The sequence below is a fragment of the Sedimentibacter sp. B4 genome (assembly GCF_000309315.1).
Lineage (GTDB): Bacteria > Bacillota > Clostridia > Tissierellales > Sedimentibacteraceae > Sedimentibacter > Sedimentibacter saalensis.
The window spans coordinates 1-47081 of record NZ_CANG01000043.1 but is presented as its reverse complement, the minus strand read 5'-3'; the positions used below and the strand labels follow the sequence as shown (position 1 = coordinate 47081).

44 protein-coding genes and 1 pseudogene are annotated in these 47081 nt (G+C 34.9%); 32 read left to right on the top strand and 13 right to left on the bottom strand.

Annotated elements, in window-relative coordinates; genetic code table 11:
* Positions 1–97: 97 nt before the first annotated feature.
* The 4 genes from BN358_RS08900 to helD all read left to right on the top strand — a co-directional run bounded on the left by BN358_RS08900 (position 98) and on the right by helD (position 5272).
* Complete coding sequence (locus tag BN358_RS08900; RefSeq protein WP_019228891.1) at positions 98–1309, top strand: DUF819 domain-containing protein; 1212 nt, start codon at positions 98–100, stop codon at positions 1307–1309.
* A gap of 22 nt (positions 1310–1331) precedes the next feature.
* Entirely contained in the window at positions 1332–2306 is a 975-nt protein-coding gene (locus BN358_RS08895; protein ID WP_019228890.1) for a dipeptidase, read from the top strand.
* A gap of 227 nt (positions 2307–2533) precedes the next feature.
* A complete protein-coding gene (locus BN358_RS08890) occupies positions 2534–2860 on the top strand; it encodes a PadR family transcriptional regulator (protein WP_040582264.1) in 327 nt (108 codons plus the stop codon).
* Between the two features lie 123 nt (positions 2861–2983).
* On the top strand, positions 2984–5272 hold the full coding sequence (gene helD, locus BN358_RS08885) for an RNA polymerase recycling motor HelD (RefSeq protein ID WP_019228888.1): 2289 nt from the start codon (positions 2984–2986) through the stop codon (positions 5270–5272).
* Position 5273: 1 nt separating this feature from the next.
* Here the strand turns inward: helD and BN358_RS08880 are convergent, their stop codons facing one another.
* Entirely contained in the window at positions 5274–6137 is an 864-nt protein-coding gene (locus BN358_RS08880) for a LysR family transcriptional regulator (RefSeq protein ID WP_019228887.1), read from the bottom strand.
* Between the two features lie 161 nt (positions 6138–6298).
* On the opposite strand from BN358_RS08880, the gene BN358_RS08875 reads away from it, so the two are divergent.
* The 16 genes and pseudogenes from BN358_RS08875 (at position 6299) to BN358_RS08805 (ending at position 23161) form a co-directional block, all read left to right on the top strand.
* Positions 6299–7102 carry a DUF4392 domain-containing protein gene (locus BN358_RS08875; RefSeq protein WP_040582260.1) on the top strand — a complete coding sequence of 268 codons (804 nt, stop codon included), beginning with the start codon at positions 6299–6301 and terminating at the stop codon, positions 7100–7102.
* Entirely contained in the window at positions 7050–7208 is a 159-nt protein-coding gene (locus tag BN358_RS28310) for a DUF4392 domain-containing protein (RefSeq protein ID WP_198018353.1), read from the top strand. Before BN358_RS08875 ends, BN358_RS28310 begins: the two co-directional genes overlap by 53 nt.
* A 47-nt stretch (positions 7209–7255) precedes the next feature.
* Positions 7256–8029, top strand: a complete 774-nt coding sequence (locus BN358_RS08870; protein WP_019228886.1) for a LamB/YcsF family protein — start codon at positions 7256–7258, stop codon at positions 8027–8029.
* Positions 8030–8043: 14 nt separating this feature from the next.
* Positions 8044–8800: pseudogene (gene pxpB / locus BN358_RS08865) on the top strand (5-oxoprolinase subunit PxpB).
* Entirely contained in the window at positions 8787–9830 is a 1044-nt protein-coding gene (locus BN358_RS08860) for a biotin-dependent carboxyltransferase family protein (RefSeq protein WP_019228884.1), read from the top strand. Before pxpB ends, BN358_RS08860 begins: the two are co-directional and overlap by 14 nt.
* 49 nt (positions 9831–9879) lie before the next feature.
* Positions 9880–10677, top strand: a complete 798-nt coding sequence (locus BN358_RS08855) for a putative hydro-lyase (protein WP_019228883.1) — start codon at positions 9880–9882, stop codon at positions 10675–10677.
* Positions 10678–10808: 131 nt separating this feature from the next.
* Complete coding sequence (locus BN358_RS08850; RefSeq protein WP_019228882.1) at positions 10809–12794, top strand: transporter substrate-binding domain-containing protein; 1986 nt, start codon at positions 10809–10811, stop codon at positions 12792–12794.
* Position 12795: 1 nt separating this feature from the next.
* A complete protein-coding gene (locus BN358_RS08845) occupies positions 12796–14169 on the top strand; it encodes a sigma-54 dependent transcriptional regulator (RefSeq protein ID WP_019228881.1) in 1374 nt (457 codons plus the stop codon).
* Between the two features lie 174 nt (positions 14170–14343).
* A complete protein-coding gene (locus BN358_RS08840; RefSeq protein WP_019228880.1) occupies positions 14344–15708 on the top strand; it encodes a sodium:alanine symporter family protein in 1365 nt (454 codons plus the stop codon).
* A 209-nt stretch (positions 15709–15917) separates the two neighbouring features.
* Positions 15918–16451, top strand: coding sequence for a DHH family phosphoesterase (locus tag BN358_RS08835; RefSeq protein ID WP_040582258.1), 534 nt, complete (start codon positions 15918–15920; stop codon positions 16449–16451).
* The gene (locus BN358_RS08830) at positions 16408–17601 is read left to right on the top strand and encodes a DHH family phosphoesterase (protein ID WP_019228879.1); all 1194 of its coding nucleotides are present in this window, start codon (positions 16408–16410) and stop codon (positions 17599–17601) included. The genes BN358_RS08835 and BN358_RS08830 overlap by 44 nt, the downstream gene beginning before the upstream one ends.
* 127 nt (positions 17602–17728) lie before the next feature.
* Positions 17729–18157: a MarR family winged helix-turn-helix transcriptional regulator gene (locus BN358_RS08825; RefSeq protein WP_019228878.1), complete on the top strand. Its 429-nt coding sequence runs from the start codon at positions 17729–17731 to the stop codon at positions 18155–18157.
* A 160-nt stretch (positions 18158–18317) separates the two neighbouring features.
* Positions 18318–18671, top strand: coding sequence for a carboxymuconolactone decarboxylase family protein (locus tag BN358_RS08820; RefSeq protein ID WP_019228877.1), 354 nt, complete (start codon positions 18318–18320; stop codon positions 18669–18671).
* 47 nt (positions 18672–18718) lie between these two features.
* On the top strand, positions 18719–20425 hold the full coding sequence (lpdA, locus tag BN358_RS08815; protein ID WP_019228876.1) for a dihydrolipoyl dehydrogenase: 1707 nt from the start codon (positions 18719–18721) through the stop codon (positions 20423–20425).
* Positions 20400–21401 (top strand): lipoate--protein ligase, encoded by a 1002-nt coding sequence (locus BN358_RS08810; RefSeq protein WP_019228875.1) that lies wholly within the window; start codon positions 20400–20402, stop codon positions 21399–21401. Before lpdA ends, BN358_RS08810 begins: the two co-directional genes overlap by 26 nt.
* Positions 21402–21700: 299 nt before the next feature.
* Positions 21701–23161 carry a Na+/H+ antiporter NhaC family protein gene (locus BN358_RS08805; RefSeq protein WP_019228874.1) on the top strand — a complete coding sequence of 487 codons (1461 nt, stop codon included), beginning with the start codon at positions 21701–21703 and terminating at the stop codon, positions 23159–23161.
* A 181-nt stretch (positions 23162–23342) separates the two neighbouring features.
* Here the strand turns inward: BN358_RS08805 and BN358_RS08800 are convergent, their stop codons facing one another.
* Together BN358_RS08800 and BN358_RS08795 are read right to left on the bottom strand one after the other, a co-directional pair.
* Positions 23343–24626: an HD domain-containing phosphohydrolase gene (locus BN358_RS08800; protein WP_368730806.1), complete on the bottom strand. Its 1284-nt coding sequence runs from the start codon at positions 24624–24626 to the stop codon at positions 23343–23345.
* Between the two features lie 23 nt (positions 24627–24649).
* Entirely contained in the window at positions 24650–25180 is a 531-nt protein-coding gene (locus tag BN358_RS08795) for a PAS domain S-box protein (RefSeq protein ID WP_040582254.1), read from the bottom strand.
* Positions 25181–25619: 439 nt separating this feature from the next.
* On the opposite strand from BN358_RS08795, the gene BN358_RS22315 reads away from it, so the two are divergent.
* Positions 25620–27911 carry a GGDEF domain-containing protein gene (locus BN358_RS22315; protein ID WP_019228871.1) on the top strand — a complete coding sequence of 764 codons (2292 nt, stop codon included), beginning with the start codon at positions 25620–25622 and terminating at the stop codon, positions 27909–27911.
* A gap of 112 nt (positions 27912–28023) precedes the next feature.
* Here the strand turns inward: BN358_RS22315 and BN358_RS08785 are convergent, their stop codons facing one another.
* Positions 28024–28920, bottom strand: coding sequence for a DUF3298 and DUF4163 domain-containing protein (locus tag BN358_RS08785; RefSeq protein WP_019228870.1), 897 nt, complete (start codon positions 28918–28920; stop codon positions 28024–28026).
* Positions 28921–28932: 12 nt separating this feature from the next.
* Positions 28933–29421 (bottom strand): sigma-70 family RNA polymerase sigma factor, encoded by a 489-nt coding sequence (locus BN358_RS08780; RefSeq protein WP_019228869.1) that lies wholly within the window; start codon positions 29419–29421, stop codon positions 28933–28935.
* Positions 29422–29782: 361 nt separating this feature from the next.
* Here BN358_RS08780 and BN358_RS08775 point away from each other — a divergent pair, with 361 nt between their 5' ends.
* From BN358_RS08775 to BN358_RS08765, 3 genes are read left to right on the top strand one after another with little or no spacing between them, the layout of a single operon-like run.
* Positions 29783–30934, top strand: coding sequence for a hypothetical protein (locus BN358_RS08775; RefSeq protein ID WP_019228868.1), 1152 nt, complete (start codon positions 29783–29785; stop codon positions 30932–30934).
* A 15-nt stretch (positions 30935–30949) separates the two neighbouring features.
* Complete coding sequence (locus tag BN358_RS08770; protein ID WP_019228867.1) at positions 30950–31942, top strand: hypothetical protein; 993 nt, start codon at positions 30950–30952, stop codon at positions 31940–31942.
* The gene (locus BN358_RS08765; protein WP_157593279.1) at positions 31908–32234 is read left to right on the top strand and encodes a hypothetical protein; all 327 of its coding nucleotides are present in this window, start codon (positions 31908–31910) and stop codon (positions 32232–32234) included. The genes BN358_RS08770 and BN358_RS08765 overlap by 35 nt, the downstream gene beginning before the upstream one ends.
* 213 nt (positions 32235–32447) lie before the next feature.
* On the opposite strand, the gene BN358_RS22310 is transcribed toward BN358_RS08765, so the two are convergent.
* Positions 32448–32903 carry a hypothetical protein gene (locus tag BN358_RS22310; protein ID WP_019228865.1) on the bottom strand — a complete coding sequence of 152 codons (456 nt, stop codon included), beginning with the start codon at positions 32901–32903 and terminating at the stop codon, positions 32448–32450.
* 160 nt (positions 32904–33063) lie between these two features.
* Between BN358_RS22310 and BN358_RS08760 the strand changes: the two genes are divergently transcribed.
* Positions 33064–34800: an aminotransferase class V-fold PLP-dependent enzyme gene (locus tag BN358_RS08760; protein ID WP_019228864.1), complete on the top strand. Its 1737-nt coding sequence runs from the start codon at positions 33064–33066 to the stop codon at positions 34798–34800.
* Here BN358_RS08760 and BN358_RS08755 read toward each other — a convergent pair.
* The 3 genes from BN358_RS08755 to BN358_RS08745 all read right to left on the bottom strand — a co-directional run bounded on the left by BN358_RS08755 (position 34793) and on the right by BN358_RS08745 (position 37282).
* Positions 34793–35809 (bottom strand): PLP-dependent cysteine synthase family protein, encoded by a 1017-nt coding sequence (locus BN358_RS08755; RefSeq protein WP_040582261.1) that lies wholly within the window; start codon positions 35807–35809, stop codon positions 34793–34795. The genes BN358_RS08760 and BN358_RS08755 overlap by 8 nt on opposite strands.
* A gap of 185 nt (positions 35810–35994) precedes the next feature.
* Positions 35995–36807 (bottom strand): alpha/beta fold hydrolase, encoded by an 813-nt coding sequence (locus BN358_RS08750; RefSeq protein WP_019228862.1) that lies wholly within the window; start codon positions 36805–36807, stop codon positions 35995–35997.
* A 226-nt stretch (positions 36808–37033) separates the two neighbouring features.
* On the bottom strand, positions 37034–37282 hold the full coding sequence (locus tag BN358_RS08745) for a hypothetical protein (RefSeq protein WP_019228861.1): 249 nt from the start codon (positions 37280–37282) through the stop codon (positions 37034–37036).
* Positions 37283–37557: 275 nt separating this feature from the next.
* Between BN358_RS08745 and BN358_RS08740 the strand changes: the two genes are divergently transcribed.
* From BN358_RS08740 to lipB, 4 genes are read left to right on the top strand one after another with little or no spacing between them, the layout of a single operon-like run.
* Positions 37558–38526 (top strand): lipoate--protein ligase, encoded by a 969-nt coding sequence (locus BN358_RS08740; RefSeq protein WP_019228860.1) that lies wholly within the window; start codon positions 37558–37560, stop codon positions 38524–38526.
* Positions 38527–38536: 10 nt separating this feature from the next.
* Positions 38537–38776 carry a biotin/lipoyl-containing protein gene (locus BN358_RS08735; RefSeq protein WP_019228859.1) on the top strand — a complete coding sequence of 80 codons (240 nt, stop codon included), beginning with the start codon at positions 38537–38539 and terminating at the stop codon, positions 38774–38776.
* Positions 38777–38785: 9 nt separating this feature from the next.
* The gene (gene lipA, locus BN358_RS08730; protein WP_019228858.1) at positions 38786–39640 is read left to right on the top strand and encodes a lipoyl synthase; all 855 of its coding nucleotides are present in this window, start codon (positions 38786–38788) and stop codon (positions 39638–39640) included.
* A complete protein-coding gene (gene lipB / locus BN358_RS08725) occupies positions 39606–40334 on the top strand; it encodes a lipoyl(octanoyl) transferase LipB (protein WP_306461328.1) in 729 nt (242 codons plus the stop codon). Before lipA ends, lipB begins: the two co-directional genes overlap by 35 nt.
* A gap of 119 nt (positions 40335–40453) precedes the next feature.
* Here lipB and BN358_RS08720 read toward each other — a convergent pair whose 3' ends face one another.
* The 4 genes from BN358_RS08720 to BN358_RS08705 form a co-directional block, all read right to left on the bottom strand.
* Complete coding sequence (locus BN358_RS08720; RefSeq protein WP_019228856.1) at positions 40454–41554, bottom strand: ABC transporter ATP-binding protein; 1101 nt, start codon at positions 41552–41554, stop codon at positions 40454–40456.
* Between the two features lie 29 nt (positions 41555–41583).
* Positions 41584–42417 carry a carbohydrate ABC transporter permease gene (locus BN358_RS08715; RefSeq protein WP_019228855.1) on the bottom strand — a complete coding sequence of 278 codons (834 nt, stop codon included), beginning with the start codon at positions 42415–42417 and terminating at the stop codon, positions 41584–41586.
* 17 nt (positions 42418–42434) lie between these two features.
* Positions 42435–43358 carry a carbohydrate ABC transporter permease gene (locus BN358_RS08710; protein WP_019228854.1) on the bottom strand — a complete coding sequence of 308 codons (924 nt, stop codon included), beginning with the start codon at positions 43356–43358 and terminating at the stop codon, positions 42435–42437.
* Between the two features lie 87 nt (positions 43359–43445).
* Positions 43446–44588, bottom strand: a complete 1143-nt coding sequence (locus tag BN358_RS08705; RefSeq protein ID WP_198018352.1) for a sugar ABC transporter substrate-binding protein — start codon at positions 44586–44588, stop codon at positions 43446–43448.
* Between BN358_RS08705 and BN358_RS27490 the strand changes: the two genes are divergently transcribed.
* From BN358_RS27490 to BN358_RS08695, 3 genes are all read left to right on the top strand, one after another.
* A complete protein-coding gene (locus tag BN358_RS27490; RefSeq protein WP_232233063.1) occupies positions 44587–44787 on the top strand; it encodes a hypothetical protein in 201 nt (66 codons plus the stop codon). The genes BN358_RS08705 and BN358_RS27490 overlap by 2 nt on opposite strands.
* Before the next feature lie 373 nt (positions 44788–45160).
* Entirely contained in the window at positions 45161–45820 is a 660-nt protein-coding gene (locus BN358_RS08700) for a DUF624 domain-containing protein (protein ID WP_019228852.1), read from the top strand.
* A gap of 135 nt (positions 45821–45955) precedes the next feature.
* The gene (locus BN358_RS08695) at positions 45956–47035 is read left to right on the top strand and encodes a GntR family transcriptional regulator (protein WP_019228851.1); all 1080 of its coding nucleotides are present in this window, start codon (positions 45956–45958) and stop codon (positions 47033–47035) included.
* The last annotated feature ends 46 nt before the right edge of the window (positions 47036–47081 follow it).

Here is a 47081-nt window from a genome sequence, read left to right as displayed (position 1 = left end):
AATGTCTGCTATAAGTAATAAACTCAAATCATCTAAATATAATATAGTAAATGTTCAATAAAATGAACAAAATAAGAATTAGCTGAAGGAGGTTATTATGAATACTTTAATAAGTGCTGACAACACTTGGGCGTTGTGGTCTATTCTCATTGGCATTGCTGCAATGAGCATTTACCTTGAACAGACTTATGCCTGGGCTTCAAAGATTACCGGTGCCATAATTGGTTTGGTGGCAGCCATGCTTTTAGCCAATTTCAATGTTATTCCTACAGCAGCTCCCACATACGATGTAGTGTGGGGTTATGTTGTGCCCCTTGCTATTCCTCTTTTATTATTTGATGCCAACATCAAAAAAATCTGGAGGGAAAGCGGAAGGGTTTTAATCATGTTTTTGCTAAGTTCCATAGGAACAATTGCGGGTGTTTTATTATCATTTATGCTGCTGAAAAATTATATTCCGGACTTATACAAAATGGCAGCCATGATGACCGGTTCGTACATTGGCGGAGGTGTAAACTTTGCTGCCATGGCTGAATCATTTGGAACAGGAGAAGAGTGGATATCGGCTCTTACAGTTGCAGACAATCTTTTGATGGCATTATATTTCTTTGTGCTTCTGGCAATTCCTTCAATTGGATTTTTTATGAGAAAGTTCAAACATCCCCACATTGATGCCGTAGCTGAAAATGCAAATAAAGAAGAAGGAGAAACACTTGCTGCCCAGTACTGGGGAAGAAAAGACATTTCCTTAAAAGACATATCTTTTGCAGTTGCTATTGCTTTTGTTGTAGTATGGATTTCTACAGCACTTTCGTCATTCCTGTCCGGTGTTATACCAAAAGGCAATTTTGTGTTGAATTTGTTTAATGGCTTTTTAGGCAACAAATATCTTTTGATAACAACATTTACAATGCTGCTGGCTACATATGCTCCTGGATTCATAAATAGCATTCACGGAGCTCAGGAACTTGGAACATTTTTGATTTACATATTCCTTGTGGTAATAGGAGTTCCTGCTTCAATACCTGTTATTATTTCACAGGCACCTCTGCTGTTGGTGTTCACTGGGGTCATAGTGCTTATTAACATGATTGTATCTTTCGTATTCGGAAAATTATTTCACTTTTCACTGGAGGAAATTCTTCTTTGCTCAAATGCAAACATAGGCGGACCCACAACAGCAGCTGCCATGGCCATAGCCAAAGGCTGGAATAAACTCATAGGTCCTATTGTACTGGCTGGAATTTTTGGATATGTAATAGGAAACTATCTTGGAATATTTATGGGTAACCTGTTTCAATTAATGTAAATTAGTTTTCATAGGGGGAAATATGTTTCTGGACATACATGGTGATATTTGGACAGATGTTACAATTAAAAGGGGATTGGGAAGAAAAAACGTCATAAGAAACGATCATCTTGAAAGATTTAAAACAGGAGGAATGGCAGGAGGAATATTTGTCATATGGGCAGATCCTCCTAATGATAAAAGACCAAGGGAAAGAATTGTTGAAAGCATAAAATCAATGAGCTGTGAGCTGTGGGAAAGCAGAGATTTTTTAAAGATTATGCTTAACACAGATGATTTTTATACGGCAATGAAAGAAGATAAACTGGCTGTAATGCTGGGGTTGGAAGGACTAAGCTGTATAGGCGAAGAAGTGGATGACTTGTACACCTTGTATCAGCTGGGCTTCAGACATGCAACCCTCACATGGAATGAACAAAACGATTTAGCAACAGGTGTGAAGGGTAATCATGACAGAGGGCTTACCCGAAAAGGAAAAGAAGCAGTAAAAATAATAAATGATCTTGGAATTATGCTTGATGTATCCCATGCTAACGAAAAAACTTTCTGGGATATATGCAATGAAACAGACGCACCTTTCATGGCCTCTCATTCAAATGCTAGGGTATTATGTGATGTGCCGAGAAATCTTACAGACAATCAAATAAAAGCAATAGGTGAAAAGAAAGGTCTCATAGGCATGAACTCATTCAATGAGTTTATAAGTTTTGAACCTGAAAACATGACAGTTGATTTTTTAATTAATCACCTGGAGCATGTTGTTGAACTCATTGGAATTGACTGTGTGGCTCTTGGTTTTGACTTCTTTGACTATTTAGAAGGAGATACTACAAACAGCTTTACAAGTGATGCTTACAAAGGAACAATAGGTCTTGAGAACATAACCAAAGGCAACAACATGCTTGTAAAACTTGAAGAAAGAGGATTTTCCAAGGAAGATATAGAAAAAATAAGCTATAAAAACTTTCTTGGTCTCATGGACAGAGTTTTGAAATAAACTATTCATACTGGTAACCAGTATGAAAAATTTCATTATATTTAAGCTTTATTTTCCTGCAAGTTTTTTATTAATCAATTGCTGATAATACAATCGGAAATAAATGGATAATATTGCCTGTGTTATGATTGGGATTAACGTTTACAGATTGAAAATACAGGTGTATAATAAATGTGAACTTTATTATTAGGGGAGATAAAGTGAAAATATTATATGGGTGGGGAAGCATGAACAATAAAATTTCCTCTGATTTGCTGAGAGGACATTCTGACACTATGATTCTTAAGCAGCTTATGAATGGTGACAAATATGGTTATGAAATAACCAGATTGATTAATTCAAGTTCTGCGGTTGAATATGAACCTAAGGGAGCCACAATGTATTCAAGCCTTAAAAGATTGGAAAATGAAGGCTGCATAATCTCCTACTGGGGTGATGAATCCCTGGGCGGAAGAAGGAAGTACTACACCATAACGGAAAAAGGTAGACTGACCTATTTCGAAAATAAGAAAAACTGGGAATGTGTAAAAACTATTCTCGAACAATTGTTGTAACGATACAAGGAACTTGTGCTATGCAGGTTCCTTTTTCCTTTTGCCGCCATGTTTCTCCTTGACCATGTGTGTTATTTAAGTTATTATATAAAACGGCCGACAAATGCCGGTGAAGGAGGATATATGACACTTAGAGATCATCCTGATTATGAAATAGAACAAAAAAGACTTGAAGAAACTGTTGATTATATTGAAAACAACATAGGTTCATCGGAAAAGAACAAGGATTTGTACAAGGCTGAAATAAAGGACGCATATTCAAACCTTGATCCCACAGATTCAAGCCACAGCTACATGTCCATAATGCTGCACACAAGACTGTTGGATGAGCTGGAAAGAAACTTCGAAAGATTTGTCAAGGCAAAGGACAAACCGTATTTTGCACGTATTGACTTTCAGGAAGAGGGAAGAAACTTAACAGAAAAATTTTATATAGGCAAGTTATCGCTGCTCAGGCCTGACTGGGAAGTTCCCATGATACTGGACTGGCGTTCACCTCTTGCCAGCGTTTATTACGACGGAAGGCTCGGACATGTTACATACCTGAATGATTTGGGAGAAGAAATGTCTGGTGAGCTTCTTTTAAAAAGACAGTACGAAATAGAAAACAAACAGCTTAAAAACATAATGGATGTGGACATCACTGCCACAGATACTTTTTTACAGGCTTCACTTGGAGAAAACAAAGACAATCGCCTTAAGGACATAGTTTCAACAATTCAGGCAGAACAAAACGCCATAATAAGATCAGACATAAACAAACCCCTGATAGTCCAAGGGGTTGCAGGAAGCGGAAAAACAACCATAGCCCTTCATCGCATAGCTTATCTCATATATACATATGAAAAATCATTTTATCCTGAAGAGTTCATGATTATAGCTCCAAACAGATTGTTCTTGAACTATATTTCAGGAGTTTTGCCGGAGCTTGGAGCTGACAATGTAAAACAGACCACATATGCTGATTATGCCTTTGAACTCATTGGAAACAAGTACAAACTAACAGATTCCGAAGAAAAGCTTGTTTCCATCATCAATACAAATCATGTGGACTCACAAAATTCTGAATCAATTAAAGTTTCAGCTTTCAAGGGTTCTCTTGCATTCAAGAACATCATTGCAAGATATGTGAAGGAAATTGAATTAGGCTACGTCCCAGAGGAAGATTTCAAGCTTGAAGGCTGTACTCTCATGAGCGTAAAGGAAGTGAAAAATGCACTGCTTCGGGATTACAACCACCTTCCTCTTTATAATAGGTTTGAGCAAATTGAAAAGCACCTGAGATTTCGCCTTGATAAGGAAAAATCAAGAATTTATGATGAAGTGAAGCTATCCTATGACAAGAAGATTGAAACCATAAGAAAAAATGAACCTGACAGCGAAGAACGAAGGCTTGTGATAGTTGACTTGTTGAACATAAGGGATGCAGCCCTGGAAAAAATAAAGAAAAACACAAAGACTGCCGTAAAAAATTATATGAGTCAATTTGTGAAAAAAGATTTGTTCCACTACTACATTGAAATCATAACAAGCGAAGAAAAATTAATTGCACTGAGCCACGGCAAGCTTAGCAGTGAATTTGCATCTGTTGTGAGCAATTATTCAAAAAAAATTCTTCAAATGAATATGGTGGAACTTGAAGACCTTGCTCCTTTATTGTACCTTAAACACAGAATAATGGGCTTTGAAAATTCTGTAAATATCAAGTATGTTGTAATAGATGAGGCGCAGGATTTCAGCCTATTTCAGTTTTATGTGCTGAAAAAAATATTCAACACTGACTTTTTCACAATTCTTGGAGATTTGTCACAGGGAATACACTCTTACAGAAGCATAAAGGACTGGAAAATGGTTCTTGAAAAAATATTTGAACCTGACAGCAGCCGTTTTCTGAAACTTGAACAAAGCTACAGAACAACAATTGAAATTATGGACCTTGCCAATGAAGTCATAAAACTCATACCAAATGATGAGCTTATTCTGGCAAAGCCGGTTGTAAGGCACGGAGATGTTCCTGAAGCATCAGTCTTTGAAACAAAAAAAGAAGTGATTGCTGCAACACAAAAAATGGTGTCTGAACTTATGGCTGAGGGCTACAAATCAATTGCACTCATTGGAAAAACTCCTGAAGAATGTAAAAAGATACACAAAGAACTGAAAAAAGAGATTAATATTAAGCTTATTGAAGGCAAAGAAGAAGAGTATGACAACACAATTGTAATCATGCCCTCATATCTTTCCAAAGGACTTGAATTTGATGCAGTTATAATTATAAATATAGATGACGTGTACCAGGAAGAAGAACTGGACCTTAAGCTTCTTTATGTAGCCATGACGAGGGCCCAGCACAGACTTCACATTTATTTTAAAAAAGGGAACAACAGACTTCTGGAAAATCTTGCTGATTTATAATTTACCGGAAGCATTCCAGAAAGTGTCTGGCTGCCAGGGTCAAGTAATGATTTTTAAGCCATACAACCACTAATCCGGTGTCTATGTGTATATCCGGTACTTCATAGCTTTTTAAATTTGAATTTGAAATAAGATTAGTCCAGTCTCTTGGTACAATTGAAACTCCCATTCCCTGTTCTGCAAGAAGCAGAAGGGGCCTTGTATCTTCAATTTTACACAGGATTCTTGGCTTTAATCCTTTTTCACGGAACATGTTCACAATGTCTTTTTCAAATCTCCTGTGCACCATCAGCGGCTTTTGGGATAGTTCTTCCAGGGACAACCTACTGCCGCTTTTTTTTTCGTTAATTTCATTGCATGATACTGCCACCATTTTTTCCATTGGAAGACATATGGATTCATAATCTTCTGAATTAAAAGGTGCTCGTATTACCCCTATTTCTACAAGCCCCCTCTTTAAAAGCTCCAAAATTTCATCAGTGGTCTGCTGCCTTATTTCAAAGTCTATGCCCGGATATTGATTATGAAAAGAGAAAATTTTTTCCGTAAGGACTGTTTCTATGGCTATAGAAAGACAGCCCAATGAAAGCACACCCTTTATTCCTTTGTTGAAATCTTTCATTTCTTTTTGTGTTGCCTCTGACAAATCTAGAATTTGTTTTGCCCTGTAGCTTAAGAGCTGGCCGGCTTCTGTTATTTTGAATTTTCGGGTGGTCCTGTCTATCAAAACTACACCTAGTTCTTCTTCAAGCAATTTGAGCATTTGACTTAAGTAAGGCTGTGCCAGGTGAAGCTTTTGTGCTGCCTTTGTAATATTTCCTTCTTCAACTATTGCAAGAAAATATGAAAGTTGTCTGTTGTCCACTGTTCCTCCATTTATAATAAATTAATAATATATCAAATAGTTTTTAGATATTTTTATTATATATCATTTTCTGCTACAATGAAACAAAAACATACAAGCGTTAACATTTAATTTATGAAAAATACCAGCATTACAAAAATGTTTGAAAAAAGGTGAATTTGATGTATATTAGAAGTAACTTTTATGTTAAATTTAATGAATTTGAAAAACTCATTTCCAGGAATCTTGACAAGAGAGGATTGGATAAAGTTAATCTTACGGGGCAGATCGAATCTTGTGTGAAATCTCTCAACTTAAGTCAAACAGTGGTAATTGTAACAGGCTTTGTTATAAAATCAGCAGGAGTTGGTGAGACAGATGGACCGCCTGGTGCATTGGCTCTAGCCTATGGACTTGAAAGATTGGGTAAGAAAGTTGTAATTGTAACTGATAAGTATTCAGAGAAGTTTCTAAAAATAGGTGTTGAATTATTAAATCTTGAAGCAAGCATACATATTTTTAAAGAGAACATGGAAGACCAGCAAGCAGAACAAATTATTAATGAGTATGAACCGGATCATATAATTGCAATTGAACGGCCGGGCAGAAACATTGAGAACAGATGCTATTCAATGATGGGAGAAGATATAACTGAATTTTGTCCAAATACAGACCTGCTGTTCATTAAAGCGAAACAACATAATATAAGAACATCAGCAGTGGGTGATGGTGGCAATGAAGTGGGCATGGGAAAAGTCAGTGATGTTGTTAAAAAGCATGTGTTTAAGGGAAACATCATATGTGCACAGGTTGAGACTGATAGCCTCATTGTAGCAGGGGTTTCTAATTGGGGTGCTTTTGCAATCTGTGCAGGTCTTTGCATTACTAACAACAAAATAATCATGTATGGACGAAAAAACATACCAGGACGTATTGGAGAAAATTGTAAAAGCAGGTGCAGTAGACGGCTGCAGCAAGAAAAATGAAACAACAGTAGATGGATTGTCTTATGAAGAAAACTTAAATATTTTTATTAAGTTAAAAACAACAGCAGAAAATTCAATCAAATATAGACTGTCAGCATCATATTAAACGTCTGGAAAATAATTTTAATTAATAAGGTTGATTTGGAGGTATAAATGTACAAAGTAGATTTAAACAGTGACATCGGTGAAAGTTTCGGAGATTATAAGCTGGGTATGGATGAAGAAGTGCTTAAACACATTTCTTCGGCTAATATTGCATGCGGATTTCATGCAGGAGATCCCTTGACAATGGACAAGACTGTAGAAATGGCTGTCAGTGAAAATGCTGCAATCGGAGCTCATCCTGGATTTCCCGATTTGATGGGTTTTGGCAGAAGAGAGATGAAAATAACTGCAGAAGAAGCAAAATGCTACATCAAATATCAAATTGGAGCATTGTGGGCATTTGCCAGGAGCAAGGGCGTTAGTCTGCAGCATGTGAAGGTTCACGGAGCATTTTACAACATGGCAGCAAAGGATGCTGGACTGTCTGAAGCCATTGTACAGGCAATTTATGAAACGGATAAAGATTTAATTCTTGTAGGTCTTGCAAACAGTGAAATGATAAAAGCAGGCAAAAAGGCAAATCTAAAGGTTGCAAATGAAGTGTTTGCAGACAGAGCATACAATAAAGACGGAACATTGGTATCAAGAAAAAAAGAAGGTGCCATGATTCATGATGAAGACGAGGCCATACTAAGAGTTTTAAGAATGGTAAAGGAAGGAAAAGTAACTGCAATTACCGGTGAAGACATTGATATTCAGGCAGATACAATATGTGTACATGGGGACAACCCAAGGGCAGTAGAATTTGTTGAAAAAATAAAACGAGCTCTTCAAGCAGAAGGTGTTGAAGTTGTTCCCATGGGAAGTTTCATAAAATTATAAGATGTGAGGAAATCATGTACGACAAAGCAAAATATCTATTTTCAGGTGACAGTGCTGTAAACATTGAGTTTGGAAACAGCATTTCTGAAGAAAGCAAACAAAAAAATAAGAGCCATGGCATCTGCAATTGAAATTAATAAAGTCCATGGAATTATGGAGCTGGTGCCAACGTACCGTTCTTTGATGATACATTACAATCCTTTAGAGACTGATTTTTATAAACTTGTAAACATATTGAAAAAGATTGAAGAAAATTTAAGCAACATCAAGCTTCCCGCACCTGAGGTAATTGAGATACCTACATTGTATGGAGGCGACTGGGGACCGGACATAGAAAATGTAGCAAGATACAACAACATAACAGTTGAAGAAGTTGTTGAAATACATACATCCAGGGAATATCTAATCTTCATGCTTGGGTTCACTCCAGGCTTTCCATACTTGGGAGGAATGGACAATAGAATTGCTGCCCCAAGGCTTCAAACACCAAGGACCAGAATACCTGGAGGTTCCGTAGGAATAGCCGGAGAACAAACAGGAATTTATCCTGTATCAAGCCCCGGTGGGTGGCAGCTCATAGGAAGTACTCCCATAAAATTATTTGATCCTCTCAGAGAAAATCCAATATTGCTCAAATCAGGAAACTATATAAAATTTAAGAAAATAAACGAACTAGAATATGAAAAAATCAAGCAGCAATTGGATAATGGAACTTATAAATGCATTACGTATCCTAAAGAGAACGGAGGGGATGGACATGGGACAGTTTAAAGTTGTTGATGCAGGGTTTATGACAACCGTTCAGGACTTAGGAAGGTATTCCTACCAGCAATACGGGGTGTCTGTTTCGGGAGCCATGGATCATGTTGCTGCAAAATTAGCCAACATATTGGTGGGAAATGATGAAAATGAAGGCTTGCTTGAAGCAACAATGATAGGACCTAAAATTGAGTTTTTAGATGCTGCTGTCATAGCCATAACCGGAGGAGACCTGCAGCCTGCAATAAATGGAAAATCATTAGAATTAAACACAAGCATTGCAGTAAAGAAAGGTGATTTTCTTTCATTTAAAGGGATGAAAACAGGGTTAAGAAGTTACATAGCCTTTGCAGGCGGAATTGATGTTCCTGTTGTAATGGGCAGCAAATCAACTTTCCTGAAAGCTCAGATAGGCGGATATGAAGGAAGAGCCTTGAGAGCTGGAGACATATTAAAGACAGGAATAGCCCCCATGAGTGTATCAGGAAGAGAAATAGCAGGAAATTTCTATGACTATGGCAGTGAAATTGTGGAATTGAGAGTTGTGTTAGGACCTCAGGATGATGCTTTTACAGAAAATGGAGTTGAGACTTTTTTTAACAGTAAATTTCGTGTGACTAATAATTGCGACAGAATGGGGTACACATTGACAGGAGAAAAAATAGAGCACAGAGATGGAGCAGACATAATATCAGATGGTATTTCCATGGGGGCCATACAGGTGCCAAGCAGCGGAACTCCCATAATAATGATGGCTGACCGACAAACAACAGGCGGGTACACAAAAATAGCCAATGTCATAACTGCAGATCTTCCTAAACTAGCACAGGCAAAGCCGGGAGATGTTATAGTCTTTAAAAAATCAACCATTGAAGAAGCTCACATGCTTTTGAAGGATTTAGAAAATAAAATTGATGAAGTTAAAAAGCAATTATCTGCTAAGAACAAAAATATAGCAGAAGAAATAAAAGTGAATAACATCAAAAGTTACAATGTAAGAGTAAACGGAAAATCATATGCAGTAAAAGTAGAAGAACTCTAAAAAATCAAGGGAAACATGGATAACAATTTTGTTGAAGGGGAATGAGTAAATGAATTATCATGACTTGCATCCAAAAGAAATAAGAAAATTAATGAGAAATGAAATGATCACAACACCCACAGCAGGCATGTGCGGCGGATATGCCCAGGCAAATCTTGTTATACTTCCGCAAAAATATGCTGATGATTTTAAATTGTTTGCAGAATATAATCCTAAACCATGCCCAATACTTGAAATCACTGAACTAGGTAGTTTTATTACCATCAAGACAGCTCATAATGCAAATATTATCACCGACATACCCAAGTATTTCATATACAAAGACGGTGTGAAAACAGATGAATGTTATAATGCAGAAAAATATTGGAGTGATGATTTTGTTTGTTTCCTCATAGGATGCAGTTTTTCATTTGAGGAAGCATTGATGCGGGAAGGAATTGAAGTAAGACACATAACAATGGGCTGCAATGTCCCCATGTATAAAACAAATATACAGTGCAAAACATCAGGAATATTCAGCGGTCCATATGTAGTAAGCATGAGACCCATAAAGTCTGAGGACATAAAAAAAGCATATGAGATAACAGAAAAGTTCCCCCATGTGCACGGAGCCCCCATACATTCAGGAAATCCCGAAGAAATAGGAATAAAAGATATTAATAAACCTGATTACGGCGATAAAGTAGAAATAAAGGCAGGAGAAGTGCCTGTGTTTTGGGCCTGCGGTGTTACACCACAGGCTGCAATTGAAAATGCAAAGCCTGAAATTGTAATAACACATGCTCCGGGACACATGTTTATAACTGATATTCTCAATTCGGAAATAGAAGAAAGATTGTTTGGTTAGAAATACTAAATATTACAAAAAAGACAATAGTGTATGTATTTAACATTGCAGGCTATAACTTGAGTTTTATACCTGTTAAAAACTGTAAAATAATGTTATAATAGGTTTATTATTCTCAGAAAGGATTTGCTATGTCAGAAAACAGGAAGTTATTCTTATTTATACCTATTTTTACAGCTTTAACTCTTTTTTTTGCAGCAAGCATGTATATTGACAATACATATGGCTTAAGCCTTTATGAATATATTCATTATTCAATTCCGGTTACCGACGAAGAAGCTGAGTACCTTTCTGAAAAGGGTACTATTTATTTTTCATCAGATAAGAACGCTCCACCTTTTGCCTACATTGACAATGCTAATGGGCAGTACAAGGGTTTGGTACTGGATTATGCTAGCGCATTGTCAATTGAACTTGGCGTTGATATAGAGTTTGTTCCACAGGTTTGGGAAAATGTTTTAGGCAGCGTAATATCTGAAGAAGCTGATATGTGTGACATTTTTCCAAGTGAAGAACGCAAGAAATATTTTGCGTTTTCAGAGCCTATCTACAGTATGCGTGCTATAGCTATGACCAGAAATACAGATGAATTTATAAATGCAAATGATTTGAAAGGCTATACGGTGGCAGTCCCTGCCGGTGATTATGCAGTTGAATATATAAGAAAAAATATTGAGGGTGTAAAAATAGTAGAAACATCTGACTTGTTTGATTCGGTGAAGCAATTTAAAGAAGGCAAGGTTGATGCAGTTGTTGGGGATGAGCCTGTACTCATGCATTTTGCAGAAGAAATAGGCATAGATGACAAGGTTAAGATTCTTGATGCTGCATTGTACGATCGTGAGGTGTGCATTGGCGTAAACAAGAATGACATTCAGCTGGTAAACATATTAAATAAGGGAATATTGACTTTGAAAAAAACAAATTCCGTTGAAAAAATACATCAAAAATGGTTTGGAATTTCTGAGCCGATTTTAAAATACAGAGTTCCGGACAACCTAATGATGTTTTTCACTGTTCTTATTTCAACATTAGTTATTTTTTTCATGGGTATGGCTTTGTGGAGCTACACTTTAAAAAATGAGGTAAAAAAAAGAACAGATGATTTAAACAGAAGCAGGAACAACCTTCAGATGACTGTTGACGCATTATCAAGCTTTCTGGTTTGTGTGGATGAAAAAGGATTGATAGTTAACACAAATAGATCTTTCTGCCGCTTCATGAAAGAAGAAAACAAAAAAGTTGAAGGAATAGATTACAGAGAAATTCCAATTTTAAGCCATATAGATATAAATAATTTTAATAATGATAATGAATTTATGTTCGGCGGGCGTTACTATATGTTTTCAATTTCTGAAATAGAGCATTATGACTATAAGTACCTAATAGTAATAGAAGACATAACAGACAGTAAAATAAGTCAACAGCAGATTTTACAGCAAAATAAGATGATCGCTCTTGGTCAGTTGTCTGCAGGAGTTGCTCATGAAATAAGAAATCCTCTTGGTCTTATTCAAAATTATTGCTACATACTTAAAACATATGTTTTCGACCAAAATAAGGTTGCAGAAGATGCTATAGACGTTATTGAATCATCTGTTCAAAGAGTTGGTAAAATAGTCGACAACTTGCTTAATTTTTCCCATATGGAAAACAATAAATCAGAAGTCATAAATCTGAAGGAAGAAATTTTAAATATAGTTGCCTTAGAAAACAAGCTCAGCTTAAGGAAGAAAATTGAAGTGAAAGTAAACTGCAGTGACGGCATAAAGTTCCTGACAAAGACAGGGTCTCTGAATCATATTATTTTAAACTTGTTATCCAATTCAATTGACGCCATGGATGATGGAGGAAAAATTTTCATAGACTGCAGCGCGGAAAATGAATATTTGATGATTGATTTCAAGGATACCGGTACGGGCATAAGCAAAGAAAATCTTGAACGAATATTTAACCCGTTTTTCACAACCAAGAAGGTTGGACAAGGTACAGGCCTTGGATTGTACATAGTATATAATGAAGTTCAGAAAATAGGCGGAGAAATTCATGTTAATAGTCAGCCTTGTCAAGGAACAACTTTCAGGATGAAATTTCCATTGCTAAAGGAGACATGCTAAAATGTATGATTTTAAAATATTGGTGGTAGATGATGAAGAAGAATTCAGAAATGTATACAAGCTCATGCTTGAATTCAGGGGATTTGAAGTTTCACTTGCTTCATCTGGAGAGGAAGGGTTAAGCTTTCTTGAAAAGGAATGTTATGACCTTGTGATTACTGATTTGAAGATGGAAGGCATGGATGGTACCGAACTTTTGAAAAAAATAAAAGAAAAGAATTATAACTGTGAAGTTATTTTGGTAACTGCCTTCAGTACCGTAGAAAATGCTGTAATTGCAATGAAGCTTGGAGCATTCGGATATTTTATTAAGGGCCAGGATCCTCAGATTCTCCTAAAAGAAATAGACAAGCTTTTAAAAATAAAGGAGCTTGAAAATGATAATAAAACCATAAAAAGCAGTCTCATGAGCTTTAATTATCTGCTTGAAACACACAGTCCGAAGTTTAAGGAAGTATTGAGAATCTCAAAAAAAGCTGCAGAAAGCAATGCAAACATACTAATTTTAGGTGAATCGGGAACTGGCAAGGAAGTTATTGCTAAATATATACACCAATGCAGCAGTCGAAAGGAAGAAAGTTTTGTTGCAGTAAATTGTCAGGTTTTTTCTGATGGAGTGCTGGAATCGGAACTGTTTGGTCACGAGAAAGGATCATTTACCGGAGCTTTTGAAAAGAGGATTGGAAGGTTTGAAGAGGCTGACATGGGGACATTATTCATGGATGAAATAGGAGAACTTCCGCTTAATACTCAGGTCAAACTTTTAAGAGTAATTGAAAATAAAGCAATCGAGAGAATAGGAAGCAACAAAAGTATTGGTGTAAATTTAAGGTTAATTAGTGCTACAAACAGGAATCTGGATAAGGAAATAAGGGAAGGTAGATTCAGAGAGGACTTGTTATACAGAATTAACACAATAACTGTAGAAGTGCCAACACTAAAGGAAAGGAAAGAAGATCTTCCTATTTTAATTAATTTCTTTATGGATAAGTATCAAAACGAGATGAAGAAAAAGATAAACAAAATGGAAGACGGGCTTCTGGAAATGCTCATAAGCTATGATTATCCAGGAAACATAAGAGAACTAAAAAACATAATAGAAAGGCTTGTTGTGTTAAGTGATAATGGTATACTGAGAAAAAGAGACATGCCTTCGATAAAAGTATCTGTTCAGGAAAATCCAGAAATGGGAAGTGTAGTCGTTTTAAAACCCTTAAGAGAAATCAGACAAACTTATGAAATTAAGTACATAAAACTTGTTCTGTCAAGATGTGGCAACAATTTGAGCGAAGCTGCACGTATACTTGAAATAAGCAGGAGGCAGCTTTACAACAAGTTGGAAGAATACGGCATGTCAGAGCAATATGTGAAATAAACTTCACAGTTTGTGAAATAATCTTTACATATGAAAAAGTATGTAAGAAGAAGTCCTAATTATTCCTTTCAAATATAACCTGTTTTTGAGCAAGTTTACCTTTCTTCATCATACTTTATGAATATGGCATAATTGTTGCTATATTATTGAGCAAATGATGAAGGAGGAATACTTATGGAAAAGATTGTACAAATTAATGACTTGGTGAACAGTATTGTATGGGGACCATACATGATTGCCCTTTTGGTGGGCACTGGTATTTTTCTAAGTTTTAGACTTGGGTTGCCGCAGATTTTCAATTTCAGATTTATAATGAGAAATACAGTTGGGAAGATGTTCAAAAAGACAAGTGGTGTAGATGGTGATATTACCTCCGGGCAGGCAGGACTTACAGCTATTGCTGCTGTTGTAGGAACGGGAAATATTGCAGGCGTGGCCACTGCCATAGCCATAGGCGGACCTGGAGCAGTATTCTGGATGTGGGTTTCTGCATTCTTTGGAATGGCATCGAAGTTTTCAGAAATTGCCCTTGGTATTAAGTATCGAGAAAAAAAGGAAGATGGCTCAATTGCCGGCGGTGCAATGTATTATCTAGATAAAGGACTTCATAATAAATTCTTGTCATACTTTTTCTGCATTATGGTTATCATAACTTATTTTATAATGGGAGCTGTTGTTGATACAAATTCTATAGCGCTTTCTGTTCAGGAACAATGGGGTGTCAAACCTATAATAACAGGAGTAATTCTTTCGGCCCTCACAGCAGTGGTAATTCTTGGGGGTATAAAAAGAATGGGGCAAGTATGTGAGTTCCTTACACCATTTATGGGTGGCCTTTACATACTGACAGGCATTTCAATATTGATTCTTAACGCTACAGAAGTACCAGGCGCTATAGCGCTAATATTTACTAGTGCATTTAAACCAATTGCTGCAACAGGAGGGTTTGCAGGAGCAGCAATTGGCCAGATTGTAAAAATGGGCTTTGCTAGAGGATTATTCTCCAATGAAGCAGGTATGGGAAGTTCACCTATTATTCATAGTAGTGCTCAAGTTAACCATCCTATTGAACAAGCAATCTGGGGTGTAGCTGAAGTTTTTATAGACACTATAATCATTTGTACAATTACTGCAATAGCAATTGTGGTATCAGGTGAATGGACAACAGGTGTTTCAGGTGTCGCACTTACAATGAGAGCTTTCAACAAGACATTACCGGGAAACATTGGAAGCTATATAGTGCTTTTTTCAGCGATATTGTTTGGATACTCATGCCTCATTTCAGTAAATTATTATTGTGAAAGGGCTGGAGAATACCTGTTTGGACCTAAATGTATAAAACCTATGAGAATATTGTGGGTTATATTCATTGTGGTTGGTTCAATCGGAGGTTTGGAATTTGTTTGGGCACTTGCTGACACGGCCAATGGCCTAATGGCAATACCAAATCTTATAGGCTTGATATTCCTGAGCGGAACTGTTGTAAATTTAAAGAAGGACTTTTTTAGTAAAAATAAATCCGAGAATACAGGTAACTAAAAATAATATTATGAGTCAAAAGCAGACTGTTTTGAACAATCTGCTTTTTTGTATTATATAAGTAAATACATAAATTAGTATCCTGGGAAAGAGCATAAAGTACATTAATAATGAATATGTCAAAATACAGGTATGATTTTGACAATTATGTCCTCAGAGGATATAATTGTATTTGAAATTATTTATTATTGATGAATAGAGGAATTCAATTGAAAAACAGATGGATTTATCCTAAGGTGGAAAAGAAACTTAATATAAAAGAAATACCGGAAGTTGTACAAGCAATACTTAGTAATCGCGGATACACAACAAAAGAAGAAATGGAAGAATTTTTAAACTGCGACATAAATTCGCTTTTGGATACATCCCTCATGAAGAATGCAGACAAGGGTGCTGATTTGATAATTTCAGCTATAAAAAACAATGAAGGAATTACAATAGTCGGTGATTACGATTGTGATGGTGTATGTTCTACTGCTTTTGGAATGATCACATTGAAAAAGCTTGGAGCAGATGTTAATTATTATGTCAATGACAGGTTTATTGACGGATACGGAATCAACAAAAATGGAGTGGACTGCATATTAAAGCAGTTTCCAAACACCAGTCTTATATTAACGTGCGACAATGGAATTGCAGCCAACGAAGCAATTGATTATGCAAAGGAAAAAGGACTCACTGTTGTGATTACAGATCACCATGAGCCTGGAGAAAAAATTACCGGCGGCGGATGCTGTAATTGATCCTAAGCAGAAGGACGACACATATCCGTTCAAGGGATTGTGCGGAGCTGGGGTTTTGTTCAAACTAATGCTTCTTGTATACAAGAAACTCAATGTTAATATAAATAAAGTGTATTGGCACATGGACATTGTGGCGCTGGCAACAGTGGGAGATGTTGTTCCATTGGTGGGCGAAAACAGGATTATAGTTCAAAAAGGATTAACTATAATAAACAACAATCCAAGTCCTGTATTTAAAATGTTCAAGGAAATATGCGATGTTAAGACAGAGGTCAATTCTCATTTTGTCATGGGATTCATTTATGTGCCCATGATAAATGCCATTGGAAGAATAGTGGGCAAAACTGACAAGGCAATAGACTTGTTTCTTATAAACAACAAACAACAAATCATAGAGTATATAAATTTCTTAAAAAAAGTAAATGAGACGCGAAAGTCTATGACTGAACAGCAATACAGCACTGCAGAAAAAATTGTGGAAAATGATGTGCTTAAAAATGTGCTGGTTGTATATGACAAGAGCTTCCATGAAGGAATAATAGGTCTCATAGCAGGAAGGCTCAAGGAAAAATACAACAGGCCAACAATAGTGTTCACTGACAGCGAGGAAGGATTGCTAAAGGGTTCAGGAAGAAGCATCGACGGATTTAACCTGAAAGAAGAGCTTGACAAAATAAGCCATCTTACTGTAGGTCATGGAGGACATGCCAAGGCAGCAGGTCTTACAATTGAAAAAGCAAATTTATCAGAATTTGCAGAGACAATTGTTGCTTTAGGCGAAGAAAATCTCACTGAAGAAAACTTCGTCAAGACATATCAGGTAGATTATGTGTTGGATCCGGATAACGTGTATGATGACATATGCACGGAGCTTAAGATGCTTGAGCCCTATGGAGAGGGATTTCCAAAACCAAATATTGTTCTGGACAATTTTGAAATTACAGGGCAGCCATTTTACATGGGAAAAGAAAAGCAGCATATAAAATTCAGGGGAAAGATGCTAAATGTTCTTATGTGGAATGAAGCTGAAGAATACAAGAGAATTGGTGAACCAAACAAACTGACAATACTGGGATTTCCTGAAACAAACACATTCAACAACGTTACAAGCCTTCAGTTCACATGCAAGGATTATCAGGTATCTTATTGATTTTACTTAATATTGCACTTTGTTCATTTTAATGATACAATGATTTGCATAATGACTTGCATATACTGTCCAAGGTATATGATTCTAGGGTTATTACTATAATACTTAGGTTTATTTAGGAGGCAATATGTTTTTTAATTTAAATAAATGTGTGGGGCATATTACTGAAAATGCAATAAAGCAGATCTCGGAAGCCTTCGGCCGCAGGCTGCAGAATTCAGGTATAACACGTATACAGTGGATTGCACTATATTATGTAAAAACCAACAAGCGAATTTCTCAAAGAGAGCTTTCTAATCTTATGAATGTACAGGACTCAAGTGCGGGCAGGCTTATTGACCGCTTGGAGAGAGATGGTTTGATTGAAAGAGAACGAGATAACAGCGATAGAAGGGTTGTTTACATACAACTTTCTGATGCAGGTGATAAACTTATTTCTGATTTAATGCCTATAGGTATTAAATTCAATGAAGATTTGGTATCAGGAATTGATGAAAACGAACTTATAATTTATGAAAAAGTTTTGCAAAAGATGATTTTAAATACTAAAAAATAATTATTAAAACTGCTTACCAGCGCAATTAAATGAGGGTAAGCAGTTTTTTTATAAATTTGTAAAAAAATTGTTTGCAATTTAACAAATTGTTTGCTATACTTAACATTAATAATTGCTATGCTTAACATTGCATGGACAAATAAAATTGAGGAGAAAAAATATGGCTTATAATGTTAGAGAATTACTTAATTCATTCGTGGGTGGACTTGAAAATCTTGCAACAACAAATCCTGAAAATGTAGGTGCATTTATGGGATTGCTAGGCGCTTCTTATGAACCGAAGTCCATTGACCTTAAGACAAAAGAATTGATGAGCGTGGCAATCGGCTGTTTCACAAGATGCGAGTATTGCATTGTTTATCACTCATACAAAGCTTTTGAAGCAGGTGCAACAAAAGAAGAAATATTAGAAGCTGCTATGATTTCAGTGGCTTTTGGCGGTGGACCATCTATGGCATATGCAGTAACACTGCTTAATGAATGTATTGTAGAATTTGAAGGCGATTTCAAATAAAAAAGGAAAATCACTTTTATTGGAAATTATATTGGAGGCCTTAAGAAATGAAATATGATTTAATAATAGAAAAACTTTCCGGACACGACACGTCCGGAAAAATCGGAAAAATAAATAAAAAAGCCGGAGATGCTTTAAATGCAGGGGACACAATATTTTCAATAGAGTCCGGAAAAGGAACAATTAAATATACATCGCAATATAAGGGTGTACTAGAAAAATTATCAATTACCGAAGGCGATATAGTAAAAAAGGGTCAGGTTGTTGGAACTGTTGAAGGAGAATTGTTTAAAGAAACAGAAACTGTGAAGGCAAAGCCCACCTATTCCTTTGGTCTTGCAAAGCCTGTACAAAAAAGCTATGAAGTCGATGTAGCAATTGTCGGTGGAGGCCCTGGAGGTTATGTTGCTGCCATAAGAGCAGCCCAGGGTGGAAAAAAAGTAATTATAATTGAGGAAAACAGACTTGGCGGGACTTGTCTCAACCATGGATGCATTCCTACAAAAGCACTGGTAAGCAGTGTAGAGACTTTAGAAAAAATAAGACGTTCTGAAAGTTTCGGAATAGAAGTAGGAGAAGTAAAGTTTTCTCTTGATAAGATAATGAACAGAAAAAATGAGGTAGTCAATACATTGGTTTCAGGCATTGAGCACCTGATGAATGTTCATGAGATAGAATATTTAAGTGGCAAAGCCGAGGTGAAAGATTCAGAAACTCTCACTGTGAAAAACAAATCCATCGATGCCACTATAAAATTCCAAAAATTAATCATAGCTACAGGATCAAAGACAGCTATTCTTCCAATTGAAGGTGCAGACAGTGAAGACATCCTTACAAGCCAGGATTTGTTGGAGATGACAGAAGTACCTTCATCACTTACAATCATTGGTGGGGGAGTTATAGGTATGGAGTTTGCCTTTATCTATAATGCTTTAGGCACTAAGGTAAATGTAGTGGAATTCTTCCCACAGATATTAAATAATATGGATGGGGATGTAGCAGAAGTAATTAGAACATCTGCCATTGAAAAAGGAATCAATATCTATGAGAGTGCTAAGGCATCAGCTATTAAATCTGCATTAGATGGAACAAAAATTGTTGAAATTAATGAAAACAATGAATCAAAATATCTTATAAGTGAAAAAGTAGCCATGGCAGTTGGAAGAAAGGCAAATCTTGAATCCTTAGACTTAGAAATACTAGGGGTAGAGCTTAATGAAAGACGCAACGGCATAATGGTTGATTCCCATATGAGAACGAGCAATTCAAATGTATATGCAATCGGTGATATAACAAATAAGATACAGCTAGCTCATATAGCTTCCCATCAAGGAATTGTAGCCGCAGATAATATAAACGGAATTGAGAATGAAATGTGCTATGATTTAATACCAAGTGCAATATTTACAATGCCAGAAGTTGCACATGTTGGATTAAATGAAAAAGATGCAGATACTCAAAACATTGATTACATGACAGGTAAATTCCCATTAATGGCAAATGGTAAGGCACAAGCAATGGGAGAAACAGAAGGCTTTGTTAAACTTATTGCGAACAGGGAAACAAGAAAAATCATAGGCGGAACAATAGTTGGTGTTCATGCTACTGACATGCTTAGTACAATCAGCAACATAATAACTTCAGGTTTGACTATTGATAAGGCTGCACACGTTATATACGCTCATCCTACTACAGCTGAGTCCATTCATGAGGCATTGCTGAATATTGATGGCCGAGGAATACATTTTGCATAAATTTAAAGTATATCTCTCAGAATCCTTTGACCCTAAATTCAATTTATCAATAGAAGAATGGCTGATGGATTGCAGTGAGCCTGATGAAGTAATATTGTTTCTGTGGCAAAATGAAAATACCATTGTAATTGGAAGGAATCAGAATCCCTACAAAGAGTGTGACGTTAAGAAGCTTAAAGAAGATGATGTCTGCCTCATAAGAAGATTGTCAGGTGGTGGTGCAGTGTACCATGATCTTGGAAATCTAAATTTCACGTTCATAGCATCTGATAGTAATTATGATGTAGAAAATAATTTAAAAGTGATTATAAATGCTATTGATAAATTTGGAATTAAAAGCGCATTTAATGGCAGGAATGATTTACTTGTGAATGAACGAAAGTTCTCTGGTAATGCATTTATCAGTGACAAAGGCAAAAGCTGTCATCATGGAACCATGCTCGTAGATGTTAATTTAGATAAGTTGTCAAGATATTTAACTGTGTCTCCTTTAAAACTAAATTCAAAAGGGATTGAATCTGTATTATCAAGAGTTTTAAACCTGAAAGAAATATGTCCGCAAATGACCATTGAAAGTTTAAAAACTGCTCTCATAACAAGTTTCAATGAGTTTTACAATACAGAGACTAAACCAATCACTCTAAATGAGAATGAAATAGATGTAGCAAAGTATGTAGCAAAGTATAAATCGTGGGAGTGGAACTATTCAGAAAGTCCTGACTTTTCATTAGTATTAGAGAATAAGTTTGATTGGGGAATTTTTGAAATTAATTTAGAGCTTTCAGATGGAAAAATAACAAATTGCAGAATATTTACAGATTCCATTGAACTTGAAGACTTTAAAATCTTAGAAAAATCACTTGTTAGTGTACAATTTAAAAGAAGTGACATACTTTGTGTTATTGAAAAATACATCAGAAGTGGAAAAATCAAGCAAGGACTCTGTAGCTTCATTAGCGATAAAATACACATATAAACTTAACAACCTAAATAAGCCTTCACATGACAATTGAAAGTCATAGAAGCATTTTAGCTTTACTATATTTTATTAATGCATATGAAAAACCTGCAAATAAATGCAGGTTTTTTTATACAAATTGTTATAATGCTTTGATTTATATACATTTAATCATGTTTGGTTACATTTTAGTTACACAATTTATATAAAAAATAACCTTATTGCTTGCATTAACCGATTATACATGTTATAATTACATTGTTAATTTATTAACACGACATTATACTTTAAACAAAACTTAAGAGGAAGGTATTTTTATGATAGCGTTTTTAAAGTTATCACCAGTGTTTCTAATGGCTGGACTTATGATAGCAAGCAACTTGGGTACATTAGGACTTGACATTTTACAAATTGCACCGATTGCGGTTGTTTATGCGGCCATTATTGCTGCACTTACAGAAAAGGTTAAATTTGGTGAATTGGTTGATTCCGCAGTTAACAATGTAAAAGAAATGCAATTGGTGTTTTTCATTTTAATGCTGGCTTATGCTATGGCAGAATCATTTATGTCAACAGGAGTAGGTGCTGCTATAATCAACTTGGCATTAGGTCTAGGAATATCTGCAAAGACAGTTGCAGTTACATCCTTTATAATAGCAGCCATTCTTTCGGTAGCAACAGGTACTTCTTGGGGAACTTTTGCAGCATGTGCGCCGATTTTTTTATGGCTGAACCACATAGTTGGAGGAAACCCCGTAATCACAGTTTGTGCCATAGCAGGAGGAGCTTGTTTTGGAGACAATATAGGATTAATCTCTGATACTACTGTTGTAAGCTCAGGAATCCAAGGTGTACAAGTTGTAGACAGAGTAAGAAGTCAAGGCCCATGGTCACTTTGCTGTCTTGTTCTTGCTGCGGTATGTTTTTTAGTGGTAAGTATGGGCATGCCTGGTGAAGTAGGCAATGCAGCAGATGCCATAAACCAAATTCCTAAGGAAGTATATGATGCACTGGCAATTGAAAGACCTTCGGCAGTTGAACTTCTGAGCCAGGTTAAAAATGGAGTGCCAATGTTTATGATAGTTCCATTAATACTTGTATTGATTACTGCTATAAAGGGTGTGCCAACTTTGGCATGTCTGGGAGTAGGGCTCATTTCATCATTGATATTCGGATTGTTTGCAGGAACAGTTACCTCTATTCATGAATTCCTGGACAATATGATGACTGGGTTTGCAGATGCAGGATCATGGGTTATTGTTATGATGATGTGGGTTGGTGCATTTGGAGGCATTATGTCAAAGATGCATGCATTTAAGCCATTGTCTGATTTTATTGCAAAAACAGCAAAAAGTGTAAGACAGTTGATGTTTGCCAATGGAATTTTGTCTTTGGTAGGAAATGCAGCATTAGCAGATGAAATGGCACAGATAGTAACCATTGGACCTATAATCAAGGACTTGACAGATGAAAATGTAGAAGCAAGTCAAGAAGACATGTATAAATTGAAGTTGAGAAACGCAACTTTTTCAGATGCATTAGGTGTTTTCGGTTCACAGTTGATTCCGTGGCATGTTTATATAGGATTCTATGTTGGAATTGCCAACGCAGTATATCCACTGTACAACTTTGTTTCATTTGACTTAATAAGGTATAATTTTATGGCAATAACAGCCGTAGTATCAATTTTACTGCTGACATTGACCGGTTGGGACAGATTTATTCCGTTATTTAAACTGCCGTCTGAGCCTGATGTTAGATTGAAAAAAAGGGCATAAGAGGGAAATATCTATCAATTAGTAAATTGTATTGTTTTAATAAATAGTATAGAATCTAAGTATAATGTTAAGTAATCTAAAAATTAAGTAATAAAAGAATATAACATAATTAAAAAGGATAGAATTTAAAATTCTATCCTTTTTATGTGGATGTTGTTTACTGCTAATGTTTATGATTTTTTTAATTGTTATTGTAATTTTCAATAAAAACCTTTACAACATGTGGATCGAACTGTGTTCCGGAATTATTCTTGATTTCTGCCATAGCTTCATCAACAGACATTGCCTTTCTGTATATGCGGTTCTCAGTCATGGCGTCATATGCATCACTGACAGCCAGTATTCTTGAAAGAAGTGGTATATTTTCTCCCTTTAGCCCTTTAGGGTAGCCGGATCCATCCCATTTCTCATGATGACACAGAATATATTGAGCTACAGGTTCCAGCTCCGGAGAAGACATTGCTATTCTATATCCAATTTCAGGATGTTTTTTCATTATTGAGCTTTCAATATGGCTTAACTTTCCGGGCTTATTTAAGATTCTATCGTCAATTCCTATTTTTCCGATATCATGAAGCATTGAAAAAAGTTCCAGCTCATCGAGTACATTAGGAGGAAGCCCCATATTACTCCCGATTTTTCTTGAAATAAACGCAATTCTTTTGGCATGTTCCTCAGTTTCATGACTTCTTTCATACATTGTAGCCATTATTGAAGATAAAATTGCACTGTGAGAACTTTTGCTGTTGAGAAGCTTTCTGTTGTGCATTACATCGCTTGCATCTTTAAGAGCTTTGTCTATACTTTCATTTGCATTTTCTTTAGTGCTTATGCCACATGAAATACTTATATCAAAGGCTCGGTCTCTTATTTTTTTGTTGTGCGCTTCACAGCAATTTTGCAGTTCACGCTGTACATAGGCACCTTCATAATTGCTGGTGTTTTTCATAATAATGCTGAATTCGTCACCTGCAGTCCTAGCTATGATGTCATTTTTCCTGCAGCAGCTCTCTATTATCTTAGCTGCTTCCTTAATAACCTGATCACCTTCATCATATCCAAACGCATCGTTTATAAGGCGCATTCCGTTGATATTTACTATCATGATAGTTACTGGAAGGCATTCATTCATGTTGTCCAGTCGATTTTTCTCATCATCGAAAAATTTCCTGTTGTATAAGTCTGTTAAAAAATCATGTTCGCTTAAATACTTGACTTGTTCTTCCCTGTCTTTTCTATCTGTAATATCAAATATGATACCTTCTAAAGCCTCAATTTTACCGTCTTCATTATAAATGCTCTGACCGATTTCTGATACCCACTTGCATTCTCCGGAAGCAGAAACAATTTCATATTCATATCTGAAAGGTGTTTTTAATGTCTGTACTCTTTCCCATTCCTTCCATACAATACATCTATGCTCAGGAGCTATTATATCACTGTAGGAAAGTGTTTTGTTGTTTATGAATTCTTCTGGATAATAACCTGTTAACTTAAAACATCCATCTGCAAAAACTGCATAGTTCTTAATTTGTCAGGGAGGCAGCGATATGCTGTTCCTGGCAGATGAGAAAGCAGGACGGCCTTGCTTCTTTCGCTTTCTCTTAATGACTCTTCGGCCATTTTTTTGTTAGTTATATCCTGAACAATGCACATTCGGGTTTGAGCATTATTGCCCAAATCCAGCCTTGCTATGACCATGTTAACCCATGTATATGATCCGTCGGGTTTAATATATCTTTTTTCCATTGAATAATTGTCTATTTCATGTGCCAACAACCTTTTTAATTGACTCATATCATATTCTATGTCATCAGGGTGAGTTATGCTTTTCCAATCAATGCCTGCCAACTCTTCCTTTGTTCTGCCCAAAATGTTCTCATACGTCTTATTGAAAGGCTGAAATTTTGGAGAAAATTCTTTGGCAAATTCGTCTGAATCGCCTATACTTATGCCTAATGGTGCTTGTTCAAGTATTGTTCTGAAAAGCAGTTCGCTTTCTTCCAACTGCCGTTTCATTTCATCAAATTTTATTTTGTCACTTCTTAATTTTATATTTTTTTAATTAATATAGAAAAAAATAATACTATTATAAATATGAAAAACAATGGGACATAAGAATGTATGGTATATACAAATGATGATTCTGCCATATTGTCACCTATGTAAATTTATTATTTAGCTACATAAACTATTATCGTCAGAATACGATATTTATTAAGTATGAGTTCTGCATCATATTTCTTATATATTGTTAGATTGTCAATTGTATCAATAGATTTTGCAATTAATTTGTTGATTTTTGACAATATTCGCAAACTTTTTCTTTTAAAAGAAGCAAAATAATGTTACAATCTGTATAAAAATAGGTCATACTTAGATTGATAAAAAGATTATATAAAGAATTTCATTAAAAGGATATCTGAAATATTGTTTAGGTTCAGAGCTGGTATAATACTTGAAATCAAGATTTATAAACATTAAGAATATAAATATGATCATACTCCTTATTACTGCTTTTCTTATTTCATTTAGCAACAATTTTGATTCTTCATTTGATGAATTCGAAGAAACTGCAAGAGCAAGAGGAAATATTCTCAGAGAGCATGTTCAAATAAGCAGCAGTTTTATAAAAAGTATGGCAATATACGGGAATCTATTTTTTGAAAATGAGTATGTCATTGACAACAAATATTTAAGCCTATTAACATATGAAGAAAAAACAAATACTTTCAGCTTGGATTCCATCAAAGATACTCAGCATGAAAAAGAAACAGGAAACATAACAGGCGTCGGACAGATTCCAGAAAAAGGAATGGTAAGAAATGAAATAAATCTCGCACTGCAATACAATAATTTCTTTTCCAGCCATTATGAAAAGTATCCTGATGTGGCGTGGCTGTATTACACAAGTAATAATAACTTTATAAATATGTTCCCTTGGGTTTCATCAAAAGACTTTAAATATTCAGAAAATCTTAAAACGGTGGAATTTTTTAAGGTGGCAAATCCTGAGAATAACCCCATGCGTAAAATAATATGGACTTCCGCATATGTTGATCATGCAGGCAAAGGGATGATGGTTACATTGTCGGCTCCGGTATATGACGATGATACATTTAAAGGTGTTGTGTCTTTGGATTTAACAAATGAATGGCTTAACAACATTATAAATTCAAACTATGATAGCTACCTGGTGGACGAAACGGATACAATTCTTGCAACCAGCAGCAAAAGTATGTCATCTGATCAAATTTACAAAATATATGATTTAAGTGAAGTTTCTAAAAGTGATGTAGAAACTATGAAAACTTATGAAAAAGAAACAGTTCATAGATTGGGCGGTTATTATTTCTATTATGCTTCTTTTGATGACACACCATGGAATTTATTTATTCGAGTACCTGTTTGGAGAATTTCAGTTGAAGCATTGGTAAAAACATTTCCAATACTGGTCATAAGTCTATTGCTGCTTATTTCAATACAACAGGTTCATGAACGTAAAAAAAGCGAGTTAGCAGTGAAAAAAGAAAGAGAACTTTTTAAAACCACTCTTTTCTCAATCAATGAAGGAATTATTGTCACTGATAGTAATGGCAAAATAACCCTTATGAACAATATTGCAGAACAAAGAACAGGGTGGAAAAAACAGCAGGCGTATGGTCAAGACTTCCAAAATGTGTTTAACAGCATTAATTCTAATACAGGTCTTAAAAGCATAAATCCGGTTAATTATGTGCTTGAAACAAAAGAAAATTTTGACTTTGAACAAAATACCGCACTGATTTCAAACAACGGATCTGAAATTTATATAAGGGGCAGCGCAGCAGGAATTATTTCTGACGACAATTCCATAAGGGGAGTTGTAGTTTCATTTAAAGACATGACAGTTGAATATGAACAGGAAAAAGAAATTGAAGAATTTCTCAATATGAATCTTGATATGCTATGTGTCACAGACACTGGCGGGATATTTCACAGGATTAATAAGAAGTTTGAGGATGTTCTAGGTTATAAGGCTGAATATCTTTATGGAAAGAGTATTTTTTCGTTTATGTACACAGAAAATGCAGATAAATCAGCTGCAAATGTCACTGATGAAAAACATATACCTTCGGATTTCATAAGCAGGTTTCTTTGCAGGGACGGTTCATATAAATTTCTTGAATGGCACACACAGACAAGTATCGGCAAATACATATATTATTCTGCAAGAGATATTACAGAAAAAGTTGCTACTGAGAATAAATTAAGAGAAGATGCATTTAAAGATCAGCTGACAGGCATCAACAACAGACGTTTATTTGATACAATTATTGACAATGAAATTGATATGTCAGAAAAAAGCAACAAACCACTATCAATGATATTGCTTGATTTGGATAATTTTAAAATTGTCAACGATACATATGGGCATCTTGTTGGTGACGAACTATTAAGGCAATCAGCCCAGACAGTAAGCAGCATCATACGCAAGTCTGATATTTTTGTGAGGTACGGAGGCGAAGAGTTTGTGATATTGATGTCCCAGACATCAGAAGACGGAGCTGTTTTACTGGCTGAAAAAATACGCACTGCTCTGGAGGAAAAAATTTTTACTGTTGCAGGCAGACAGACTGCAAGCTTCGGCGTAGCTGTAAGAATGAAGGGTGAATCTTTTGAAGACTGGTATCAGCGCCTTGACAAAGCCCTATACAAGGCTAAAGAATCCGGAAGAAATAAAGTTGTCGCAGCAAGTTCAATGAAATAAATATACCCCGCAGACTAAAAGTAGACTGCGGGGTCAGATTGATGGCAACGTCGTGGTTTGTCACTGTGGGGGTAATTTTATATATAGTATACAAATTAGTTGTGAGATGTATTTATTTTATATATTTGTCACTTATTAAAACATCACCAAGGATATCTGAAGGAATTTCAAATTCCAGTACTCCCATATATCCAGGTGCAACTTCATATTTATCAAATGAAATAATAAGTTTATTTTCACTATTTATATAAAAGCTCTGATTGTTTGATATTTTGTTAAATACAGCCATCGATGAATCTTCGATGCCCTCAATCCAGTAAACATTGTATTCATCGATTTCATGCTGTTCAATCATTTGTTCCTTTATATTTTCGCTTATGATATCAATGTAGCTTTCATCCTTGAAAAGGCTTGGGAGAGTTATCAATATTTCATTTTCCTTGTCAATGGTATCATATTGAAAAGTTGTGGAAGAAGAACCAACCGTATTGACAACGTAACGCCCCACTGACAATATTTTGTCTGTATCTGTCTTTACAACATAACCGCTGTCAACGCCAAGGTGACCGCCGTTGTTTGCTTTCATACTTTCCATGTCTTTAGTAAATTGTTCATACAGCAATTTATTTTCTTCCAGATACTTTTCATTGAGACTGCTTTCAAGTTCCTTGTTTTCGAGACCTTCTATTGCAGGTGTCTTTATGTCTGCATTATATGTGTCTTCATTTATATTATATTCTCTGAATGTCAAAACCCTCACTATTTTGTTTATCACAGGTATTTCTGAAAGCGTAAGAGCCAATGCTTCACTTGTGTTAATTCCTACGGTGAAAACCGCTGCAATTACTGCTGCCGTAGCTGCCGTTGTTTTTGCTATTTTTAAGTATTTTTGTCTGTTCATTTTTTTCTTCCCTTCCATTAATGATATTCTTACTGCAAAATCCAATTCTTCCGGGATAACTATATTCATGTAATCATTTTTGAACTGATCTATATTATTATTTTTCATGGCAATCCTCCATTAATCATTCATTTCAATTCGAAGCTTATCCAGCGATTTATATAACCTGGTTTTAACCGTATTCACATTTTCGCCGAGTATTTGTGCAATTTCTTCTATTTTTAAATCTTCAAAAAATCTTAATATTATAATGCTGCGGCAGTCGCCGGGCAACTCATCCAGTGCATTATTCAAATCAATATTTTCATATTCATCAAAAACACAATCATTAAAAGCAGCAATGTTTTCTTCATCCATGGTTACCACCTTTTTTTGTTTCCTAAGAAAATCCAATGATGAATTGATTAATATTCTGTAAAACCATGTCTTCATATATTCTGAATTTTTCAAGGTGTTTAAAGAAACATATGCCTTGAATACAGCTTCCTGCACAATATCCAGCGCATCATCAGCATTTTTTACATAACTGTAAGCTATCCTGTAGTGCTTCTCCTTATTTTCTATAACATAATCTTCGTATTGTTTTTCTAATTTCAACCTAGTTCGCACGAATTTCACCTTTCCTTGTATTGATGCACATCATAATTGTCTTAACAGTCTATAGACGAAATACGGATTCAAAAAGTTTTAAAAAATAAAAAATATTTCATGTAGTATCAGATTAAATAAATACCATAAATCTAATCAAGATGTAAAGCAAATAATTTGTGAGCGAGCAGAATGTGAAAATTATTTAGTATAACTAAAATATTTAGCTGAGATACATTTTGTAGATAAAACAAATGCAGAAAACATAATTAATAAAAGTGATAACAGAATACATCGTTCAAACGATATCGGAAGAGGAAATGACACCCAGTTTGATGTATTATCGGTTGATGAGCTTGGCAATCCCACATGGAGTGCCCAGATGAAATTTTGTGGTAAATTTGGAACTCCTCAAGAAATTAAAAAAAGTTCTGAAGATTTAGTGGAAAAGATGGCTTGCGATAAGTGGGAAAGATATAGAGGAAACAAAGTTCTAGTTCCAAAAGAGCAATATGAAATTGCAAGAGACTATGCTAAGGACACAGCTGATAAATTATCAGAAACAGCTGATAAATTCAGGAGTGAAGGAAACTTGGAGAAAGCTGATTTGTTTGACCAAAAGGCAGCCAAATTCATTCAAGTGTCAAAGGATTTGGAAAATAGCGGAATAACATCAAAAGAAGCTATTTTTATACGTGAACATCCTAAACTGGCAACTGCAAAATATGTTGCAAAGACTGCACATCGTTCCGGCATGGAAAACGCCAAAAGCGCAGCAGTAATTTCCGGAGCTATTTCAGTTGCTCAAAATGCTGCAAGCATTATAAAAGGAGATAAAGATGTTTTAGAAGCGGCAAAGGATATTGCATCTGACACAGCAGGCGGTGCAGCAACAGCTTATGTAATAGGAGCAGGAGACACTGCTGTAAGAGGTTTTATGGAATCAAGCAGGAACAGTGTGTTTGTAAACTTATCAAAATCAAACATGCCTGCAATGATTGCAACGGCTACAGTACAAATAAGCAAATCCCTTCTTAGATATGCTAACGGGGAAATAGACAGCTTACAGCTTGTGGAGGAATTAGGAGAAAAGGGTACAGGCATGGTGGCTGCAAGTTTTGGGGCAGCCATAGGAACAGCTGTTTTTCCAGGCATCGGTACTGTTATAGGAGGCATGGTAGGTTATATGACAAGTTCTTCCATTTACAGCGCTTGCATGCAGGTTTTAAGCAATGAGCGTTTATCATGGGAAAGAAGAGAAAGGATTCATGCAATTTCTTCTGCCGCCATCGAATCAATGCAAATGCAGGGAAAAGAACTTTTAGAATTAACTGAGCAGTATTACTCAAACAGGAAGCAAGTTTTTGAAAAGAGCATGTCAATGCTTTCATTGGCCAGTAAAGAAAACAATCTTGAGATGTTCACACTGGGTCTAAATAATATAGCTGTTGAAATGAGAGGAGCTTTACAATTTAAAAACTTCGAAGAATTTGACAGTTTTATGCTGGACAAACAAGCAATATTTGAATTTTAATAAAAAGGAGATAATATGCCAATACCATTTATTGTTGGAGGAATTGCACTGGCAGCAGGTGCAACAGGTATAAAAAAAGGATTAGATGCAAAAAGGGATATGAAAGAAGCAAAAGCAATTAATCAAGACTCACAAAATATTGCTGAAGAAGCTGAGAATTTTATAGCAATGGCCAAAGGTAAGACAAATGAAGCCATTACTGCTTTAGGACAGGAAAAAATCCGTTTGCTTTCAACATCAATCAGTGATTTTGTTGCAAATTTTGAAAAAATAAAAAATATAAACCTTAAAGAAAGCAGTGGAATTGACGAGTTGATATACTTCAATTCAGAGAGTCAAGGTTTTATACAGCTGAAGGAAGCTTCTTTTGAAGCAAGACAAATAGCAGTTAATGGACTGGCAGCTATTGGGTCTGGTGCATTGCTTGCATACGGCACATACAGTGTAGTAATGGGCGGTTTGGGCGGACTTTTGGTAACGGCTACAACAGGAACTGCTTTGACATCATTGGCTGGTGCAGCAGCTACAAATGCAACACTTGCATGGCTTGGAGGAGGAGCTTTGGCAGCCGGCGGATATGGAATGGCAGGAGGCATGATGGTGTTAGGCGGAATAGTTGCCGGACCTGCACTAGCCATTGGCGGAGCAATCTTTGCAAGTCAGGCTAAAGCTGCATTGAATAATTCATACAGCAATTACGACAAAGCAAAGGCTTTTAAAACTCAGGCAAAAAACATCGGCATTGCTTTGAAGGCCATATGTACAAGAGCTAACCAGCTGACAGAATTGCTTCAACGGTTGGACCTGTACTTTGTTAAGCAAATAGAATCAATGAAGAATACAATAGACTTAAAAGGTACAGATTGGCAAAATTATTCAAAGGATGAACAAACAGATATTTACAAGTGCGTCCAGGCAGCTCATACAATTAAAACAATTCTTGATGCATCGCTTTTGAAGCAGGATGGTCAGCTTGATGAGATTACAAACAAGGTGCTTGAAGGATGATATTATTGATATTACAGTTACAAGTATAATGAGCAACGGCAAATCAGGCCTTGTATTAACCGTAGACTCCGTTTGTGTTAAGGATATGGGAAACTACACATCCAGATTCATTGCCAAATACGAAGATATCGATTATACATATTACGACAGAGACAAAAGAATACTTGAAATCAATATGAAATTTGATTCAAAATATGAAATAAGCATCAGTGCAATAAATAAAGAAAATCTGATGGAGTTTATTGATTATGCTATTTCATTATATCAGGAAGATGATAAACTTGAATGGTAACAGGATTTAAATTAATATTTAAAGATGATGTAATCTATAATTTTTAATAAAAATTGGAAACAGCAGAATGTAAATCATGACAATGTAACATACGGAAAGTTAGTTATAATTTACATCATATAATACAAATAATGGCAATCTCATTTCTATAGTAAAATAAGAAATAGATTGCCATTGCATTTATATTAAGTAAGTTGAGGAAAACTATACATTCTATTTATCGCTGCTTATGATTTTTAAATATGCCGAATCGGGTGCGATGTCACATTTGCCGTATTTTTTTAAGGCTTTTACATAGTTTTCATCCTTCAACCTTTCCAGCGAAGCATTGATTTCATCCCTATAGTCCCAGGGCCTGAGTACTAACACATAAATCAGGAATACTGCTGAACCAGCCTTCAAAAATACATCAAAACTTATAGACCCAACAGCAATCAAAGCTACGGCTGAACCTATTGCAAAACTAATAAGAATGCACCATGCAATTGCACCTATTGTTTTAGGAAGGAAGTCTGAGGGTGACATTAGTGCGGGTTCCCTGACTGAAGTATCATAATACGTATTTAAACAGCCTGGACATTTCCTTAGAGGACTGCCAAGTTTATTGTAATAACTCTCCACATTGAAATTTGCCTTGCACTGGGGACAATAAAAAGCTCTCTTTGCCAATTGAACATCACTCCTTTTACAATCATTATAAAATTAGTATAAAATAAAAGCAATAGCTGAAAAAATAAAATAAGGGTGGGTTATATCAAATTTTTTTCTAGATATGAATATAATTATCTCTACAGTTAATTATAAAAGCATATAAAATGGAGGAGATATTATGAGCATGTCATTTGAAACATTAAGAGATGAATTGATTGGGTATGGATATAAATTCAAGACACCCTATGGAGATAGAGTAATGACTTATGCAGATTTTACTGCTTCTGCACGAGGGCTTAAATTTATGGAAGAATATCTGTCAGATATTCAAAAATGCTATGCAAATACCCATACAGAAGATGACATGACAGGAGAGGTTATGACTAAAATACTTCACAAATCACTTGCCATTATCAAGAAACATTTCAATGCTGAAAAAAATTGTATTGTAATACCATCAGGAAACGGCGCTACGGGAGCCATTGAAACTTTCGCTAAAATAATGGGTATTTATATTCCACCTGCAGCCAGCAGAAGAGTTGACAGCATAATAGGTAACTATCTTAAAAACAACAAGGGTCTTTATGATCTTGTAAATGAATCAGAAGAATGCAAAAAACATATGCCTGTAGTTTTCATAGGTCCTTACGAACATCACTCCAACATTCTCATGTGGAAGGAAGGGTTGGCAGAAACAGTGGAGATTAATCTGGATCAGGATGGTAAATTTGATATGGACGATCTCAGGAAGAAAGTTTCTGACGAAAAGTATAAGGGCAGATTGAAGATTGGCTCATTCTCAGCAGCATCTAATGTAACAGGGGTTATCACTCCTGTCTATGATATTGCTAGAATAATGCATGAAAACAACGGCTACGTGTGTTTTGACTATGCTGCATGTTCGCCCTATGTTGAAATAAACATGAACAAAGGCAGGGATGAATTTCTGGATGCCATATATGTAGCTCCCCACAAATGGCTGGGAGGTACAGGTGCTACAGGCTTGCTTGTATTAAATGAAAGGTTATATGACAGCAACATTCCTCCTACAGTTTCAGGAGGCGGAACAGTTTCTTATGTGAGTGCATATGCTCACGATTACATCAGCAATCCAGAATTAAGAGAAATGGCCGGAACTCCTGGAATATTACAGTTGTTCAAGGCTGCACTTGCAATTGAGCTCAAGAAGTTGACGGGAACAGAAATAATAGAAGAAAAAGAGAAGTATTATACAAAAAAGGTATTGGACAGATTAAAGTCAATTCCAAACATTGAGATACTGGGACCAGCAGATGAAAACAGAATGCCTATATTTTCAATCAAGATTAAGCACAGTGATAAACTTCTTCACCCAAGGTTTGCTGCTAAACTCATAAATGATTTGTTTGGAATTCAAATGAGAGCCGGATGTGCATGTGCTGCCCCTTACGGCCACAGACTCATGAAAATCAGCGAAGAAAAATCAAAGGCTTACAGGCAGTTTATAAAAGACGGGATTACATCAATAAAACCTGGATGGCTAAGATTTAACATTCATTATGTAATGACGGAAGATGAGGTTGAGTTCATATTAAACGCTGTTGAGTTCACAGCAAAGTACGGATACTTGTTTTTACACGAATATGAGATGGATTTAAAAACAGGGAAGTGGAGCCATATAAATTATCAGGATTCATATGACATGGTGGATAGTTTTGGAATAAAAGCAAGCATTAAGTTTATCAGCAAAAAAAATAAAATAAACTCCACGGAAATACCTCAGCTTTCCGAAGAGTTTGGTGCATATTTGTTGGAAGCAAAGACTCATGCAGATAGATTATCAAAAGAACCTGTCAACTTCAAGACTCTTGATGAGGGCAGGTTCTATGGCCATGGATGGTTTTATTTTGTAAACTTGAAAGACGATGTCACCTGATGGCTTTAAAACCAATCAGTTCTATATGAGGAGTCATGTGTGTTGGTTTTTCCTCTTGACTTTCAACTAATTCAGTTGACAGATATTTCTTGTTGTCATCAGCAAATACGGTTACAACAATGGAATCCTCACTGCCAAGAATGTCCTGAGCTTTCAGTGCACCAAGAAAGTTTGCACCGGAGGAAATGCCTACACCGATTCCCAGCTGTGAAGCCAGCTTCCTTGCCATATTAATAGCATCACCGTCATCAATGGTAATAATGTCATCAAGTTCATTAAGTTTTACAATTTCGGGAATGAAGTCATCGCCGATACCGGCGATTCTATGAGGACCGAATGACTTACCGCCTGTTGTCATTAATGGCGAGTTTTCCGGTTCTAGTGGAAATGCCTTGCAGTCTGGATATATTTCCTGAAGAGCTTTCTTTATACCCATTATGGTGCCGCCGGTGCCGATTCCGGCCACAATGCCATCAGGCTTCTTTCCAAATTCAGCAAGTTGAGATAATATTTCTTTCCCGGTTGTTTTATAATGGGCGTCAACGTTGACTGGATTAGAAAATTGACATGGCAGACATATACCATTTTCTTTACCCATGTCAGAGGCCATTTCAATGCAGCCCTTAAAACCTCCGTCTTCCTTGGAAACTGATGTTACAGTTGCCCCATACTCCTTCATGAGAATAAGTCGCTCACGGCACATCCAGTCCGGCATGAAAATTTTAACCGGATTGCCAAGATATGCTCCAATTGCTGATATGGAAATCCCGGTATTGCCGCTTGTTGCTTCAACAATTATATCTCCTTCTTTAATGGTGCCGTCATCATAAAACTGCTTCATTATGTGAAGGACAATTCTGTCCTTAATGCTTCCCGTAAAATTGTAATACTCAGCCTTGGCATATATCTTTCTTTCAGTTCCCCTGTAACGGAGAGAAATTTCAAGCAGGGGAGTGTTGTTTATCATAGCAGAAATTCCATTGAACTTTTCCTGCATTATTTTGCTCATTGTCATTAAAATTCCTCCTTTATATACTGTTAGTATATGTTGCCTTTAGTTTTTTTACACAGGAATAAAATGCAGGTATTTATTATTGGTTTTTATTAAATATGAAGAAAAAATCTCAATACAATTGAAAGTACTGAGATAGTTAGGTTCATAAGATATTCAATTTAAAAAGTTCACTAATTTGCTTACTTTTCAATAAATTTCATCAATTCTTCATTGAACTTTTCATGTTCATCATAGAAAGTACCATGACCGCTAAATTCAAACGGCAACAAAATAGAATTTTTAATTCCATAGTGTTGCACTTCGCCTAATTCAAATGGAACAACTTTATCATGAATTCCATGTATAATTAAAGTAGGTACTTTTATAGATTCTATATCATAAAATAATTGTTCCTGTAACCAAGTATTTGCAATAGCAGCAGTTGACCATCCAGCTGCTTGCAGCCCCAATTGAAGAAACCATTCATTAAATGGTTCAGATGTGTGCTGAAAGAAAAAAATCTCTCCGAAACCTCTAAGCATTTTGGGCCGATCATTATTAGTGCCCTCAATAATATCCAAGACTACACTTGTTTCTATACCATATGGAAAGTTTGGAAGTTTTACTAAACTCGGGGCTGCAGCAGCAAACAAAGCAAGCTTTGATACACCATAGCCGCTATACCTGGACATATATCTTAGTGCAATTGCTCCACCTGTGGAGTGACCTGCCAATACAAAATCCTGCAGCTTCAGAGCTTCAACGACGCATCTCACATCATCAGCTAAGCGATTGTAATCATAACCATGCCATGGTTTGTCGGATTTTCCAAATCCTCTTTGATCTATTCCAACACATCTGTAGCCTCTTCTCGGCAAAACATCAAACTGATATTCAAACAAATCATGGCTGCCGGGCCAACCGTGCAAGAAAACAATTGTCCTTTTGCCCTCAGGGTTAAGATCCTCAACATATAAATTGACATTCGGTTCAACACTTATATAATATCCCATAATACCTCCAGATTGAATGGTTTTATTGATATAGTATTCATTTATATGTTGAATATGATTAATGGTTTTATACTTTCAAGCTATATTACACTAACTAGAATTGAATTCATGATGATGAATAATAGAAAGAAGGAGCACAATCAGGAGTTTTTTATCACATAAAAAAAACTAAAGGACGGGATTCATTCCCGCCCATAGTAGACCAATATAATTAAAACCTTTTAAACTATCTATGACAATGGTGACCATTGTTTTCTTCTAATGCATCTTCAAGCAATTCTTCCAAACATTCGTAAACACATTCACAGCGACGATTCCTACCAGTGCCAGCTACATTATTATTCCTATGGCAGCAATGATGATTGTTTTCTCCAAGCACATCTTCAAGCAATTCCAATAAACATTCAAAAACGCATTCGCAGTCACATCTTCTACCAGTTGTACCAGCAACATTACCATTATTTCTATAACCCATAATATCACCACCTTTGAGGTATGTTCATTTTCAATATATTACATAACACATAAGGTGTGATAACTTGTCTTATTTAAAGGTACTTAGTATGGATTCAATGGTGTAACTGTACAAATATTGGAAAATATTGCGCTAATAAAATGTTCGTGATATAATAAAACAATTTTAACCTTGCTCAATTTGCTTTCGTATTAGTTAACAGGAATTCATTTTTAGCTAAAAAGATAGATTGAAGAAAGAACATAAAAATTGTACTTATCAAGGAGCGTATATTAATGAAATATATAGAAAGTATTAGTGATGATGTATATTTTAATCTTGCCTTAGAGGAATACATATTTAATAATTTAAAAGATGATACATATTTTATGCTGTGGAAAAATTATAACAGCATTGTTTTGGGAAAACATCAGAATGTCTTTGAAGAAATAAATATTAAGGCAATAGAACAAAACAATATTAAAGTAGCCAGAAGAAACACAGGAGGCGGTACTGTTTTTCATGACAGGGGCAATTTAAACTACTCAGTAATTACTGATTACGATAAAAGTACATTCATTGATTATAATCAATTTATTATACCGGTAATAAATGCCCTGAATTCAATAGGAGTTAAAGCTGAAAAAAGAAGAACCAGCGATATAGCTATTGACGGTAAAAAAATTTCAGGAAGTGCTCAAACAATAAAAGGCAATAGAGCATTACATCACGGAACATTGCTTTTTGATGCAGATTTAACCATGCTTCATGACTTGTTAAAAACTACTGAAGGAAAAATTGAATCAAAGTCAGTGAAGTCAGTAAGGAGCATTGTTACCAACATTAAGGATCATCTTAGGGATGAAATTAATATAGATGAGTTTCAAAGATTATTGATTAATACAATGTTTTCTGGCAATGCAGGAAAATATGAAATAAATGAAGAACAAATTAAAACAATACAAGAACTTGCTGAAAATAAATATTCGAAGTGGGAATGGAACTTTGGTGTTTCACCGGACTTTTCTTATGAAAAGGAAAGTGAAATTCTCTGTGATAAAATAAATGTAAAATTATTTGTTAAAAAAGGTGTTATAACAAACTGTAATGTTCATGGAAACAACATTCCTTGTAATGATTTACAAGAACATATTACCGACTCTCGTTACAGCTACATTAATATATTAAATAAACTTAAAGACATTAGTTCTCTTAAAAATATGAAAAATTTAAATTATGAAGAATTAGCAGATTGCTTTTTCTAAAGGAGGAAACATGAAAAAAATAATTACTATGCCAAAGCTTAGTGCTAATATGGAAAGCGGCCTATTGGTTGCATTGTGCAAACAGGCTGGAGATGAAATAAAAAAAGGTGATGTGCTATTTGAAGTTGAAACTGAAAAGGTTGTTAGTGAAATTGAAAGTGATGAAAATGGAAGATTAGTCACATTGTACTATAAAGAAGGAGACAATGTAAAAGTAGACGAAATAATAGCAGAAATAGAAATAGTATAGGAGTTAAAAATGGGAAGAAAATTACCTGAATGGTTAAAAGTAAATTATAATAAAGAAGCAGTTGATGAAGTAAGCCATATGATGGCTGATTTAAAGCTTAATACAGTTTGCAAGGAAGCAAACTGCCCTAATTTAGGTGAATGCTACAAGAAAAAAACAGCAACATTCATGATTTTGGGAAGTGTCTGCACAAGAAATTGTAGGTTTTGCAATGTTTCAAATGGACATGCCACAAAGGTGGATCCTGAAGAGCCAATGAATCTGGCACAAGCTGTAAAAAAACTTAATCTAACACATGTGGTAATTACCTCTGTTACAAGAGATGATTTGCCTGATGGCGGTGCAGCTCACTTTGCAAAAACCATAGAAGCAGTAAGAAATATAAATCCGGAGACCACAATAGAGGTTCTTATACCTGATTTAAGGGGTGTTCATGAAAATTTGGATATTGTTATAAATGCAAACCCAAATGTAATCAATCACAATGTTGAAACAGTTAAATATCTTTACGCCGATGTACGTCCTCAGGCTGATTATGAAAGATCGCTCAAGGTACTTCAATATATTAAAGAAAAGGCTCCTCATATTACTTCCAAGACAGGCATTATGGTTGGACTTGGTGAAACGGATGAGCAGGTATACGAAGTTATGGACGACTGCTTAAAGGTAAATTGCGATATATTTACCATTGGTCAATACCTTCGACCATCAGAACAACATATAGAGCTTAAGGAATATGTAACACCGGAAAAATTCGAAGAATATAAAAAGGTTGCGTTGGAAAAGGGTTTTAAATATGTTGCAAGCGGTCCATTAGTAAGAAGTTCATATAAAGCCGGGGAAGCAACAAGCATATTTAAGTAAGATAAGTAAGGAGAATAAAATGCAGCTCAATTTTGTTAAACTAGGCAAGATAGAATATGATGAAGCATTTAAACTTCAACAAGAAATTGTAAAACTAAGGCAAGAAAGTAAAATTGCTGATACTTTGCTTTTATTAGAGCATTTCCCTGTTATTACAGTAGGAAGAAGCGGTGACAATGACAATATTATTGTATCAAAAGAATTTCTTGAGGACAACAATGTAAATTTACACTACGTAAATCGTGGCGGTGATGTTACCTATCATGGACCAGGACAAATTGTAGGATATCCCATTATTGACCTTAACAATCATAGCAAGGATTTAAAGCTATATGTACATAAGGTGGAAGAAGTTATAATTAAGTTGTTAAAAGAAGAATTTAATATACATGCCTACACAAAAGACATGAAGTACACAGGGGTGTGGGTTGATGATAATAAAATCACTGCAATAGGTGTATTGATGAAAAGATGGGTTACCATGCATGGTTTTGCATTTAATGTAAACACAAATCTTGACCATTTCAAATGGATAATACCATGTGGTATACAAGATAAAGGTGTAGTTTCATTAAAAAGTTTGTTAGGAAATGAATTAGATTTAAATATTATGAACGACCTTGTAGTGAAATATTTTTGTGATGTTTTTGGATATGATGATGTAAAAGAATGTAGTTTGGAAAATATTTTATAATATAAATACATTTAATTACAAAATATATAACAGCCTCCTTGAAAAAGGAGGCTGTTATATACAATTTCTAAGCATATTAATTTATATCATTTATGTTAAGAAAATTATTATATTTATTATTAATGAATAGCAGATTCGGTTTCTTTATCGAAAAAATGCATCTTTTTTATATCAAAAACAATTTCGATTTCACTTTCTGATTTAACATTTGTATCAGCTGGTGCTTTACAAATCATTTTTTGTCCGAAACTATCAAAATTTATATATATTTCACTACCCATAAGTTCTGTGATGTCTACATAAGCTTTTATTTTATAATTACTGATTTCTTCAGCATTTGCTACCTTTAAATCTTCAGGACGAATGCCGGCAACAATTTTTTTTCCATCATATGCTTTCAGCTTTTCAAATTTTTCTCCTGTTAAATTAAACTGATAATTTTCATCGAATTTAATAATTATATTTTCTCCTTCAATTTTTACAATTGCATCAAGGAAATTCATTTGTGGAGCTCCTATAAAGCCGGCAACAAACAAATTACATGGATAATTGTAAAGGTTTTGGGGTGTATCAACCTGTTGAATAAACCCATCTTTCATAACAACAATCCTATCCCCCATTGTCATGGCTTCAATCTGGTCATGAGTTACATAGACAAATGTTGTTTCAAGTTTTTTGTGTAGTTTTATAATTTCTGTCCTCATTGCTGTACGCAATTTAGCATCAAGGTTAGAAAGGGGTTCGTCCAAAAGAAAAACTTGTGGGTTTCTAACCATGGCTCGTCCAAGAGCAACACGTTGTCTTTGCCCACCTGAAAGGGCTTTGGGTTTTCTCTCTAAAAGGTGTACAATATCTAAGATTTTAGCAGCTTCTGTAACACGTTTACGGATTTCATCCTTAGGAACTTTTCTTAATTCCAAACCAAAAGCCATATTTCGGTAGACTGTCATATGAGGATATAAAGCATAATTTTGAAATACCATAGCAATGTCTCTATCTTTAGGAGCAACATCATTAACTAGATTTTCTCCTATGTATAGTTTTCCTTTTGATATCTCCTCTAATCCTGCAATCATCCTCAATGTTGTAGATTTACCGCATCCTGAGGGACCAACAAGAATTATAAATTCCTTATCGTCTATTTCTAAGTTAAAATCAGAAACAGCTGTTATATCGCCCTGATAAATTTTATAAATATTTTTTAATGAAATACTAGCCATTTTAGCCTCCTACATGAATTAATTATGATTTATCCTTTCAAGCCCGACATAACTATGCCTTTTACAATATACTTTTGACAAACTATATATATAATTAAGACTGGAATTAAAGCCAACATAGACCCTGCCATTATTAGATCATATCTCGTAGCAAATGAATTTCTAAAGCTGGCTAGACCTAATTGTATCGTAAATTTTGTGTCAGTATTAAGATAAATAAGTGGACCCATAAAATCGTTATATGTACCCTGGAAAAGGAAAACACTCAATGTTGCGATTATAGGTTTTGAAAGAGGTACTATAATAGTGGCCCAAATTCTAAATTTTCCACATCCGTCAATAACTGCAGCTTCTTCCAAATCCTTAGGAATAGTCATGAAAAATTGTCTTAGTAAAAAAATTGAAAAGGCTGTTCCAAATGCAGATGGTAATATTAGAGGCCAATAAGTATCTACCAATTTTAAATTTGTAAAAAGCATAAATCTTGGTATCATTACAACAGCTGCAGGTATCATCATTGATGAAATGAACATCATAAATATAAAGTTTTTAAAAGGGAAATTAATTCTTGCAAAAGCGTAAGCTGCTAAAGAAGAAAATGTTATATTTAGAACTACTACAGGTAGTGTTACTTTCATAGAGTTTAAAAACATCTGAAAGAAAGATATGCTGCCGGCACTTAATACTTGCTTATAGTTTTCCCACTTCCAAACAGAAGGTAAAAACTTAGGCGGATAAGCAAATAATTCTCTTTGACTTTTGAATGAAGAAACCAGCATCCAAAAGAATGGAAGTAGAACAATTAATGTTGCAAAAGCCAATATTGCATAAGATAATACTATTGATTTTTTAGATTGTTTCATAATTGAACTCCTCCTTATTAAGAATCATATTGTACATTTTTGTTCATAATTTTGTCTTGAATTAAAGTAACTACTAATATAATTATAAACATTACAACTGCCATAGCACAGGCATAGCCCATTTTTCCATATTCAAATGCATTTGCAAATAGATAGTAGGATACGGTGTGAGTAGAATAACCGGGTCCACCTTTTGTCATAATAAATACTTCTGTAAAGACTTGGAATGCATCAATTACGCTTGTTAGAACTACAAAGTACATTGATGGCATTATTAGAGGTAATTTGATATCAATAAGTTTTCTCCAAGGAGTGATTCCATCTAAAGCAGCAGCTTCATATAAGCTGTCAGGGATACCCTGTAAAGCAGAAAGTAAAATAAGCATATTATATCCTGAATGCTTCCATACTGACATTAATGCAATAGAAATAAGAGAAATTCTTTTATCAGATAACCAACCAATAGCAGAAATATCGAAAAAAGATAAAACATAGTTTAAAACACCGAATTCAGTGTTATAAATCCAAACAAACAACAATGCGCATACAACCATTGGTGTCATAACCGGAAGATAGAACATTGTCCTGAAAAAACCAATGCCTCTAAGAGGCATATCCATAGCTAATGCTATAATTAAAGAAACTAAGATTGAAAAAGGTACGTATATAATAACCCACTTAAAGGTATTTTTTAAAGATTCTATAAATACAGGGTCATTAAAAAGTGTTTTGTAGTTTTCTAAGCCTATAAATTTTGGAGTGCCTAAAATTCCCCAGTTAAAGCCGCTTATTACAAAAGAAGCAATAACAGGGTACAGTACAAAAACTAAAAAACTTATAAGAGCAGGAGCAATAAACATATATCCTGATATTGCATCTTTTTTATGAAGTGTCATATTCTTAGTTTTTTTCTTAGGTGAGTTAGTGTTGACACTTGCCATTGTAAACCTCCTAGTATAATATTATCTCACCATGGTTTTTAACCATAGTGAGATAATTATTTGTAATAATTTATTTAAGTTTAGTAATTATTTGAAAAGTGTTTCGTTTGCTTTTTTATCTATATTAGCAGCTGCTTGTTCAATAGTTTGTGAACCTTCAAAAACAAGGGAAAGCTCTGCAGAAATTATAGAGTTATATTCAGACCATTTACCAGTACCTAAAGCTTCAACTTGCTCTTTGTCTCCAATGTAATTAGAAGTAGCTATGAATGCTTCTGCAGGTTCTGCAAGTATATTTTTGTCTGTTATAAGTTCTTCATAAAGAGGAACAGATAAACCACTTGAAAGTGTATATCCTAAGCCTGTTTGGCTCAATTGGAATGATAAGAAGTTAGCTGCAATTTCTTTACTAGATGATTGTGAATTTATAGCAACGTTGGCTGTAATAAAAGGACTTACCCTTGTTGTTCCTTTAGGAAATTCTACTGCTGTCCATTCAAAATCACATTCATTTATGAAGCTTGGAACAACCCAACGGCCAGATGGATACATGGCAATTTGTCCTATAATGAATAGACGATCTTCACTTTCTCCAGTAGTTCCAGGTGCAGGAGCATATCCATTTTTAATTAAATCTGCTTGCACTTTTAATCCTTTAACAGCATTTGGATCAGATATATTAGATTTTCCATCTTTGAACCATGGCGCATCGTAGTTACCCATAAAGTTAATCCAGTCTGCACGATAGTTGTTTACTGCAGTACCATATTGGGTTGTTCTGCCGTTAGCAACCTTAGTTAGTTCTCCGGAAAGTTTCATATAATCATCCATAGTCCAGTCAGATGTAGGAATTGGAATTCCTGCTTCCTTAAACATATCAACGTTTATGTACATTACATATGAAGTATAGTCTTTAGGAATACAGTATTGTATACCGTCTGCTTTGCCGTAATCCAAAGCGCCATCAAACATGCCGTCAGAAATAGCTGGATACTTTTCAAGAACATCAGTTAAATCAGCCATAAGTCCTGCATCTGCAAATTCCTTAACACGACCTTCGCTAAGCCAGAAAATATCTGGTAATGTCTTTGAAGCTGCTAAAGTTTGAAGCTTTGTATAGTAGTCTCCAGGTGTATAAACTTGTTCAACTTCAACGCCTGGTACTAAATCTTCATAAGCAGCAATTAAATCAGCATACATTTGGCGTTCATAATCATCGCCAAAGTGCATGAATGAAATTTTACCACTGAGGCCTTTTGATGCTTCATACCCATCCCACTTTAAGTCATCGGGCTTTTCAGTAGCGACAGGAGTTTCTGGTGTTTTTGAGGTTTCCGGTGCTGAACTGCTACAAGCAGTAGTCAATGATAACGTTAGAGCAAGAACTAAAAAAATACAAATTAATTTCTTCATAATTTCCCTCCTTTAAATGATAAGCGTACAACAATGCTTAAATTTGTATATGTTTATTGCGCAAAATATATACAAAAATAAAAGTTGTAACTTTTAATTAGTAAAATGATAACAAAAAAGTATAAAGGTGTCAAGGGTCAAACGATTGCATTTTGTACTAATTTATTTTTAAATTACAGTTAATTTTGCATGGATTTTAGCGGTATCACCTTATTTTTAAAGCATTTTTTCCACAATAAATATGTATTTAACAATAAAATTTATTTAATACAACATTTTTAAGTTATATTTATTTTAACTATTATATTTGACAAATTTTGATTTTTTCATTAAAGTATATATGTACATAATTCATTACATTTTCTATTAATTCATAACTAGGAGATACTATGTTTTTTAAAAGTTATTATAATCCCGGACCGGGTATTGATAAAAATGCACCGCCCAAAAAAGGAGCAGCATTGTATATAGAACTGTTAACTGTTGATTTTTGGGGATTTATTACTATAAATATGATGTATGTAATATTCTGTATTCCAATTGTATCTATAGGAGGAGCAACATTAGCATATAATGAGATGTGCTGTAAGCTTATAAGAAATGAACATATATTTGTTATTTCTGATTTCCTGAATAGTTTCAAACAAAATTTTAAGAAGGGCATATTATTCAGTGGGGTATTATTACTGATTTTGTTTGACCTGTTGATTATCTATACAAATACTATTACATATGTAGGAAGCAGTTTGGGATCTGAAGGTGCTATCTTTTGGTCAATAGCCAGCATATTAAGCATTCTGTTAACATCTTTAATTGCTTATCTTATTCCTATGGTAGCTAATCTGGATTTAGATATTTTATCTCAATTAAAAAATGCTTTCATATTAATGATAATCGGTGGTTGGAGGACATTGGCAGTTTCAGCAATCAGTATATTGTCATTTGTTATAGGATTTAGATTTTTCCCGTTTTCAGGGATTGTATTTTTTATATTTGGTTTTTACATTTTTATTTTTTTCAAACTGTTTTTTCACATGGCCTTTAATTGAAAAATACATCGTACGAAATACAGCATCATAGTAAATTATGGTAACTTTATGTTGATATATTTTAATATATTTGGTAATCTTAAATTAATAAATATTAGGCTAATAAATGATTATAAATAGCTCTGAGGTGAAAAAATGAAGAAAAAGGCACCAAAATATGTCCAACTTGCAGGATTGATTAAGGAAAAAATTTCTGAAGAAGGATTAGAAAGAGGCCAAAAATTTTATACTGAACAATCGCTTTCTCAAATGTATTCTTTAAGTAGACAAACTGTAAGAAAAGCAATAAATCTACTTATTAATGAACAAATTCTAGAAAGCAGACAAGGAAGCGGAACATATATTTCTTCACCCACTCATATAAAAAGGCGTTCAAGCAAAGTAATAGGCGTTATTGTTACATATTTTGATGAATACATATTTCCAAGCATCATAAACGGAATAGAATCCGTAATCAGCAGCAATGGATACAACATGCAACTTGCCTGCACAAGAAATGATGTTGAAAATGAGGCTCGAGCGTTAAGGTCAATGCTTGATGCAGAAGTGGATGCTTTTATTATAGAGCCAACCAAAAGTGCCTTGCCTAATGCAAACAAGGATTTATATGATGAAATTTCTAAAAATAATATTCCATTATTATTTTTGAATTCTTATTACCACGAAATGAATTTTCCGTATGTTGCTTTAAATGATGAAAAAGCTGGATATTTAGCAACTAAATTTTTAATTGACAATGGGCATAGGAAAATTGCACTTTGTTTAAAATCTGATGACATTCAAGGGCACTTAAGATACAAAGGAGCTATAACTGCAGCTAATGGCAGCGATATAACAATATCGGTGGAAAATGTATTTTGGTATACGACAGAGGATATTAAGTATTTAGAGGAAGACAGCAACAGAATAATAAGGTATCTTAAAAATTGTACAGCTCTATTTTGTTACAATGATCAAATTGCAGCTAAAGTGATAAAAATATTGAATGATAAAAACTTTAATCTTCCGGAAGATTGTTCCATTATAAGTATTGATGATGAAAAACATGCTGTTGCATGTTCTCCAGCACTTACAACTATCGCTCATCCCAAAGAGTTGTTAGGAATTGAAATATCAAAAGCAATAATTCGCCTTCTGTCAGGAGAAAAATGTGATAACAGCATTCTTTTTGAACCTGAGTTAGTCATAAGAAATTCTGTAAAAAAAATATTATAAAGATTTTTAGATATTGTTTAATAAAAAAAGCATTTGCTATGATAGC

Excerpts from the sequence above, each read along its gene's own strand:
- BN358_RS08900 (WP_019228891.1), top strand. The coding sequence starts at position 98 with ATGAATACTTTAATAAGTGCTGACAACACTTGGGCGTTGTGGTCTATT.
- BN358_RS08895 (WP_019228890.1), top strand. The coding sequence starts at position 1,332 with ATGTTTCTGGACATACATGGTGATATTTGGACAGATGTTACAATTAAA.
- BN358_RS08890 (WP_040582264.1), top strand. The coding sequence starts at position 2,534 with ATGAACAATAAAATTTCCTCTGATTTGCTGAGAGGACATTCTGACACT.
- helD (WP_019228888.1), top strand. The coding sequence starts at position 2,984 with ATGACACTTAGAGATCATCCTGATTATGAAATAGAACAAAAAAGACTT.
- BN358_RS08875 (WP_040582260.1), top strand. The coding sequence starts at position 6,299 with ATGTATATTAGAAGTAACTTTTATGTTAAATTTAATGAATTTGAAAAA.
- BN358_RS08870 (WP_019228886.1), top strand. The coding sequence starts at position 7,256 with ATGTACAAAGTAGATTTAAACAGTGACATCGGTGAAAGTTTCGGAGAT.
- BN358_RS08860 (WP_019228884.1), top strand. The coding sequence starts at position 8,787 with ATGGGACAGTTTAAAGTTGTTGATGCAGGGTTTATGACAACCGTTCAG.
- BN358_RS08855 (WP_019228883.1), top strand. The coding sequence starts at position 9,880 with ATGAATTATCATGACTTGCATCCAAAAGAAATAAGAAAATTAATGAGA.
- BN358_RS08850 (WP_019228882.1), top strand. The coding sequence starts at position 10,809 with ATGTCAGAAAACAGGAAGTTATTCTTATTTATACCTATTTTTACAGCT.
- BN358_RS08845 (WP_019228881.1), top strand. The coding sequence starts at position 12,796 with ATGTATGATTTTAAAATATTGGTGGTAGATGATGAAGAAGAATTCAGA.
- BN358_RS08840 (WP_019228880.1), top strand. The coding sequence starts at position 14,344 with ATGGAAAAGATTGTACAAATTAATGACTTGGTGAACAGTATTGTATGG.
- BN358_RS08830 (WP_019228879.1), top strand. The coding sequence starts at position 16,408 with ATGAGCCTGGAGAAAAAATTACCGGCGGCGGATGCTGTAATTGATCCT.
- BN358_RS08825 (WP_019228878.1), top strand. The coding sequence starts at position 17,729 with ATGTTTTTTAATTTAAATAAATGTGTGGGGCATATTACTGAAAATGCA.
- BN358_RS08820 (WP_019228877.1), top strand. The coding sequence starts at position 18,318 with ATGGCTTATAATGTTAGAGAATTACTTAATTCATTCGTGGGTGGACTT.
- lpdA (WP_019228876.1), top strand. The coding sequence starts at position 18,719 with ATGAAATATGATTTAATAATAGAAAAACTTTCCGGACACGACACGTCC.
- BN358_RS08810 (WP_019228875.1), top strand. The coding sequence starts at position 20,400 with ATGGCCGAGGAATACATTTTGCATAAATTTAAAGTATATCTCTCAGAA.
- BN358_RS08805 (WP_019228874.1), top strand. The coding sequence starts at position 21,701 with ATGATAGCGTTTTTAAAGTTATCACCAGTGTTTCTAATGGCTGGACTT.
- BN358_RS08795 (WP_040582254.1), bottom strand. The coding sequence starts at position 25,180 with ATGAAACGGCAGTTGGAAGAAAGCGAACTGCTTTTCAGAACAATACTT.
- BN358_RS08785 (WP_019228870.1), bottom strand. The coding sequence starts at position 28,920 with ATGAAAAATAATAATATAGATCAGTTCAAAAATGATTACATGAATATA.
- BN358_RS08775 (WP_019228868.1), top strand. The coding sequence starts at position 29,783 with ATGAAATTTTGTGGTAAATTTGGAACTCCTCAAGAAATTAAAAAAAGT.
- BN358_RS08770 (WP_019228867.1), top strand. The coding sequence starts at position 30,950 with ATGCCAATACCATTTATTGTTGGAGGAATTGCACTGGCAGCAGGTGCA.
- BN358_RS08760 (WP_019228864.1), top strand. The coding sequence starts at position 33,064 with ATGAGCATGTCATTTGAAACATTAAGAGATGAATTGATTGGGTATGGA.
- BN358_RS08755 (WP_040582261.1), bottom strand. The coding sequence starts at position 35,809 with ATGAGCAAAATAATGCAGGAAAAGTTCAATGGAATTTCTGCTATGATA.
- BN358_RS08750 (WP_019228862.1), bottom strand. The coding sequence starts at position 36,807 with ATGGGATATTATATAAGTGTTGAACCGAATGTCAATTTATATGTTGAG.
- BN358_RS08745 (WP_019228861.1), bottom strand. The coding sequence starts at position 37,282 with ATGGGTTATAGAAATAATGGTAATGTTGCTGGTACAACTGGTAGAAGA.
- BN358_RS08740 (WP_019228860.1), top strand. The coding sequence starts at position 37,558 with ATGAAATATATAGAAAGTATTAGTGATGATGTATATTTTAATCTTGCC.
- BN358_RS08735 (WP_019228859.1), top strand. The coding sequence starts at position 38,537 with ATGAAAAAAATAATTACTATGCCAAAGCTTAGTGCTAATATGGAAAGC.
- lipA (WP_019228858.1), top strand. The coding sequence starts at position 38,786 with ATGGGAAGAAAATTACCTGAATGGTTAAAAGTAAATTATAATAAAGAA.
- BN358_RS08720 (WP_019228856.1), bottom strand. The coding sequence starts at position 41,554 with ATGGCTAGTATTTCATTAAAAAATATTTATAAAATTTATCAGGGCGAT.
- BN358_RS08715 (WP_019228855.1), bottom strand. The coding sequence starts at position 42,417 with ATGAAACAATCTAAAAAATCAATAGTATTATCTTATGCAATATTGGCT.
- BN358_RS08710 (WP_019228854.1), bottom strand. The coding sequence starts at position 43,358 with ATGGCAAGTGTCAACACTAACTCACCTAAGAAAAAAACTAAGAATATG.
- BN358_RS27490 (WP_232233063.1), top strand. The coding sequence starts at position 44,587 with ATGAATGAAATTTTACCACTGAGGCCTTTTGATGCTTCATACCCATCC.
- BN358_RS08705 (WP_198018352.1), bottom strand. The coding sequence starts at position 44,588 with ATGCACTTTGGCGATGATTATGAACGCCAAATGTATGCTGATTTAATT.
- BN358_RS08700 (WP_019228852.1), top strand. The coding sequence starts at position 45,161 with ATGTTTTTTAAAAGTTATTATAATCCCGGACCGGGTATTGATAAAAAT.
- BN358_RS08695 (WP_019228851.1), top strand. The coding sequence starts at position 45,956 with ATGAAGAAAAAGGCACCAAAATATGTCCAACTTGCAGGATTGATTAAG.